The sequence below is a fragment of the Pseudomonas rhizophila genome (assembly GCF_003033885.1).
Taxonomy (GTDB): domain Bacteria; phylum Pseudomonadota; class Gammaproteobacteria; order Pseudomonadales; family Pseudomonadaceae; genus Aquipseudomonas; species Aquipseudomonas rhizophila.
On sequence record NZ_CP024081.1, the window covers coordinates 909478 to 965458 of the forward strand.

A 55981-nucleotide genomic window follows, 5' to 3' on the forward strand; every position below is an offset into this window, starting at 1 on the left:
TTCTGCCGCCGGCAGCTGGATCACCGGGCGGGCGGTACGCAGCAGCCAGGTAAGGGACACCACCACCAGCAGCACCGCCGCGCCCAGCAGTGAGCGCAGACCACGAGGTGCGTCGGCATCGAGGGTGAATTGCCACCACAGTTCATGGCTGTAGGGCACGTCCTGGTATGCAAACAGCAGCAGCCAGATTGACGCGCCGAGCACGCATAGGCTGGCAATCAGAAACAGCGGCGAAAATGGCAACTCGGTCAGGCGACTCGGACGATAAAACGAACGCCGGAACACCGCCAACAAGCTGGCCGTCAGCGTCAGCAGCGTGGCCTCTTCCCAATCGAAGCCCTTGAGCAGTGAGAGCAGGGCGCCCACCAACAGTAAAACGGTGGTCAGCATCCAGGCAGCAGACAAGCGACGGCGCAGACCCTGGGCGAGCAACAGGCACAACACGCCCACAAGGCTGGCGCCCAGGTGCGAGGCGTCCACCAGCCGATGAGGGATCAGGAAACCAATGTGCTCCAGGCGAGTATCGATTTCCGGGGTCACGCCGGAAAACAGCAGCACCACGCCCGAGAGGAACACCAGCACCGCCAGGATCGGCGCCGCCAGGCCCGACGCTACCCGCAGGGACTGGCGGGCCTGGAACAGCCGTTGCGCCTCATTGATCAGCAACAAAACACAGGCCACCAGCATCGGCAGCAGGACATAGATCAAGCGATACAAAAGCAGGGCGGCGGCCAAAGGCGCGGCCCCCAGTTTGTCGGCGAAGGCCGCCAGCAGGATCGCTTCGAACACCCCGACCCCGCCCGGTACATGACTGAGTACGCCGGCTGCCAGCGCCAACAGGTACACCAGCAGGAATGCGCCGAACGGTGGTGTTTCGGGCAACAACAAGTACAGCACCGTGGCGGCCGCCGCGACATCCAGCGTGGTGATGATCAGTTGCAGGAGCGTCAAGCGTCGGCCCGGCAGGCGCAGGGTGCGGCGTCCGGCCTTGATCAGCAGGCTGTCCCGATAGGGCTGTTCTGGCAGGCGCCGACGGTAGATGCCGATAGCCAGCGCACAGGTGAGCAGCAGCACCGCCACGCAGATCGCTCCCAGCCAGGTGGCCGGCAAGTGCAGGGCGGCGGAAGCGGCGGGCAGATCACTGAGGGTTGCCAGGGCCGCCAGCGGCGGCAGTGCACAGCCCAGGGATAGGCTGGCGAACAGGGTCATGTGGGCGACGTCCGTCGCGCTCAGGCCATGGCGGGCATACAGCCGGTAGCGAACCGAGCCCCCCGACAATAACGAGAGCCCGATGGCGTTGCCGATGGCAAAAGCGCTGAATCCGCCCAGGACCAGCGTTTTTGCGGGCAATTTCACACCGGCATAACGGCTGGCGGACCATTCATAGCCCAGCAAGATGACGAATCCGACGACCGTCGCGGCGACTGCGCCGAGCAGGGCTGAGCGCGGCACCTGCATGATCGAGTCGTGCAGAGCGTACAGATCGAGCTCGCTCAGCAGGTGGCGACAGGCAATCAATGCAAGGGCGAACAACAACAGTGTGACGGCGAGGCCGATAGGCTGACGGTACTGGCTGATACGCTCCAGCCAGCGCAAGCGCCCGGCCTTGATCGGTTGTACCGCAGTAACAGTGTCTTGTGGGGCAGTCGAGTGAGCGCGCATCAATCACCTCTTGAACTATGCGCGACAGGATGGGGGCAACCCGCTCAGTTACCAATCCCTGCCGAAAAAAATAATTACAAAATATTTGTCATGAAAGCTTTTTTCGACAGGCACAAAAAAGGCCACTCTTTCGAGTAGCCTTTTTTGATGTTTGGTTGCGGGAGCCGGATTTGAACCGACGACCTTCGGGTTATGAGCCCGACGAGCTACCAGACTGCTCCATCCCGCGTCTGTGTGGCGGCATTCTACAGGCGAACGCCTGAGTGTCAACCGTTAAAAGGTGGTGAGGTCAAATAAACGGCCAATTCGTCGCCAACCGAGCTAAACACAAGAAATCAAAAGGAAATTGTCCTACAAGCAGGCAGTCTGCATTGCGTCGCCGTGGGGTTGGGCGAGGTTCGCAGGTCTTCTCTTCACGGCGCCTTGCTCAAAAACAAACGGCCACAAAAAAGGCCACTCTTTCGAGTAGCCTTTCTTGATGTTTGGTTGCGGGAGCCGGATTTGAACCGACGACCTTCGGGTTATGAGCCCGACGAGCTACCAGACTGCTCCATCCCGCGTCTGTGTGGCGGCATTCTACAGAGGATCGGCTGGCTGTCAACCCTGGCGCCAGGAAAATCTGTTCAGCTTCAATTGCTTAGCCTAAGTCCTGGGCATTGTGACAGCGCTGTGACGCAAGCCTGGCAAGGGCTGGCGCTCTATTGGACGCTTCGCTGCGATTGAAGAAATAAATTCACGTAGGCTTTTTCCAGCCGCAGTGAAGGATCTTTTCAACTACTGGTGCTATATACAGTTGTCGGTGCGATACTGGCGTCCCGACTTGTCGCACATCCGCTTCTCTTATGACGCAACGCAAAATCATCCACGTCGACTGTGACTGCTTCTACGCCGCTATCGAGATGCGCGATGACCCGCGGCTGGCTGGCAAACCCCTGGCGGTCGGTGGTTCGGCGGACCGGCGCGGAGTCATCGCGACCTGTAACTACGAGGCCCGGGCCTACGGTGTGCGTTCGGCCATGTCATCCGGACACGCCTTGAAGCTCTGCCCCGACTTGACCATCGTCAAGCCGCGGATGGACGCCTATCGGGAGGCGTCGAAGGAAATTCATACGATCTTCAGCGATTACACTGACTTGATCGAGCCGCTGTCCCTGGATGAGGCCTACCTGGATGTCTCCGCAAGTGCCCATTTCGGTGGGAGTGCCACCCGCATCGCCCAGGACATTCGGCGGCGGGTTTCCAATCAACTGCACATCACGGTGTCCGCCGGCGTCGCTCCCAACAAGTTTCTGGCCAAGATCGCCAGCGATTGGAAAAAGCCCAACGGCTTGTTCGTCATTACCCCGGATCAGGTCGAAGACTTCGTTTCGGCCCTGCCGGTGAGCAAGCTGCATGGGGTGGGTAAAGTGACCGCCGACAAACTGAACAGGCTCGGCATTGTCGATTGCCTGCAGTTGCGTCAATGGGACAAGCTGGCGCTGGTGCGCGAATTCGGCAGTTTCGGTGAGCGCCTCTGGAGCCTGGCCCGTGGGATTGATGAGCGTCTGGTGCACAATGACAGCCGTAGACAGTCCATCAGTGTGGAAAACACCTACGACGTCGATCTGCCTGATCTGACAAGCTGCCTCGATAAACTGCCGGAGCTGATGCAGTCCCTGAGTGGGCGCATCGCCCGGATCGACAGTAGTTATCGACCGGGCAAGCCGTTCGTCAAAGTGAAATTCCATGACTTCACCCAGACCACCCTGGAGCAGGCCGGGGCAGGGCGCGATCTGGGCAGTTACCAGTTGCTATTGACCCAGGCATTCAACCGCGGCGGCAAGCCGGTGCGTTTGTTGGGGATAGGGGTACGGCTGGAGGATCTGCGAGGCGGGTTTGAGCAGTTGGAATTGTTTGAGCGGTGAGGCTGCCACTTACATGAAGGCTTTGCCGGCTCTTGTGGCGAGGGAGCTTGCTCCCGCTGGGCTGCGCAGCAGCCCCAGAAACAGTTGATTCAACTTATCTGGCACACCGAGGTGGCAGGCTTGAGGGCCGCTGCGCGCCCCAGCGGGAGCAAGCTCCCTCGCCACAAGGTTTTGCTGCTAGTTCGCTCCTGGATCCGCCACCAGGCGCCCGCCATCCTTGGTCAGGGCTTTGAGGAATTCGGTCTGTAACTCCGGATCATTGCGGGTCAGTTCGATCAGGCTCTGTTCCAGCTCGCTGGCCTCTTCTTCAAGCCCCAGCTCCGACAGCCGCTTGACCCGATGAACCCACTGGCTCACCTCGTCATCTTCCAGATCGTCGTAGATCAACCCATGGGCTTCCACCAGCTTGCCGCGCAACGTGCTGCTGATGCTCAGGGACGAGTCGGTGTGTACCTCGTCCAGGGCGTCCGTCACGCTGATCTGCAACTTGCCGAAGTGGCTCAGATCATGCTCGGCGAACGGGCTTTCCAGCAGATTCAAACGCAACACGCCATTGCGGTCGGTGCTCAGTTCGAAGGTTTGCCGGGCAGCCTTGACCTGTACCGGGCGTTCGCTCCAGGGCAGGCTCGTGTGTTCGACGCGTTTGTCGCGTTGCACTTCGTCGATTCCGGCCAGGTTCTGCTGGGCGCGGCCATGGGACGGCACGTTCATGAATGGATTGAGCCCGGCGAAGCCGTAGCTGATCCAGTCTCGAGTCGCGCTCTCTGGGAGGTTGCCAAGAGCGAACACATTGACCACATTGGCGCCGACACCCGCCACCACTGCCACCGCGCCTAGCGGAATTTCGTAAACTTCGCGCCAGGGCTGATACGGCGTATAGCGATCATAATGGCGGGTGACTTCGAATTCGGTGACTTCGAAGGTCTTCTGCTCATTGATCCGCACCCGACGTTGCGGCAGTTCGAGTACTTTGGGCTCGCCCACTTCGATATGCAGGCTGTGGTCGAGCAGTTTGCGCTCGACCCGCTCTTCGTGCTCGCTGCGTTGCGACATTTGGTTGGCACAGCCGCTGACCAGGAGGGCGCCGCACAGCGCGGCGCCCCCGAGGCCTAAGGTGTTTCGCTTGAACATGACGTCTCTATCTGGTGTCAGCGGCGGATACGGGCCTGGAGGAACGACAGCACGTCAGCGACCGGCAGCGCTTGCGGCTCGGCCTCGGTGCGACTTTTGTATTCCAGGTTGCCTTCGGCCAGGCTGCGGTCACTGACGACGATCCGATGCGGGATGCCGATCAGTTCCATGTCTGCGAACTTGATGCCGGGGCTGGTTTTTTTGTCGCGGTCGTCCAGCAGCACTTCGAAGCCGGCCGCCGTCAGTTCGGCGTAGAGCTTGTCGGTGGCTTCGCGAACCAGTTCGGTCTCGTAGCGCAGCGGCACCAGGGCAATCTGGAATGGCGCCAGGGCGTCGCTCCAGATGATCCCTTTCTCGTCGTTGTTCTGCTCGATGGCCGCGGCGACCACGCGGGATACGCCGATGCCGTAGCAGCCCATTTCCAGGGTCACCGGCTTGCCATTCTCGCCCAGCACTTCGCACTTCATGGCTTTGCTGTACTTGTTGCCCAGCTGGAAGATGTGCCCGACTTCAATGCCGCGCTTGATTTCCAGGACGCCTTTGCCGTCCGGGCTCGGATCGCCGGCCACAACGTTGCGCAGGTCGGCCACGGCCGGAACCGGCAGGTCGCGCTCCCAGTTCACGCCGAAGTAGTGCTTGTCATCGATGTTGGCGCCGATGGCGAAATCGCTCATCAGCTCCACCGAGCGGTCGATGATGATCGGCAGCGGCAGGTTCAACGGGCCGAGGGAGCCGGCACCGGCGCCGATGGCGTCGCGCAGTTCGGCGTCGGTGGCCATGACCAGGGGGCTGGCAACGCCAGGCTGGTTGCCGGCCTTGATTTCGTTCAGCTCGTGATCGCCGCGGATGATCAGGGCGATCAGCTTGCCTTCTTCTTCGGCGCGCACGATCAGGGTCTTGATGGTGCGTTCGATCGGTAGGTTGTAGCCTTCCACCAGTTGAGCGATGGTCTTGGCGTTTGGCGTGTCCACCAGGCGCAGTTCTTCGGTCGGTGCAGGGCGGGAGGTTTCCCGTGGCACGGCCTCGGCTTTCTCGATGTTGGCGGCGTAGTCGGAGCCGTTGCTGAAGACGATGTCGTCTTCGCCGGACTCGGCCAGTACGTGGAACTCGTGGGAGCCGGCGCCACCGATGGAACCGTTGTCGGCTTCAACCGGACGGAATTTCAGGCCCAGGCGGGTGAATACGTTGCAATACGCCTGGTGCATGCGGTCGTAGGTGACTTGCAGCGAGGCCAGGTCGGTGTGGAACGAGTAGGCGTCCTTCATGATGAATTCGCGGCCGCGCATCAGGCCGAAGCGTGGACGGATTTCATCACGGAATTTGGTCTGGATCTGATACAGGTTGATAGGCAGCTGCTTGTAGCTGCTCAACTCGTTGCGCATCAGGTCGGTGATCACTTCTTCGTGAGTCGGGCCTGCGCAGAAGTCACGACCGTGACGGTCTTTGATGCGCAGCAACTCAGGGCCGTACTCTTCCCAGCGCCCCGATTCCTGCCACAGCTCGGCCGGCTGGGTGCCCGGCATCAACACTTCCAGAGAGCCGGCGGCGTTCATTTCTTCGCGAACGATGGCTTCTACCTTGCGCATCACACGCAGACCCATCGGCAGCCAGGTGTACAGGCCCGAGGCGAGTTTGCGGATCATGCCGGCGCGCAGCATCAGCTGGTGGCTGATCACGACGGCGTCGGAAGGCGTTTCTTTCTGTGTGGCGAGCAAAAATTGACTGGTGCGCATGGTTGGCCGTTGTCGGTTGCTGATGACGAGAAGTGACGGAGCATTGTACGGGCGAGATGCCCTGGCGTACAGGCGCGTGGCCGGTCGCCAGGCATGAGCGCCGGTTTCGCCGGCGCTTGCTGGAAGTTTCCTAAGATTCTTGCGCAGGTCGCGTGGGTGTCGGTTCCGGCTCCGAAGCCGAGCCTGAACCCTGGCGGCGGTTTTCCTGATACCAGTGCAAGGCAATCAGTAACAGGGTCGGAACCCCCAGCAAGGCGGTGATCAGGAAGAAGTCGTGATAGCCGAATTTCTCCACCATCACCCCTGAGTAACCGCCGATCAAGCGCGGCAGCAACAGCATGATTGAGCTGAGCAGGGCGTATTGGGTGGCCGAGAACTTCAGGTTGGTCAGGCTCGACAAGTAGGCGACGAACGCCGAAGTGGCCAGGCCGGAGCTGAAGTTGTCCAGGGAGATGGTGACAACCAGCATCTGCAGGTTGGCGCCCATGTCGGCGAGCATCAAAAACAGGATATTGGTGCCGGCGGAGGCAACGCCGCCGATAAACAGGATCGGCAGGATACCGAAACGCACGATCAACAAGCCGCCCATGCCGGCGCCGACGAGCGTCATGATCAGCCCGAAAATCTTGCTGACGCTGGCGATCTGGTCCTTGGTGAAGCCTTGGTCGATGTAGAACACGTTGGCCATGACGCCCATGACCGTGTCGGACATCCGGTAGGTGGCAATCAGCCCAAGCAGCAACAGGGCCTGCCAGCGGTAACGCAGGATGAAATCGTTGACCGGTGTCAGCACCGGCGCCAGCCCGCGGCGCCCCATGGCCGAAAGGCACAGGGCTGTCAGGGTGATATAGAGAATGGCCCGCAGGAAGGCACGGTCTTCGAGCAGCAGGTCCAGCAGGCTGACGCCTTCGAACAGGACACTGGCAAAGTCGGTGTTATAGAGCTGGGTGAACATCGCCGGTACCGACACCAGCAGCACGATGAGTACGAACACCGAGGCCAACTGGTGGACGAAGCTATAGCGACCGGCCTGCAACTGGGTGCGTAGCGGCACCGGCGGTTCGCGCATGAATAGCGAGGTGAGCAACGCAGGGACCATCAGCACGCCGAACAACAGATAGGTGCCTGCCCAGGCCGAGTGCTTATAACTGAAACCGGTGGAGCCGAACCCTTCGGCGAAGAACAGTGCGCCCGCGGTGGCCAGCAATGCCGCGATTCGGTACCCGGACATGTAGCTGGCGGCGAGGGCCGCCTGGCGGGTGTCGTCGGCGATCTCCAGGCGATAGGCATCGACGGCAATGTCCTGGGTGGCCGACGCGAAAGCCACGATCACGGCGATGGCGATCAACCATGACAGGTGCTTTTGCGGGTCGCAGAAGCCCATGCCGATCAGGCCGAGGATCACCAGGGCCTGGGAGAGCACCAACCATGAACGCCGACGGCCGAGTTTGCCCAGCAGCGGCAGGCGCCATTGGTCGAGCAGGGGCGACCAGACCCATTTAAAGGCATAGGCCAGGCCGATGAGGCTCGCGTAGCCAATAGTCTCGCGGGCCACGCCAGCTTCGCGCAACCAGACCGAAAGCGTGGAAAACACCAGCATGTAGGGCAGGCCGGCGGCGAAGCCAAGCAGCAACAGCACGAGCGTCGAGGGACTGGCATAGGCGGCGAGGGCGGCGCGCCAGGTTTTACGGGGCATGGGCTGGAGTCTGCCTCAAAAATTGCGAAAACAAAGCGCGCACTCTAACCGCTGTGCTCTACCGGGCGCCAGCCATGGCGCTGAATATCAACACGATTATTCAGGACACTCACCCCTTCCGTGCGCAGGCGCGCGCGTTGTTCATCCCCTGAGGCGCTGCCGGCCGGCAGGCTGATCCGACCGCCGGCAGCCAATACTCGATGCCATGGCAGCTTTGTGTCGTTCGGCAACTGACTGAGGGTACGCCCTACCCAGCGCGCCGCTCGGCCCAGACCGGCCATCTCGGCTAGCTGACCATAGGTCACGACCTTGCCGGCCGGCACTTGTGCCAGGGTCAGGTACAGGGTGGTGCGGCGGATCTGGGCGGCGTTCTCTGGGGCCGCGGGAGCATCAGTCACGTTCAGGTGTCCTGGGCAAGGGCGTATTGCCGTTTGTAGATTAAATCCCGCAAGGTTGGTTGAGAAATGAACTCATTACAAATACTTCGGTCAGTCCTTGCTAAGGTGTCGTCCCGGGGGATAATGCCGCCTTTTTACCGCAAACTTGAGCTCTTTATACGCTTATGTTGTCTAGAACCCTGCTATGCCTAGCTGTCACCAGCGCCTCCATGCCATTGCTTGCCGATACCGTTTGGTTGAAGAACGGCGACAAGCTCAGCGGCAAGATCACCGTTTTCGATGGCGGCAAGTTGCTGATCCAGACCGATTACGCCGGCGCGATTCCCATCGACTGGAAACAGGTCAAGACTCTTGAGAGCGACCAGCAATTGCTGGTCAAGCAGGATGCCTACACCGGCGAAAAAGCCAAGGCGCTGCAGGCTGCCGAGGACGGCAAGGTGACCCTGGCCAACGGCGACGGACCCAAAACCGTCGAGCTGGGCAGTATCCAGCAAATCCTCAAACCCAAACCGGTGGTCGAGGATCTGGTGTGGAAGGGCAATATCGATGCTGCCCTGGATTATCAGCGCGCGGAAAACGATACCGATGACTACGACATCGATTTCAAGACCTCGGCACGCCACGGCAGATGGCGGCATACCGCCGAAGGCGAATACAACCGTGAGTTCCAGGATGACGTGGTTTCCACCGACAACTGGAGGTTGGAGTATTCCCTCGACCGCTTCCTGACGGAAAAATGGTTCTGGCAAGGGCGCCTGAATTACAAGCGCGACAAAGTCGAAGAGCTGGCTCGCCAGCGCGTGGTGGGTACCGGTCCGGGCTACCAGTTCTGGGATGACGAGCTGGGTGCTTTCTCGCTGGGTTCGCTGTTCAACCGCACCGATTATGAATACCGCGACGGTGGGACCGACAACTTCTATTCCATCGCCATGAAGTGGGACTACAACCGCTACCTGATTGGCAAGCGCGTCGAGTTCTTCACCAATGGCGAAGTCGGCAAGCCGCTGTCCAGTGTTGCCGAATATGGCTACGACGCCGAGGTGGGGCTGCGCTACAAAGTTACCGACTGGGCTTCGCTCAACCTCAAGGCCGAGAAAGATGTCATTGAGGGCACCGAAGACAGCGACTTGAGCAAGACGCGCTACACCGCAGGGTTTGGCGTGACCTGGTAATCCCGGTCTAGCAACCAACCCGTGTGGGAGCGAGCCTGCTCGCGATAGCGGCGGATCAGCAACATCAACGTTGACTGACACGCCGCTATCGCGAGCAGGCTCGCTCCCACATTTTTTTTGTGCGTGGGCAAAAACACACAGGCACAAAAAAGCCCCGCTTTTGAGGGCGGGGCTTTTTACTAAAGCAAGGACAAGTTAGATAACTTGAACTTCTTCAGCTTGCATGCCTTTCTGACCGCGGGTAGCGATGAAAGAAACCTGTTGGCCTTCTTTCAGGCTTTTGAAGCCGTCGGATTGGATTGCTTTGAAGTGAACAAACAGGTCGTCACCGGATTGTGGAGTGATGAAGCCGAAGCCTTTTTCATCGTTGAACCACTTAACGGTACCAGTTTGGCGATTAGACATGGTGTAACTCCTTGAACAAAGATAACTGCGACTCAGGAAGAACCCTGGCCGAGACTGAGTGCAAAGAGCAGGAAAAATTCTTGTAGATGGTTGGATCGAAATTCAACATATCGTGTAGAGATTCTCAGTGACACAAGCAACACAGTGACGTCACCTTAACCCTTTTTCCTGAATGTGCCAATGGTCTTTGCGAAGGTTTCTCGGTTTTGGTGACTGACGGCCAGCGGTATTGCCGTCAGGACCAGGAAATCAAGGTGGATCGGCGAGATTTACGTCCCGCACTTTGAACCCGGCCTCGCGCCCCGGTAAGATGCCGGACGTATTTTTTCCACCTCGCTATTTCAGGAAACCGCCATGAGCATCAAATCGGACAAGTGGATTCGCCGCATGGCGCAAGAGCACGGCATGATCGAGCCCTTCGTCGAGCGCCAGATGCGTGGCGAAGGCGCCGATCGGCTGATTTCCTTCGGCGTCTCCAGCTACGGCTACGATGTGCGCTGCGCCGATGAATTCAAGGTGTTCACCAACATCAACTCGGCGACCGTGGACCCGAAGAACTTCGACGAGAAGAGCTTCGTCGACGTCAAGAGCGACGTCTGCATCATTCCACCGAACTCATTTGCCCTGGCACGCACCGTCGAGTATTTCCGTATCCCGCGCAACGTGCTGACCATCTGCCTGGGTAAAAGCACGTACGCGCGCTGCGGCATCATCGTCAACGTCACGCCGCTGGAGCCTGAGTGGGAAGGGCATGTGACCCTGGAGTTCTCCAACACCACGACCTTGCCGGCAAAAATCTATGCCAACGAGGGTGTGGCGCAGATGCTGTTCCTTGAGTCCGATGAGGAATGTGAAGTGTCCTACAAGGATCGTGGCGGTAAATATCAGGGCCAGCGCGGCGTAACGCTGCCGCGTACCTGATTCTGACGAACAGTTTGAATTCCTGGGCGGGCAGGCACTCTATGGGGTGTACTGCCCGTTTTTTTTGCCTCAGCGCAGCGGGCCTTCGCCCAGGAGTTGCTCTATGAAGATCGATCCGCGAATCAGTGCCGAACTGGCAAAGCTTGAGCCCAATCAGATCGGTGTCATGGCTTGGTCATTACTGGCCCACCCTGCCGAAGCGGCGGGCGGTATTCCAGGCCAGCCTGATCCCGATACCCCCAACGAACAGCCCCTAGAACCCAGCGAACCCGGTGAACCCACCCTGCCAGATGAGCCGCCTCCTGCGCCTGTTGCCTGATCGCAAAATGGCCCGTCAGTGGAAAGCACGTGTGCTTCAACTGACGGGCCATATTTCGTTATCCCCAATGACAAAGATCCTGCAGTCATTGTCCTGTTCGACCCGATGACCCCCTGTGAATGCGCCAAAGGCCGGTAGCAGGCTGATGTCGCTGGCGAGCCGGAAGCAGGCCAGGCGCAGCCGTTGCCGTCCTTTGCCGCTCAGGTGGTAGACGGGATGGACATGGCCCGCCAGGACGTGGCGGCAGGGATGCGGATTGGGCTCATGTTGTACGGCGAAAGGTCCGAGCAACAAAGGCTCCGGCACGACCCGGATGTTCAGCGCTGGCGGCGGGTCGCCGGCACGTTTGTCGTGATTGCCGCGAATCAGCGTCATGGCCAGGTGCTGATGTCGTTCACGCCAGCTACAAAGGGCCTTCAAGGTGCCTGGGGCATGGGAACCTGGACCGTGGAGAAAGTCGCCTAGGAAGATCAGTTGGCGACATGGCAGGCTCGCCAGTAGCCCGTCGAGCACGGCGATGTTGCTGGCCGTCGTACCATGGGGCACCGGTTGGCCAAGGCTGCGATAAGCAGCGGCCTTGCCGAAATGCACATCGGCGACCATCAGGGTTTGCTGGGCAGGCCAGTACAGGGCTTTTTCCGGCAATAGCCAGAGTTCTTCGCCGGCCAGGCTGACGGGATAGGGCGCCGGCATCAGGCGTCACCACGATCAGCGGTCGTTTCCAGTTCGCTGACCATCCGCCGGATGCGATCGGCGAGCTTCTCCGAACTCATGCTTTCCCTGAATCGCTCCACCAGCAAGGGAAACCCCAGTGGGGTGGGGCGTTTAATGGCATGCAGGTCGAGCTTCAAAGTATTGAGGCGTTCCAAGGTCTGCTCCAGTCGACGTATATCCAGTTCTTCACGCAGGACCTCTTCCCCGGCCTGGGCCAGCAAGAGGTTGTCGGTGTCGTATTGCTTGAACACCTGAAAGAACAACCCGCTGGACGCCTGGACTTGACGGGTACTTTTTGGCGCGCCGGGATAGCCGGCAAATACCAGTCCGGCGATCCGGGCGATTTCGCGAAAGCGTCGAAGCGCCAGCTCTCCGGCGTTCAGGCTCGCCAGCACATCGGCCAGCAGGTTGTCGACGCTCAGGAGTTCCGGCCCCAGGTGCTGCGTCCAGTCCAGTGTCGTGGCACTGAGCAGTTCCAGGCCGTAATCGTTCACCGCGATGGAAAACGTCACCGGCTGTTGTTGGCTGACGCGCCAGGCCAGCAGGCTCGCCAACCCCAGATGAACCTGGCGCCCGGCAAAGGGATACAGAAACAGATGCCAGCCCTCGCGGGATTTGAGGCGCTCGGCCAACAATGTTTCTTGCGTGGGTAAACCGGACCAGCGTTGTTGAATCGATAACAAGGGCTGCACGGTGCTCATCTCCGGGCCCTCGAAGCGGCCTGTGGCGGCCTCGCTCAGACGGGCCACGACGGCGCCGGCCAGCTCGCTGGAAAGCGGCATCCGCCCGCCGTTCCAGCGCGGCACGGCGGCTTTTTTGGCCTGGCTGCGTCGCACGTAGGCGGTCATGTCTTCGACGCGGACCAATTCCAGCAAGCGTCCGGCAAACAGAAAACCATCTCCAGGCCGCAGGCGAGCGATGAAGCCTTCTTCCACGCTGCCCAAGGTCTTGCCGCCACCGCCTTTGCTCCAGAACTTCAATTGCAGGCTGGCGTCGCTGACGATGGTGCCGATGCTCATGCGATGTCGTCGGGCCAGTCGCGCATCGGGGACTCGCCACACGCCGTGTTCGTCCGGCTCGACCCGCCGGTAGTCGGGATAGGCGGTCAATGACAGCCCACCATGGCGCACGAAGGCCAGGGCCCAGGCCCATTCGGCTTCGTTGAGGTCCCGATAGGCCCAGGCGCCGCGCACTTCCTCAAACAGCTCGTCAGGCAGGAAACCGCCGCCCAGGGCCATGCTGACCAGATGCTGGACCAATACATCCAGCGGCTTGTGGGGCGATTCCCGGGGTTCGATGCGCCGCTGAGCCACGGCGTCTTGTGCGGCGGCGGCTTCGATCAGCTCCAGGCTGTGGGTCGGCACCAGCGTGACCCGCGAGGTCCGCCCCGGCGCATGACCAGAACGCCCGGCGCGCTGCATCAGCCGCGCCACGCCTTTGGCCGAGCCAATTTGCAGGACCCGTTCGACTGGCAAGAAGTCCACCCCCAGATCCAGGCTGGAGGTGCAGACCACCGCCTTGAGCTGCCCTTCCTTGAGGGCCTGCTCTACCCAGTCGCGCGTTTCCCGGGACAATGAACTGTGATGCAGCGCGATCAGCCCGGCCCAGTCCGGCCTGGCTTGGAGAATGGCCTGATACCAGATTTCCGATTGCGCCCGGGTGTTGGTGAAAACCAGGCAACTGCTGCTGGCGTCTATTTCAGCAATGACCTGGGGCAGCATCTTCAGGCCGATGTGGCCGGCCCACGGAAAACGTTCGAGGGCCGGGGGGAGCAGCGTATCGACCCGTAGCGCCTTGCCGTTGGCCCCCTGCACGCTGATGCCATTGTCTTGCGGGATTAATACCTGTTCGGCGTGGGCCTGGTTACCCAAGGTGGCGGACACACCCCAGACGATGAGTTGGGGATGCCAGCGCCGCAAGCGCGCCAATGCCAATTGCAACTGCACCCCCCGTTTGTTGCCGAGCAACTCGTGCCATTCATCCACCACGACCATGCGCAGCGTCGAGGTAGCCGTTTGCGCATCGGCACGGGCGAGCATCAGGGTCAGGCTTTCGGGCGTGGTGATCAGCGCGGTGGGCAGACGCCGACCCTGGCGGGCGCGTTCGCTGGCGCTGGTGTCGCCGGTGCGCAGGCCGACGCTCCATGGAATCTGCAGCTCTGCCAGTGGTGCCTCGAGGGCTTTGCCTGTATCGGCGGCCAGCGCGCGCATCGGCGTGATCCACAGGACCGTCAGCGGTTCGGTCACTGGTTTGCGTTTACGGGGTTTATCCGGCGGTGGCGCCGAGCGGGCGAACCGGTTGAGCGCCGCGAACCACACGGCGTAGGTCTTGCCGGCCCCGGTGTTGGCGTGCAACAGCCCGGATTCGTCGCGTTTGACGGCAGCCCACACTTGTTTTTGAAAGGCGAACGGCTTCCAGCCGCGGGCGCTGAACCACTGGTTTGCGTAGTTGTTGGATGTCGCCATACCCGCCGCGTGCGCCCTGAAAGTCCTCTTTCAGTGACCGCGGTGAGGGATGAAAGGTTTAATGAAGAAAATCGTGGCGAGGGCGCTTTTGTGGCGAGAGAGCTTGCTCCCGCTGGACGCGCAGCGTCCCCAGCAGCGTGTCATCCAGCGCCTGGGGGCTGCTTCGCAGCCCAGCGGGAGCAAGCTCCCTCGCCACAGAAGCAGTCTTTCAGGTTTGTCGGGTTTATTTCAGGTTGCCACTGAGAAACTGCTGGAGCCGCTCGCTTTTGGGATTGCCCAGCACGTCTTCCGGCGCGCCTTCTTCTTCCACCAGGCCCTGGTGCAGAAACAGCACCTGATCAGACACCTTGCGAGCGAAGCTCATTTCGTGGGTCACCATGATCATGGTCCGGCCTTCTTCGGCCAGGCCCTGAATCACCTTCAAGACTTCTCCCACCAACTCCGGGTCAAGGGCCGAGGTGGGTTCGTCGAACAGCATCACCTCCGGCTCCATCGCCAGGGCGCGGGCGATGGCCACGCGCTGTTGCTGACCACCGGAGAGGAACGCCGGGTACTGCTCGGCCACTCGCGCCGGCAGGCCGACCTTGTCGAGATAACGACGGGCACGGTCTTCGGCTTCCTGCTGACTGACGCCCAACACCCGGCGCGGCGCCATGGTGATGTTTTCCAGTACGCTCATGTGGCTCCACAGGTTGAAGTGCTGGAAAACCATGGCCAGGCGGGTGCGCAGGCGCTGCAGTTCCTTTTCGTCGGCCACACGCATGCCGTGGCGGTCGTTGATCATGCGGATCGCCTGGCCGTCCAGGCTCATTGCGCCGTCGTTAGGTTGTTCCAGAAAGTTGATGCAGCGCAAAAAGGTACTTTTGCCCGAGCCGCTGGCGCCGATCAGGCTGATGACGTCTCCGGTCCTGGCCTTGAGCGAAACGCCTTTGAGCACCTGATGTTCGCCATAGCTCTTATGCAGGCCTTCGATGGTCAGTTTGTACATGGGGTATGCATCCTCAAGGCGAAAGTAGGTAGCCGCTGCGGTAGGCTTCGGCGCCGGCGACATGGGCGATCACCATGCCGGCAGTGGCCATGCGACGCAGCGAGCGGGCGTACAGCAGCCCGGCATTGCAGCAATGAACGGGGGTGACGGTGTCGTTGATGGGGTCGATGATTTGCGCCACCAGTTGCCCCGCCTCCAGGTACTCCCCGGGCACGGCGCTGTAGACCAGCAGGCCGCCGACCGGTGTCGCCACCGGCTCCACGCCGGCCAGCGGCGTAGCCGGGTAGGGCAGGTCGGGCAAGGGCATCGGTTCGCCGTCAATGGCACCGAAGCGGATCAGGTATTCGATCAGGGCCTGGCAGTCGAGACTCGCCAGGTCGTGGGTGACGTCGCCTTGGCCGCGCAGTTCGACGGTGACCGAAAAACTGCCCAGGGGAATCTCGAATTGTTCGCCGAAGCGCTCCTTGAGTTGCCACCAGAGCAGGGTGAAGCATTCATCGAACGACTGACCGCCCGAATCCGTTGCCAGCAGGCTCGCTTCGGCGCCGATGTAGCGGGCCAGCGGCTCGACCTGAGGCCAGGCTTCGGGGGTGGTGTAGAGATGAGCGACCGCTTCGAAATCACAATGCAGGTCCAGCACCATGTCAGCGTCGCAGGCCAGCCGTTGCAGAACCAGGCGCTGGGATTGCAATTGCGTGCTGGCGGTCTGGCGGGCGAGGGCGTCGCGCAGGTGTTCGCGGATCAGCATCAGGTTGTGCTGTGGATCATCCGTGAGCTGGCCTTCGATCTGGTTGCCGATCTCTTCGCTGAGGTCGACGAACCGGCGGTTGAAATTCTGCCCGCTCTCCATTTCGTAGCGGCCCAGCGGCACGTCCATCAGCACTTGTTCCAGGCCGATGGGGTTGGCCACGGGCACCAGCACGATTTCGTGCCGCAGGTGACCGGATGCCTCAAGCTCGGCCAGACGCTGCTTGAGGTGCCAGGCCACCAGCATGCCGGGCAACTCATCAGCGTGCAGGGACGACTGGATGTAGATTTTGCCGACGGCTTCTTCCGGGCCGAAGTGAAAGCTGTGGATCTTGCGTGCGGTCCCCGGCAGTGGGGCCAGCAGGTCATGAATCTGGTGGCGCATTTGCGTGTATGTCCTGAACAGAAGCCCTAGTGAGTCGGCCCGAGAAAGGCCAGCCAGCGGCGTTCGGCGAGGCGGAAAAGGCCCACCAGTGCAAAGGTCACGGTCAGGTAGATCAACGCGGCGATACCGAACGACTGGAAGGTCAGGAAGGTGGCCGAGTTGGCGTCCCGGGCGACTTTGAGCACGTCTGGAACGGTAGCGGTGAACGCCACGGTCGTCGAGTGCAACATCAGGATGACTTCGTTGCTGTAGTACGGCAGCGAACGTCGCAACGCCGACGGCATGATCACGTACGCGTACAGCTTCCAGCCCGTCAAGCCATAAGCCTTGGCCGCTTCGACTTCGCCATGGTTCATGCTGCGAATCGCCCCGGCGAAGATTTCCGTGGTGTAGGCGCAGGTGTTCAGGGCGAAGGCCAGGATCGTGCAGTTCATCGCATCGCGAAAGAAGCTGTCGAGCAGGGGCTGGGCGCGCACGGCTTCGAGGCTGTAGATGCCGGTGTAGCAGATCAATAGCTGTATGTAGAGCGGCGTGCCGCGGAACAGGTACGTGTAGAACTGCACTGGCCAGCGTACGTAGACTTTGGGGGAGACCCGGGCGATGGACAGCGGGATCGAGATCACGAAGCCGATCAGCAGCGAGGCGCTGAGCAGCCACATCGTCATGGCCAGGCCAGTGATGTGATTGCCGTCGCTGTAGAGGAACGGTCGCCAGTATTCCTGAAGAAGTTCGATCATCGCACCGCCTCCCGTGCACCGGCGGCGTAACGGCGTTCAAGCCAGCGCAGCACGACATTGGACGCGCTGGTGATCAGCAGATAGATCAGCGCCGCGAGCACGAGGAAGTAAAACAGTTGGTAGGTGCTTTTGCCGGCATCCTGGGCGGCCTTGACCAAATCGGCCAGGCCGATGATCGACACCAGCGCGGTGGCCTTGAGCATCACCATCCAGTTATTGCCGATGCCCGGCAGGGCAAAGCGCATCATTTGCGGAAACACCACGAACCGGAAACGCTGGCCGCGCTTTAGCCCATACGCCGTGGCGGCTTCGACCTGACCCCGGGGCACCGCGAGAATCGCCCCGCGAAAGGTCTCGGTGAAGTACGCGCCATAAATGAAGCCCAGGGTGATGACCCCGGCGCCGAATGGGTTGATCTCGATGTATTCCCATTCCATGAAGTCGGTAAAAGAGGTCAGCCAGGTTTGCAGGCTGTAGAAGATCAGCAGCATCAGCACCAGGTCCGGCACGCCGCGAATCAGCGTGGTGTAGAGCTGGGCCGGGATACGCAGCAGTTTGACGCTGGACAGCTTGGCGCTGGCCCCCAACAGGCCGAGCAAAACGCTCAGTAACAAAGACAGGACCGCCAGCTTGATGGTCATCCAGGTGCCCTGCATCAGCAGCGGGCCGAAGCCCTGCAGGCTGAAGGCGCTGAGCCCCAGATTTTGTAGGAGTTGTTCGAACATGGAAGAGGCCTTTGGCAGAAAAAAAGCGCCCATCCGAGGCCGGATGGGCGCTGCGCATTATTTGCCGCTGTACAGATTCAGATCGCCAAAGTGTTTCTTCTGGATCTCGGCGTACTTGCCGTCTTCGTGTAACGCTTTGATACCTTTATCCAAAAGAGCCTTCAGCTCTTTGTTACCTTTCTTGATACCGATGGCGGTCTTGGAAGGCAGCAGTTCGCTGTCCACGGGTTTGCTGACTTCATAGTCACCACCTTTTGGCGATTTCAAGAAACCCAGTTCGGCCTGCAGCATGTCCTGGATCGACGCATCGAGGCGGCCGGAGGTCAGGTCGGCATAAACCTGGTCCTGGTTCTGGTAGGCCTGGGTCTTGACCCCAGCCTTGTCCAGTACGGTTTTGGCATAGGTTTCCTGGATGGTGCCTTGCTCGTAACCGACGGTCTTGCCTTTGAGGGACGCGACATCTTCGCTCAGGCCGGAACCCTTCTTGAACACATACGAGGTCGGGCCGGAGAACAGCTCGTTGGAGAAGTCGATGACTTTTTCCCGGGCCGGGGTCACGGTCATGGACGAGATCACGCCGTCGAACTTATTGGCCTTCAGGCCAGGGATCATGCCGTCGAAATCGCTTTCGACCCAGCGGCACTTGACCTTCAATTCTTCGCAGATTGCATTGCCCAGGTCGATATCGAAACCTACCAGGCTACCGTCGGCGGCCTTGGATTCAAACGGGGCATAGGACGGGTCGACACCAAAACGCAGTTCCTTGTATTCCTTGGCCGTGGCGACGCCGGCGGCCATGCACAACGCCAGTGCAGAAAGGGTCAGCAGTGCTTTTTTCATTATTCAATCCCTAAAACCAATATGAGCGCTTGTGGCGCGTAAGTATTGTTACCGGTGAAGGCGAGAACGGTATGACGGCATAAAGGTAGCAATTTCCGAACCAGAGTGCCGAACAAGCGTTTTAAAAACTTTGGCGGCAGCCAGCGGGACGTGATGGTGCGCGGGGATGAGCAGGCTTTAAAAGATGCACCAGGATGGCGCGGACGCTGCTGTTTTTTCACGCCTCGGTATCAGGTCTCAATACCGGACCGCTGTGCGAGGGGGTGTTGCTAAGCGCTCGGCCAAGGGATTGCCCGGTCATTTCGACATATCGGTAGGTGAACATCGACACCAGGACTACCGATCCCGTTACCAGCAAAGCGATGAGGTTGTTGAGCAGTACATTACCGAGGTCCAGGTAGCGAGTCCCGTCGATCACCGGTGCAATGTCAACGCCAACGATTTTCTTCGCCACCATGAATGCCGACACTACGCAAAACAGAACGGCCGCGTGGGTCAGGTAGATGGAATAAGACAACTTGCCGAGAAAACCGAAGCCACGGCCCGCCAACAGCCGCGACACGGCGCCACGATCAAAGGCGAATATCACAACGATGACAGCGAACAACGGACTGGCCCACAACTGCTTGCCTGCAAAATCGTTGATCACGAAAATCAGCGCCACTGTCACAGCCGCCACTTCAAGCGTGCTCAATAACCAGGTCTGGGCCCGGCTGGGCTGAGGGAGCCTCAGGTACACGGCGTAAGCCAGACAGCCAGTGAAAAAGTAAGCGAGGCCGCGCAGCGACTCGATGGTGAAGAAGGTATTACCGGCATACATCAGCGCCAAGGCCAGGAGCATCACCGTCGCCCATATCCATGTCCTGATGCCGAAAGCGATACACACGATCAGGGCGAAGATCATGTAGGTGTAATACTCGATACTGATGCTCCAGGACGGATAGTTGAATGACAGTGGGTTAGTCAAATGCGTCCAGGATTGCAACAGCAGTGCATTCGGCAGGATTTCAGAAGGGGCGAACTTTCCTGAGAATGGCGCATTGTTGAAGTCCATGCCTTTTTGCGCAGCCCAATATCGACCGCACTCTAACAGTATAAAGACGCCCAACATAAAGAGGTGCAAGGGAAGCAAGCGGAAGGTTCGTGAAATGAAGAACTTTCTAAAGTTAAATTTTACCGAGCTGCCATAGGCGTGCGTCAATACAAAGCCACTCAATACAAAAAAGAAAGATACAAATACTTCAGCGTGACGGAATAACAACCATTCGGTAAAACTACCGCTGACGCGCAAGTGATAGAGCATTACTGAAATGGCCATCAATCCCCTGAAACTGTCCAGTGAATGAAACCGCTGCTCTGCGCGCATGTCAGGCTCCCTTGCTTGTACGATTGGCACGTCTTGGGTTTCACTCCGGTCGCCACGTCATTGGGGCAGCACCCTGGGAGGGCGGCTGCCCACTCCCTGAATGAGGGTATCCCCGTCACTGTTGCATGAAGGGCCTGGCGCAGGATCTGGACGGTTTAAGACACTTAAATAAATAGTGGGCTCTGATGTCACGTTAGCATTGCTCTTTAAAAGAGCAAGTCGGTTTTTTATTGTCGTGATAGATACCCTGATGACGCAATTACGGCGTCAGAAAAACTGCTAGTGGGCGGGACATCAATAGTTTTTTTAGAAGCGCATAAAACGCCATCTGAATACATATCTTCAAATGCCGTTCATCGACGATTCACACTATTTTTCTCACGCCTGTTACACAGCGACTACTGTATAGAGCGATGATGGCAGAGCGCCAACGCGCCTCAGTTAGATGGTGAAAAGGACATTATGAAACGCATCGCCGTGATATTAACGCTGGCGTTCAGCAGCCTGGCCCAGGCCGCGCCAATGCGCTGGGGCGATGTGCGTGACGGCAGCCTCTATTTGCAGGCAGGGCGCGATGACACCTTGCGCGTCAGTTGGGTGCCGGCCTGGCAAACCGACGCTAATGAAGAACGCATCTACTTGCTCGACGGCCAGGGGCAACTGCGCGACGAGCGTTTTATTCCCGCCAGCGAAGGGAGCGGCAAACAAGACTGGGCATTGCCCGCCAGCGCCGCCAGTTACCGTGTCGAAGTCCCCGGCTATAGCTTCAGGCGCTATCGCTTCGAGCACGACGACAAGACCGTCGCCCTGTTCGCGCCGACGAAAGTGCACTTCAGCGTCGAGACCGCCGCCAACGTCGAGTTGTATTTCAAGGTCCGCGGTGGCGAGCAGGCGATCTTGGCAGGCAAGTATTTCGGCGGCGTCAGAGCTCTGAATGCCGAGCGCCTGGGCGATGGCAAAACAGTCGAACTGAGGCTCAAGCCCTACCAGGAGTACCCGAAGTTCGACCAGGTTGCCTTACCCGTCAGCGATAGGGATCAAGACTGGCGCCTGCGCCTGCAAGGTAGAGGCAAAGCGGCCTTCTGGCTGGACGGCACCGCCAACCTGTTCGCCCAGCGCCCGCAGCACCTGCAGCCGCTGCGGCAGGACAGCGGCCGCACCGAACTGGCCCTGCACCCCGACATGCTGGGCCCCACGCCGCGCCTGGGCTTGGCCTTGCCCTACCTGCTTCCACCGCCGGCAAGCTACAGCGCGCTCGACGCGCTCAAGCCCCGTGCGGGCAGCTTTTACAGCGCCGTCGACATCATGGCCGCTGACCCCCATTACGAAGATGCCTTCAGACGTTTTTATCTGGAACGCGGTGGCATTGATACGAACATCACCTTGCTGGCCGCCACTGGGCGTAAGGCCGACCTGAAGGCCAACAGCCAGAGCAACGCCGGCCTTAACGCCTGGCTGGCGGCCACCGTAGCCCTGGGTAGCGGCACGCACTACCTCTCGTTTGCCGACGAACCCAATTACAACTATCCCGACTATGCGACGTACAAGCACTTCTTCGACGCCATGTATCGTCAGGTGCTCGACTACCCGGGGGCGCGGGAGGCCGGTGTGCGCATCGCCATGCCCGCCAGCTCGCGTTTCGTCAACGGACCGTTTACGCGACGAGGCGCCCAGCACCGTGGCATCGACTGGGCTCGGCGAATGCTCGACGAATCGGCAGCACAAATCGATGCCTTGGCCTGGCACGAGTGGATGATTCGCGACCTGCTGGCCACACGGGTCTACCGCGACTCCGTGCGCCGGGCTGCCGAAGTCGTCGGCCTGCAAGCCAATGGCCGGCCACGCAAGGCGCTGTTGCTGGACCAGACCAATATCTCCAGTGGCTCAAGCGTGAGCCCCTACGAACAGGAGACGCACTTCGCATCGCTCTGGTGGGCCTCGGTTGCGATCAACTCAGCCCAGGATGGTTTGCTCGACGTGCTCAATTGGTTTCAGGCCGCTGACGATCCGCACCACCTCAAAGGCATGATCCGCCTGCCAGGACCCGATCGCTTCGAGCTCAAACCGGTAGGCTTGGCGCAGCAATTCATCCAGTCGCACTGGCTCGATCAGGTTCTGCGTATGGACAACAGCGCGTTCGAGGTCGATGCCCTGGCGATGGCCCGCGGCAACGAACGCAGCGTGCTGGGGGTAAACAAGGGCGACCGTCTGCAACGGATCAGCCTGCAGGGCGCAGGCACTGCCTGCCCATCCCTCGCCCTTTTCGGTCCTGATAGCCGCCAGCGCGATGCCCCTGTCCAGTGCCGGGATGGACGCATACGTTTTGAAGTACCGGGTGAAAGTATTTTCGCCTTGATGTGGAGGGCGTCATGACACGGGCCGACGCTGGCCCTGTTCGGAGGAGAACGGTCAACCTTTCAACAGATCCTGAAGCGTCGCCAGCGTGTCAGCCTCCTCGACGCTTTTGTCTTGGCGCCAGCGCAGCATCCGCGGGAAGCGCACGGCGATCCCACTCTTGTGGCGTTTGGACAAGGCTATACCTTCGAAGCCCAGCTCAAAAACCAGGGTCGGCGTGACGCTGCTCACCGGGCCGAACTTCTCCACGGTGGTCTTGCGCACGATGCTGTCGACCTGACGCATTTGGTCATCGGTCAGCCCCGAATACGCCTTGGCGAACGGCACCAGTGTGCGTTCGCGGCTGCCCGGCGGGTTGTCCCAGACGGCGAAGGTGTAGTCGCTGTACAAGCTGGCGCGGCGGCCATGCCCGCGTTGCGCATAGATCAGTACCGCGTCGACACTGAACGGGTCGATTTTCCACTTCCACCACACGCCCATGTCCTTGGTCCGGCCAACGCCGTACAGCGCGTCGCGGGCCTTGAGCATCATGCCTTCGACGCCGAGGCTGCGGGACGCTTCGCGCTGCCGGGCGAGGTCGAACCAATCCTTGCCGGTGATGATCGGGGAGGGCAGCAGCACCGCGCTGCGGCAGCGGGTAATCAGGGTCTGTAGTTGTTCGCGGCGCTCGGTCTGCACACGACTGCGCCAATCCTCGCCTTGCCATTCCAGCAGGTCGTAGGCCATCACCACCACGGGGGCGTCTTCGAGGACTTTCTTGCCCAGGGTTTTGCGGCCGATGCGTTGTTGCAGCAGGGCAAAGGGCTGCACCCTCGGTTCCAGCGGCGTATCCGGATCGAAGGCATCCGCGGTGGATGGCGGCGCGGCTTTCCATACCACGATTTCGCCGTCGATCACCGTGCCGTCGGGCAACGCCTGCGCCAGGCTGTGCAATTCGGGAAAGCGCTCGGTGACCAACTCTTCGCCCCGGGACCAGACCCACAAATGGCCATCGCGCTTGACCACCTGGGCGCGGATTCCGTCCCACTTCCATTCCACCTGCCAGTCACTGGCCGGTCCCAGCGTCGTGTCGAATTGCTCCACCGCTTGCGATAGCGCATGAGCCAGGAAGAACGGATAAGGCTGGCCGCCGCGCTGGGCGTGCTCATCAGCGGATTCGGCAGCGATGAGCTTGAGGTAGCCTGCAGCGGTCGGACGATGGGACAGGTCGGTATACCCCACCAGCCGTTGGGCGACCCGTTTGCTGTCCAGCCCGGCCATGGCCGCCAGCGCGCGTGTGACCAGCAACTTGGACACGCCCACGCGGAAACTGCCGGTGATGAGTTTGATGCACAGCATCAGGCTGGCTCGGTCGAGTTGCGCCCACAACGCCGGCAACCGCACCGCCAGCACCTCGGGCGATTCACCGCGCAGCGGCAGGAGTTTCTCTTCGATCCACAGCGCCAGGCCTTCGTCGGAACGCTGAGGTGATTCTGGCAGGACCAGTGAGATGGTTTCAGCCAGATCACCCACGGCTTGATAGCTTTCTTCGAACAGCCACAGCGACAACCCGGATATCTGCACCGCCAGTTCCCTCAAGGTCTTGACCGGCACCAGTTGTCGCGGGCGCCCTCCAGACAGGAAATACACGGCCCACGCTGCGTCCTGGGGCGGGGCCTTGGTGAAGTAATCCTGCATGGCGGCGAGCTTGGCATTGCTGGAGGTGGTGGCGTCCAGTTCGGCATACAACTGGGCGAAGGCTTTCATGACGCGTCCTCGTCGGTGGCGCTGCCTGAGTCTTCTTCATCGTCACCATATTCGGTGCTGAAGCCTTGGGCATCCAGGCCTTGCTCGCACAAATGGCGCACCAGTACGCCCACTGAACCGTGGGTGACCATCACCCGCTCGGCGCCGGTCTGTTCGATGGCCCAGAGCAAGCCGGGCCAATCGGCGTGGTCGGACAGCACAAAGCCGCGATCCACGCCGCGTCGCCGACGGGTGCCCCGCAGGCGCATCCAGCCGCTGGCGAAGGCGTCGCTGTAGTCACCGAAACGGCGCATCCAGGTGCTCCCACCGGCAGAGGGGGGAGCGATGATCAGCGCCTGGTTCATGATTGGGTCGTTCTTTTTGATGTCGCCGGCATAGATCGTCGCTGGCAAACGGATCCCGGCCTCGCGATAGACCCGGTTCAGGGGTTCTACCGCACCGTGGGCCAGGATCGGACCCAGGCTCGCGTCAATTCCGTGGAGAATCCGCTGGGCTTTGCCGAAGGAATAGCAGAACAGCACGCTGGCCCGGCCGACGGCAATGTTGCCGCGCCACCACTGATTGATTTCGTCGAAGACCTGCGCTTGAGGCTGCCAGCGATAGATCGGCAGGCCGAAGGTGGATTCGGTAATGAACGTATGACACTTCACCGGTTCGAACGGCGCGCAGGTGCCGTCGGGTTCGATCTTGTAGTCCCCGGACGCCACCCAGACCTCGCCTTTATATTCCAGGCGCACCTGGGCCGAACCCAGCACGTGGCCGGCAGGATGAAAACTCAAGCTCACGCCGTGATGCAGCAAGCGCTCGCCGTAGGCCAGGGTTTGCAGGTTGATGTCCTGGCCCAATCGCGAACGCAAAATGCCTTCGCCGGGGGCCGCTGCCAGGTAGTGTTGGTTGCCACCACGGGCGTGATCGCCGTGGGCGTGGGTGATGACCGAACGTTCCACCGGACGCCAGGGGTCGATGTAGAAATCTCCGGGCGGGCAGTACAGGCCTTCGGGGCGGGCAATGACAAGATCCATGCATTCACCGGGAAGATGGGCTTGTCTGGTAGAGGCGGGGGCGGGAGGAGAAGTTCTATCGGGTTTGGTGCGGCAGGATCAGGTGGCAGGGCGGACAAATGTGGCGAGGGGGTTTAGCCCAGCGGGGATAAATTCCCTCGCCACACAGGACAGCCTACTTACCGGGCACCAGGGTCAAGCGCGCCTTGCCGTACGCCCGCTCAAAGTTCTGCGGCTGCAATGGCAGGTTCTGATAGTTCCCCTTGATCCACGGATCAATGCCATTGACGTAGTTCGGGCTGGCGGGGTTGCCAGACTGGCCGGTGCCGCCCTGGATCATCAACGGCTCGGGCTGGCCGAAGTCGACGATGAACCGCATGGCCGGCGCCTGGGTGGTGTTGAAACTCTCGCCCCAGACGAATGCCGAGCTGTTGAGCGTGGAGGCATCGCCGCCGGCGGGCAGGGGGCCGCGGACGATTTGGCCGCTGCTGTTCTTCCATTCGTAGCGATGCAGCTTGCCCCACTGCCAAGCCTTGTGGTCACCGCCCAACTGGCTGTCGCCAGCAGTGATGGCCGCTGCCAGGCTGCGGGCCAGGATCACGGATTTGTCTTCCTTCTGCGGTGTGCGCACGTCATCCCAGAACGGGCTGTCTTCGCGACCGAGCAAGTGATCGGCCTGGGCCGAGTAGGACAACTGACCGTTGGCGAGCAGCGCTTTCCACGCCGGGCTGCTGTCCGGACCCAGTTCGTCGAGGAAGATCTGCTTCATGCTTTCCTGCAGAAACAGTTCATAAATCGCCGCGTCGGCGGAGCCTGGGCTGAGCCGGCCATCGAAAGCCATTAGCCGGGTATAGGCCTCGCGAGCCTTGGCCCGGTCCGCCACTGGTAGCGCGTCGATCGCCTGCTTGAGCGGTTGGGCCATGCCCGGGGCTTCGAAGACTTTCTTGAGCTTGGCGGCAAAGGTCGTGGTCTGGTCATATTGCATGGCAGTCAGGCTGCGGCTGTCGTGCTTGCCGGCCCCGGCCAGCTCGGCCATACGCTCGCCGCGCTCCGGTGCGCCCCAGGAATTGGACAACTGCATGCCGTAGCCGTCGGGAATGACTCGCTGGTTGGCGGCGCCGAGCCAGCCCTGGGCCGGATCCTGATCGTAGGGGTGCAGCATCGGGTCGGCGTAGCCATCCCAATCGTAGCGACCTTCCCAACCGGGCGATGGCAACAGGCCTTCGCCTTCGCGGCGGTTCGGATAGCGCCCGGTAACTTGCCAACCAATGTGGCTGGCGTCGGCAAAGATCATGTTCACCGCGATGGCGCGGATTTCACGGCTGGCATCGGAGGCTTTCTCGACATTCTGCGCTCGGGACAAGTCGAAGAACGCGTCCAGGGTTTTGTCGTCGCTAAAGCTCGGCGTCTGCAAGGCCAGGCCAAGACCGTTGGCCATGGCCGAGCCCTGGACACTGTTGAGCAGCGGGCCGTGGCGGGTCTCATACACCGCTTCGCGAATCGGTCGCTGGCCTTTGATGAAGTAGGTCTCGTTGCGGACCATCACCGGCTGCCATTTGCCGTTGACCTCGTAGGACAGACCATTGCCCTGGCGTCGGATTTTTTCCAGGAACAGGTCCTGGTTGTCGCCCAACACGCTGCTCATGCTCCAGGCCACTTTGCCGTTGAACCCCGCCAGAATCATCGGGATGCCCGCCACGGAAACCCCGGCGGCCTGATACTTGGGCGCACGAATCTGCACGGGAACCCACAGTGACGGCACGCTCAATGGGCCATGGCTGTCGCTGGCCAGCAGGCTCTTGCCGTTGCGGCTGCGCTGCGGGGCGATGGCCCAGTTGCTGGAGGAAGCAATATTCAGCAAATTCAGTTCGGACAACTGAGCGCTGGCCTTGCTGACTTCGTTGAGGCCCGGGACCTGACCGCTGAGCCGCAGGCCCTGGAGCTTATCGGCCTCGGCCATCGGCAGTTGTTCATCCGGGTACGAGGGGCTCAGCCAGGCCAGTTTGTCCTGGGTGACCGTCTGGGCCAGCACCAAGGCGGCGATTTCTTCCGGCAGGTTGGCCGATTGGCTGAAATTGAGCAGGCAAAACATCAGCGCCGAATCTTGCGGTTTCCAGTATTCGGGTTTGTAGCCGTTGGCGGCCAGGTCCGGCGGCAACTTGTCGCGATAGCGGAACAGGTACGCGTTGACGCCGCGGGCATAGACTTCGAAGAAGCGTTTGAGCCGCGGCGAGGAGGCTTTGTACAGCTCGTCGGCGCTTTTCTTCAGGTTGACCGCACGCATGTAGCGATCGACGTCCAGTCGTTCGGCGCCGGACATTTCTGCCAGACGACCCTGAGCCAGCAGGCGCATGGTCACCATCTGGCTGATGCGGTCGCTGGCATGGACGTAGCCGAGGCTGAACAGGGCGTCATGGAAATTGTTGCTCTCGATCAGTGGCATGCCCATGGCATTGCGTCGAACCGAGACGTTCTGCGCCAGCCCCTTGAGCGGTTGCACGCCGGACGTCGGAGGAACCGTGTCCTGGGCGTTCCAGGTCTGGCAACCGCTCAGACCGAGCACACTGGCCACTGCGGCGGCAACGCCGAGCCGGGGGAAGGGAAAAATAGAGGCTGGCGAGGCCATGGCAAAGCTCCTGCGGGAGGGGGGGACACCGATAAAGGCGCTACGTTAGTGAGCAGGAGGAGGGCGCGCAAGCGGGGGCAGGGGTTATTTGTTGATTTGGCGATGAAAGCCTGCTGTGAGGCTTACCCACAGCAGGGTTTTGGGTGTATCAGGAGGGCTCAGGGCTTGGGCGGGTTGACCTTGTCCACCAGGGCATAGGCCTTGGCAGTGGCCGGGCGCTCCTTGATGCGATTGAACCAGCGCTGCACGTTCGGGAAGTCTTCCAGCCGCTGGCTTTGCCATTGGTGTGAAACGGTCCAGGGATAAATCGCCATGTCGGCAATGCTGTACTCGTTGCCCGCTACAAATTCACGGTCCGCCAGGCGGCGATCCAGCACACCATACAGACGAGCGGTTTCGTCGACATAGCGTTTGATCGCGTAGGGGATTTTTTCCGGGGCGAACCGGCTGAAGTGATGATTCTGCCCGGCCATCGGCCCCAGGCCGCCCATCTGCCAGAACAGCCACTGCAACACTTCTTGCCGTCCGCGCAAATTCTCTGGAATGAACTGGCCGGTTTTTTCCGCCAGGTACAGCAGGATCGCGCCCGACTCGAACAGCGAAATCGGCTCGCCACCATCGGCGGGTTTGTGGTCGATGATCGCCGGAATGCGGTTGTTGGGGGCGATTTTCAGGAAATCGGGCTTGAACTGCTCTGCCTGGCCGATGTTGATCGGGTGCACCTTGTAGGGCATGCCGGCTTCTTCAAGGAACAACGAGATTTTATGGCCGTTGGGCGTGGTCCAGTAATACAGGTCGATCATGGAGGGCTCCAGATAAGACAGCGTGATGGATGGACAACACATGACGGCGGGAGGTCGTCCTGATTGCCGAAAGGCTTGCCTGTAGGAAGAGGTGATGCTCAAGTGTGGAAAATTCAATGACCGAACACGAGAAAACCGGCATGGAGTTACAGAAAAACGCAGCGTTGATTCTTATCGATCAACAAAAAGGCATCCTTCACCCCAGGCTAGGCCCTCGCAACAACCCCGATGCGGAGCTGCGCATGCTCCAGTTGCTCGATTTCTGGCGACAATCGGCACGGCCGGTGATTCATGTCCACCATCTGTCCCGCTCGCCGGACTCAGTATTCTGGCCCGGGCAATCGGGCGTGGAGGTTCAGGAGCGGTTCGAGCCGTTAGCCGGGGAAAGGCTGGTTCAAAAGCAGGTGCCGGATGCGTTCTGCGGCACGCACCTGGAGACAGACTTGCGGGAAGCGGGGATTGAGCAATTGGTGATCGTGGGCGTGGCGACGAACAACTCAGTGGAGTCCACGGCGCGTACGGCCGGCAATCTGGGATTCGACACCTGGGTGGCCGAAGACGCGTGTTTTACCTTCGACAAGGCTGACTATTTTGGCCATGCCCGTTCGGCTGGCGAGGTCCATGCCATATCGCTGGGCAACTTGCATGGCGAGTATGCGACAGTGGTCAGCGTGAAGGAGATTCTTGCGGCGGGTTGAAACCGAGTGTGTGGGGTTGCCCCAGCCGGTATGGATTAGCCTCAAACGCCCCATCGCGAGCAGGCTCCCACAGGGCTCAGTGGTGAATCCGGATTTTGTGGTCGCCGCAGGCCCCTGTGGGAGCGAGCCTGCTCACGAGGACGATTCAACAGGCGAAGATAATCTTCGCCCGGATCATCAAGCGCCGTGGCACTTCTTGAATTTCTTGCCATTGCCGCACGGGCAAGGGTCGTTGCGGCCGACATCCTTCAGGGTGTTGCGCACCGGTTCCTGGTGGGCGTGGCCACAGTTGGGGCCATGGACATGTCCGTGATCATGATCGTGGTGATGGTCATGATCGTGGTTGCAGTCAGGGCCATGGACGTGGGGTTGCTGGGTCATCGGGGTTACTCCGCAATAAAATCGGCGGCGATTATCACGCCATTGCGCCTCAGGTGCACGTAGTGGGCGATGAATAAACCGGTTTCCAGCTCACCTTCCAGGCGATAGGGGATCTGCTGGCGGGGTTTTTCGAGCATTTTCACCAGCTTGCGTACCTGCGGCCACAGGTTGGTGCGGATCGGAACCCTGAAGTAGCGGCTATGCCCGGGACGCACCGTGAACCAGTGCTCGTGCTCTCCTTCGGTCAGCAACAGGTCGCCCAGATGAATGCGGTAGGTTATGCCGCGCACGGTCAAATCACTGTCGTCGGGGTTGTCCACACGAAAGTGCAGCATGAACTTCTGCTCCACCAGCCGCGCCCGTACCACCTCGACCTTGGTCAGATGCACCTGCGGTTCAGGGGCCTCATCACCTCGCCAGGACGCACAACTGCCGAGCCCGATGAACAGCAGCAGGCAGGTGATGCGCAGCAGATGTGATGAAAGGGTCATGTCCGTGCCTCTGGTTTATCCCAGTCTAGCCTGCTGGCGAGCGCAGCAGTGTCGGACGATTCCGATATCAGCGATTAAAGTAGCCTGCGCAGCACTTCTTGAATTTGTGCCCACTGCCGCACGGGCAGGTGTCGTTGCGTCCGGTCTTGACTGGCACTGTCGGGTCGATGAAGTACCAGCGTGCGCCGTTCTGTACGAAGGATGACTGTTCGCGGTGGCTGTGTTCCCCCTGGCCGTCGTGCCAGCGCGCGGTGAAGGTGACAAAGGCGTGTTCGGGTTGGCCACCGAATACTTCGCTGCTTTCCACCTCCAGTCCGAGCCATGTGCTTTTGGCGCTCCACTCGCTGATGGATTGGCGATCCAGGCCGTCCTGCTGGGCGGGCAAGGTCGTGGCCACCAGATAGTCCACCAATCCCAGCACGTAGGCACTATAACGCGAACGCATCAAGGCTTCGGCGCAGGGCGCCGGGTGACCATCGTGGTAATGGCCGCAGCAGGCGTCCAGTGGGTTGCCACTGCCGCACGGGCAAATGGTTGTGTGCATGCTTGTGTTCACGGCTACCACCAGTATTTTCCAAAGTTTTCCGGGTTGGCCCAAAAGCGTGAGTTGAGCCAGTCAGGGACTTGTTTGTATTCAAGCAGATCGTAGGTAAACAGGGTCAGCACCTGCTCCTCGCGCTGGAATCGCTCACTGGCCTGCAGGGCCAGGGAAAAGAAATCAGTTTCTTGCCAGCCGCAGGCATTGAGGTCCGCCAGCACGGCGATACGGCTGGCGTTGAGATTGCGGATGCCACCCAACAGGTTCAGACCGTCACGTTTGGGCAAATGCTCCAGGCAATCAAGCGCCAGGGCCAGGTCAAAACGTCGCGCCGCCACGTCCGCCGCAAGGGCGCCAGGGGCGGCGTGGACCACTTCAGTATCAGGATGCGCTTGCTGGAACGCCTCAAGGGCAGGGAAGCTGCTGGCCCCGATCAACAGCAGTTTTTTCGGGGCATAACGGTCCAGCACGGCAGCCAGGGCTTGCTGGGGCGTACGGGAAGAAATGGCAACGGTCATCGAAGTTCCTCTGTCAGAGCCGCCACGATAGCCTGCGCGGACCCCATGGCCTAGAGCGGTTTGTGCTTAAACGTATCGATCTACGGCAAATAGGGGGCAAAAACCGCGATAGCGTGATGCTGGCGCGGATGCGGAGTCGGGTCTTTACTCCCCTGAATCGGCGCAAAGCCGATCCCTCAAGGAGAAAACCCAATGAGCATAGTTCGCACAGCGTTACCCTTGGTTCTGCTGACCGGTGTGTTGACTGGTTGCGCAGGTTTGCAGAAAACCGATTGGCCGACCTGCGCGGCGGTTGGCGGTGTGACGGGCGCTGGATTGGGCGCCATCGAAAGCACCTCCTGGGCCGGCGGTGGTGCATTGTTTGTCGGCACCATGGCGGCGGCTTATTGCTGGGTGCATGGCGACGGCGATGAGGATGGCGATGGCGTGCCGGACAGCCGCGACAAATGCCCGGGCACGCCTAAGGGCGTGCAAGTCGATGCCGACGGCTGCCCGCCACCGGCACCGGCGCCGATGGTTGAAGAAGTCGTGGTGGTCCAGGAAGAAACCATTGTGATCCGTGACGTGCATTTCGAATTCGACAAGGCCACGCTGACGGCGGCAGACAAGGAGGTCCTGAGCACGATTGCAACCCGACTCAAACAGGAAACGTCCACCGCGCAACTGCGCGTCACCGGCCACACCGACAGCGTCGGCAGCGATGCCTATAACCAGCGCCTATCTGAACAACGGGCCAACGCGGTGGTGCAATACCTGGTTGAGAGCGGCGTGCCCCGTTCCAGCTTCGTTTCGGTGGAGGGTGCCGGTGAGAGCCAGCCGGTGGCGGACAACAGCACCGCCGATGGTCGGGCCATGAACCGCCGCACGGAGATCAAGATAAATCGCTGAAGCCCCCGTCATCCGCGGCTTGTACAGTCGCGGATGCGGGTCTTTACTCCTGTGTGACCGGTATGGGCCGGTAACACAGGAGCATTCACCATGAAGGTTCTACTCAGGGCCGCCTTACCGGTACTGCTGGCGGGCAGTCTATTGTCAGGTTGTGCCACTCACAGCGATGGCGGCGCACCGCTTAATCAACGCACCTGGCCAGTCTGTAGCTTGATCGGCGGTCTGGTTGGCGGCGGCCTGGGGGCCCTCGAAAGCAGCGGTTGGGCGGCGGGCGGTGCTGCGCTGGGGCTGTTGACCGGCGGCCTGATCTGCTACGCCCAGGATGGCGACGAGGACGATGACGGCGTGTTCGACCGCCGTGACCGTTGTCCCGACACGCCGGCCAATACCCCGGTTGAACATCACGGTTGCCCGTTGCCGCAATACCCGGCCAGCGCTCCGCCGGTTGAACCTCAGGCACCGGCCACTGAAGTGATCACCCTCAACGATGCCGGCAAGGTGCTGTTCGACTTCGATAAATCCGATCTCACTCAAGACGCGCGAAGCCAACTCGATGGGCTGATGAGCAAATTGAGTCATGCCAATGTCGCCAGTATTCGCGTGGTGGGGCACACCGACAGCGTCGGCACTGATGCCTACAACCAGGGGCTGTCCGAGCGCCGGGCAAGCAGCGTGGTGGAATATCTGCTTACCCAGGGGCTTTCGCCGGACAAGCTCACCAGTGAAGGCAAGGGTGAAAGCGAGCCGGTGGCCGACAACGAGACCGATGAGGGGCGGGCGCAGAATCGTCGGGTTGAGTTGCATATCCAGCGCTGAGCCGCGTGCCAGAGCCGTCGGGTCGCCAGTGGGGCGACCCGACGAGTCGAGATTTGCGTCAGATTAAATTTGCCCTGGCCTCTGGCTTATTCTGCGCGCAAGCCGTTACTGTGCGTGCAAAGAATAATACTTACCGGGGGATGTATGAAGCTGTTATGGGCGCTGGGGCGCTTGTTGACCCTGCTGTTCTGGCTGGTGGTGCTGGTCAACCTGGTCATGCCGTTCGTTCATCCGCTGCATCTGCTGGTCAATTTTGGCGCAGCGATGTTGCTGGCGATCCATTTGCTGGAACTGGTGTTGTTTCGAGCCAGCTTGCGCGGCCGGCCGGCTTCAGGCCGTGATCGCCTGCGAGTGCTGCTGTTCGGCATCTTCCACCTGCAAACCCTCCCGGTCGCCGCCGAGGCTTCCCATGCGTAAATTGTGTCTGCTTGTCGCACTCGTGTGCCCCTGGGCCAGTGCCCAAGTGATTCAGGTCGAAACCCATTCCTTGATGCGCCTGCCCAATACCACCAGCGCCCTGACACTGGAACGGCTGGAGGTGGCCGATTACGGCACGTTGCTGGTGCCTGCCAACGTCACTGAGTTGACCATTGGCCAACTGCACCTGGGGCGCGAAGCACGCATCGCCATCGTGCCTGGGCAACAGGCACTGCAGATAAAAGTTGCCGAGGGGGAGCTGGCCGACGGCAGTCAGATCACGGCTCGGGGCGCGCCCGGAACCTATACCAAAGCGGCACGACCGGGGCGTGATCTCAATCTGCGCTTCAATGCCTTGAATGCGCCATTGTTGTCGGTGGATGCCCGCGGTGGAACCGGTGCGCCAGGTTACGTGGGCCTCGACGGCGCCAACGGCCAGGCGCCGGGTTGTACGTGGGGGGCAGCCGGTCGCGGTGCCGACGGCAGCAATGGCAGCGATGGCCAGCCGGGTGCGGCGGGTGCGCAGGTGCGTCTCGAACTGCCCCGTGATTATCCCGATGAGCAGATCAAGGTTACGGTGGAGGGTGGCGCGGGCGGCGCCGCTGGAGCCGGAGGTAAACCCGGCGCTGGCGGCAAGGCCAAGGGGTGCTTCGTCTATACCGCCGACGGTGGCAAAAGCGGTCGCCCTGGTGCCGATGGCCAGCCAGGACCAGCCGGAGCAGCGGGGGCGGTGACGGTGCAGCGATTCTAAGAGGACTGAGCTCGAGACCTGTGGGAGCGAGCCTGCTCGCGTTGGCAGGGTATCAGTCAACCTTGATGTGACTGACCCACCGTTATCGCGAGCAGGCTCGCTCCCACCAGGGGATACGCTAAGTTCAGAACATCGGCCGCGCCGCGCCAATCGCCACCACCAGCAACCCGATCAACAGATTAATCCCCACCAACTGCCGGATTTTCCCCAGTACCGCCGCGCCCGTCGGCCAGTCCTGGGCTGCTACGGCCTTGCGCAGGGCCGGCAATTGCAATCCCTGGATGCGGATAAACAGCGCCGTCATCACCACATACAAGCCGATCATGATCTGCACATAACGTGGCGCGGTCTCGAAGCCGGCAAAGCGCATGTGGATCAAGCCCACGCCGCTGATCGGCAAAAGCACCACTGCGACCCAGACCCAAACGAAAAAACGCTGAAACACTTCTGTCCATAATTTGAGCCGGGCCGGCCCCTCAAGGGCCGCGATTGCGGCGGGGCGCAGGATCATCCAGGCGAAGAACATACCGCCGACCCAGACCAGGGCCGCCAGTAAATGCAGGGTGTAGACGAGGGCAAAGGGTGTCATTGAGTTACTCCGTTCTGCGCAGGATTGATTAGCGGGGTATGATAGCCGCCGATCCGAACCACTGAAAATTTATCCAGCGTTTTTAGCGCCCGACCATTCATGATCAGCACCGAACTCAAAACCACGATCCAGGGCGCCTATTCGCGTTTTCTCGAAGCCAAGAGCCTCAAGCCGCGATATGGCCAGCGCCTGATGATTGCCGAAGTGGCAAAAGTCCTGGGTGACATCGACACCGACGACGAAGGCCGGCGCAGTGGCGAGCCTGCCGTCGTGGCGGTGGAGGCCGGCACCGGCACCGGCAAGACCGTGGCCTACAGCCTGGCGGCAATCCCCACCGCCAAGGCCGCCGGCAAACGCCTGGTGATCGCCACGGCCACGATCGCCTTGCAGGAGCAGATCGTTTTCAAGGACCTGCCTGACCTGATGCGCAACAGCGGGCTGAATTTCAGCTTCGCCCTGGCCAAGGGCCGTGGGCGCTACATGTGCCTGTCCAAGCTCGACATGTTGCTCCAGGAAGGCCAGGCGCAGACCGCCACGGCCCAGTTGTTCGAGGAAGAAGGCTTCAAGATCGAAGTCGATGAGGCCAGTCAGAAGCTGTTTACCAGCATGATCGAAAAACTGGCCGGCAATAAATGGGACGGCGACCGCGACAGCTGGTCCACCGCCCTGGAAGACGCCGACTGGTCACGCCTGACTACCGATCACAGCCAGTGCACCAACCGTCATTGCCCGAACTTCGGCCAGTGCGCCTTTTACAAGGCCCGCGAAGGCATGGGCAAGGTCGACGTCATTGTCACCAACCACGACATGGTCCTGGCCGACCTGGCCCTGGGCGGTGGCGCGGTGCTGCCGGATCCGCGTGACACGATCTATGTGTTCGACGAAGGTCACCACCTGCCGGACAAGGCCATCGGCCATTTCGCCCATTACACCCGGCTGCGCTCCACCGCTGACTGGCTGGAAACCACCGCCAAGAACCTCACCAAGCTGTTGGCCCAACACCCGCTGCCGGGTGACCTGGGCAAGTTCATCGAGCAGGTGCCCGAGCTGGCCCGTGAAATCAAGACGAACCAGCAGTTCATGTTCAGTGCCTGCGAACAAGTGGCGGATTTCAAGCCCGGCGAAGACGTCGAGGGTCGTGATCGACCTCGCCATCGCTTTGTCGGCGGCGTCATACCCGAGCACATGCGCGAGATGGGCATCGAGCTCAAGAAAGGCTTTGCCCGTCTGACCGACCTGTTCACCCGTCTGACCGACCTGCTCAAGGAAGGCATGGATGGCGAGGTCAATATCGGTATCGCCAGCAACCAGGCCGAGGAGTGGTACCCGTTGTTCGGCAGTCTGCTGTCCCGCTCCCAGGGTAACTGGGAGTTGTGGACCGCGTTCACGACTGAAGACCCGGAAGACAACCCGCCGATGGCGCGTTGGTTGACCCTGGCCGAAAGCGGCTCGCTGTTCGACATCGAGGTCAATGCCAGCCCGATCCTGGCGGCGGAAATGCTGCGTCGCAACCTGTGGAATGTCGCCTACGGCGCGCTGGTGACTTCCGCCACGCTGACCGCCCTGGGCACGTTCGACCGTTTCCGCATGCGCGCCGGCCTGCCGAAAAAAGCCGTGACCGCCGTGGTTCCGAGCCCCTTCCATCATGCCGACGCCGGCGTGCTGCGGGTCCCGGACCTCAAGGCTGATCCGCGGGATGCCGCCGCCCACACCGCGGCGATTATTCGCGACCTGCCGGAACTGGTGGAAGGCTCGCGGGGCACCCTGGTGCTGTTTTCCTCGCGCAAACAGATGCAGGACGTGTTCGACGGCCTCGACCGCGACTGGCGCAAGCAAGTGTTCATCCAAGGCAACCTGTCCAAGCAGGAAACCCTGAACAAGCACAAAGCGCGGGTCGACGGCGGCGATTCCAGCGTGCTGTTCGGCCTGGCGAGTTTTGCCGAAGGCGTGGATTTGCCCGGTGCCTACTGTGAGCATGTGGTGATCGCCAAGATCCCGTTTTCGGTTCCGGACGACCCGGTGGAAGCCGCGTTGGCCGAATGGATCGAGGCCCGCGGTGGTAACCCGTTCATGGAGATCTCCGTGCCGGACGCCTCGCTGAAACTGGTCCAGGCCTGTGGTCGATTGCTGCGCACCGAAGAAGACCGCGGCACCATCACTTTGCTCGACCGCCGACTGGTGACCCAGCGCTACGGCAAGGCGATCCTCAACGCCCTGCCACCGTTTCGGCGGGAGATTTCCTAGACTCCCGGTGATTTTTGACTGAGGAGGTCTCTGTGGCGAGGGGATTTAGCGAAACGGGCAGTGTCAGTCCGGTCAGCCGTCTTGCGGCGGTTCCCAAAAACCTCAATGGCTGAAACAATGCAGGCCACTTCAAAAAAGTGTTTGTTTCAAGGGAGTTGCGGGTGCAGATTCAAGGCCATTATGAGCTTCAATTCGAGGCGGTGCGTGAAGCCTTCGCCGCGCTGTTCGACGATCCTCAGGAGCGCGGCGCGGCGTTGTGCATTCAGGTTGGTGGCCGCACGGTCATCGATCTGTGGGCCGGCACGGCCGACAAGGATGGCAGTGAGGCCTGGCACAGCGACACCATCGCCAATCTGTTTTCCTGCACCAAGACGTTCACCGCCGTCACCGCCCTGCAACTGGTGGCCGAAGGCAAGCTGCAACTGGACGCCCCTGTCGCCCGCTACTGGCCTGAGTTCGCGGCAGCCGGCAAGCAAGCCGTCACGCTCCGTCAGTTGCTTTGCCACCAGGCCGGGTTGCCGGCGTTACGTGAATTGCTGGCGCCCGAAGCACTTTATAACTGGCAGACCATGGTCGATGCTCTGGCCGCTGAAGCGCCCTGGTGGACGCCGGGTGACGGTCACGGCTACGCGGCGATCACTTATGGCTGGCTGGTCGGCGAACTGCTGCGCAGGGCTGACGGTCGTGGGCCGGGGGCATCCATCGTGGCCCGTATTGCCAAGCCGTTGGGCCTGGATTTTCACGTCGGCCTGGCTGATGAAGAGTTTCATCGCGTGGCCCACATCGCTCGCGGCAAAGGCAATGTGGGGGATGCGGCGGCCCAGCGCCTTTTACAAGTAACGATGCGCGAACCCACGGCCATGACTACCCGGGCCTTTACTAACCCGCCCTCGATCATGACCAGCACCAATAAGCCAGAGTGGCGGCGCATGGAACAACCGGCGGCCAACGGCCATGGTAACGCCCGTAGCCTGGCCGGGTTTTATGCCGGCCTGCTGGACGGCAGCCTGCTGGAGGGCGAAATGCTCGACGAACTGACTCGCCAGCACAGCTTCGGCGAGGACAAGACATTGTTGACCCAGACCCGTTTCGGCCTGGGTTGCATGCTCGATCAGCCGGATGTACCGAACGCGACCTACGGCCTCGGCCCTCGGGCATTCGGTCATCCTGGGGCGGGGGGCTCCATCGGTTTTGCCGACCCGGAGCACGATGTGGCTTTTGGCTTTGTGACAAACACCCTCGGGCCATACGTTTTGATGGATCCGCGGGCGCAGAACCTTGCGCGGGTACTTGCCACTTGTCTATAAAACGTTAGCGAAGGCGGCGGGCACAGGAACCTCGTGTTCCTTTCAGTTTCCAACCGTCTGTTTATGCGGCCCGAACATGGCCTTTGTTTTTTTTACATCATTTTGTGGATATCCAATGTCATTGAATAAATCTTTCGCTCTGGCGCTGTGCTTCGCTATCACCGGTTGCGCACAAACCCCACAAAATGATGCCGAGGGCGGCAGTGGCTGGTGGCCGTTCGGCGCCTCCGACAAGGTCGCGGCCAAAGAACCGACGTCAGCGGCGCCGCTGAAACCGGCTGCCGTCGCGCCACAAGCCAAGGCCGAGGGTGCCACTCACTGGTGGTGGCCGTTTTCTTCCGATGACGCCGCCGACGGCGTCGCCAAAAAAGTCGACGCCAAACCTGAAGTCAAGACGCCGGTTACCGTCGCCAAGGCTGAAGCTGAAAGCAACGGCAAGTGGTGGTGGCCATTCGGCGGTAAAGATCAGGAAACCGCCAAGACGGTGCCGATGCCGGATCCGAAAGTCACCCAGGCTTGGCTCGACGACTACGAGCCGAAATTGCGCACGGCCATCAAGGACAGCAAGCTCGAACTTGAACGCCGCGACGACGTGCTGGTGGTCACCGCACCGGTGGACGGCTCCTTCAACCCGGATCGTCCGGCCATGCTGCTGCCGGTGAGCCTCGGCCCGTTCACCCGCGTTGCGAAAATTCTGGAAGCTGATCCGAAAACAGCCGTGCTGATCCTCGGCCACGCCGACACGTCGGGCGCCGCGCCGGTCAACCTGAAGCTCAGCCAGGAACGCGCCCAATCCGTGGCGGCGATTTTCCGTCTCAGCGGCTTGCAGCGTGATCGCCTGATGCTGCGTGGCATGGGTTCGGTTGCGCCCCGTGCCGCCAATGACAGCGTTGAAGGTCGCGCTTTGAATCGTCGTGTCGAGCTGCTGGTCACGCCGCAAAACACCATGGTTGCGCTGCTGAGCAAGTACAACATGCCGGCCCCGGCGCCAGTAAGGTTGGTGGCGGTCCAGGACGTGAAACCTGCGGCTTTGGCGCCAGCGCCCGCGCCGGCGGCTAACAAGTCCAAGGCTGTTGCCAGCAAAAAAGCGCCGGCCAAGAAGGCTGTCGCCAAGGCTCCTGCCAAAAAAGCCCCGGCCAAGAAAGCGCCGGTGGCGAAGAAGCCGCAACCGACCAAAGCCGCTACCGATGCCAAGAAAGTCGCGGCTGCCGATGCATCCAAGCAGTGATGGGCTAACTACAAGGAACGCGCCATGACCCAGACGCTGGCTGATATGCGCCGCGACTACACCCGCGATGGCCTGACCGAGGCGCAGGCCCCGGCCGAGCCGTTCGCGCTGTTCCACCAGTGGTTCGCCGACGCGGTGAAAACCGAACAGGCGCCGGTGGAGGCCAACGCCATGACCTTGGCGACCGTGGATGCCGATGGGCGCCCGCACTGCCGGATCCTGCTGCTCAAGGGGCTCGATGCCCAAGGCTTCACGTTCTTCACCAACTACGAGAGCGCCAAGGGTCAGCAACTGGCCGCAAACCCGTTCGCGGCCATGACATTTTTCTGGCCGACGCTGGAGCGTCAGGTGCGTATCGAGGGCAAGGTGCAGAAGGTCACGGCGCAAGAGTCGGACGCCTATTATCAGGTACGGCCATTGGGCAGTCGCCTCGGGGCCTGGGCTTCACCTCAAAGCCGGGTGATTGCGGGTCGAGGTGAGCTGGAAGACTTGCTCAAGGCCACCGAACAACGCTTCAGTGACAGCCAGCCTCACTGCCCGGAGCATTGGGGGGGCTATCGTCTGCTGCCCGAGCGTATCGAATTCTGGCAGGGACGGGCCAGCCGTCTGCATGATCGCCTCAACTACCGCCTGCAAGAGGCGAGCTGGATCCGCGAGCGTCTGGCGCCTTAGCCCTGGGTATACCCTGCCGCCGCGGCCTGAAGCCATTGCGGCAGGTCGCGCCGCTTGATCCCTTGCTTCTGGGCGTGGGCCAATTGTTGCAGCATGTAAGTTTTTTTCAGCTCATCCTGCCCCGCCAAAGACAGCGCCAGATCGCGGTCCATCCAGCGTTTGATCCGCACGTACAGCCACCAATGAAAGTACAAACCGGCGACGGTGGTAGCGGCTATGATGAAATAATCCATGAGAAATCCTCAGGCCAGTGACGCGGATAGCGGAAATTGGCGCTACTGTTTGGGTGAATTTTTCGGGCGAGTCTGTATCCCACCTGAATGAAAACAATTTTATCCCGGCGAGGCCGTGACAGGCGTCAAGCTGCGGAGTTTAATGAATACCTGTCTTTTGGAGTTTGATGCTATGCGTAAGTCTGTTTTGCTGGTTGCTTCCTTTTCCACGATGGCGATGTTGCTCACTGGCTGTCAGTCGAGCCTGACCGGTGACTCCTATTCCCGTGACGAAGCGCGTCGCGTGCAGACGATTCGCATGGGGACCATTGAAGCCTTGCGTCCGGTCAAGATCGAAGGCACCAAGACCCCGATCGGCGGAGCGGCGGGTGCGGTGGTAGGTGGTGTGGGTGGCAGCGCCATCGGTGGTGGCCGTGGCAGTATCGTTGCTGCCGTGATCGGCGCCGTGGCCGGCGGCCTGATCGGCTCCGCGACCGAAGAAGGCCTGACCCGTACCCAGGGTGTGGAAATCACCGTTCGCGAAGACGACGGCAGCATGCGCGCCTATGTGCAGCAGGTTCAGGAAAACGAAGTGTTCCGTGTGGGTGAGCGGGTTCGTATTTCCACTGTGGATGGTACGAGCCGCGTATCGCACTAAGCTGGAATCGCTAAGAGAAAATCGCGCTTTTTCCTGAACGGGGAGGCGCGATTTTTTTTATGGCTTCGTTTCGGTGGGGGGCGGGGGTGTATATCCGTTTCTTCGGTGACGGCCACTGGCGGTTCCGCCCTTACGGCGGGTCACTTTCGAACAGCGCGAAAGTAACCAAAGCGCTTCTGCCCCACCACTCGGCACCTCGCTTAGGCTCGGTGTGCCTGAACGAAGGCATTGCTCCGTGGGCCGCCGCGAAGGGCCATCCATGGCCCAGCGCGGCTAACCCGGCATCCATGCCGGGTTGCCCACTGCGCAACGCCTGCGTTCAGCCAGCGTGGTTAACGGGGCGTCCAAGATCAACGTCCACCGCGAGGCGGCCTTATAGCCGGCCTGATTCTTGGTGGGACCGCGTTTCTCCTGTGGGAGCGGGCTTGCTCACGCAAGCGGTATCACAGTCGATGAAGATGTTGGGTGTGTTGGCCTTTTCGCGAACAAGCCCGCTCCCTCAGTGGTTCTGTGTTGGATATAAATTTGTGCTCACTGAAAGATCGAATGTGGGAGCGAGCCTGCTCGCGATGACGGCATCCAATTCAATCGCTATGTAACTGAACTATCGCAAGGCTGAGAAGGCGGCTACACAGTTGACGAAGATGTTGCATGTGTCGACCTCTTCGCGAGCAGGCTCGCTCCCACAGGAAAAACGCGATCATCAAAAAAAACAGGTCGGCTATAAGGCCGCCTCGCGGAGGATGTTGATCTCGGACGCCCCGTTAACCACGCTGGCCGAACGCAGGCATTGTGGAGTGGGTATCCCGGCATGGATGCCGGGATAGCCGCGCTGGGCCATGGATGGCCCTTCGCGGCGGGCCCACGGAGCAATGCCGGAGTGAGGGCACACCGAGCCTAGGCGAGGTGCCGAGTGGTGGGGCAAAGCGTTTTTGGTTACTTTTGGCGCTCTTCCAAAAGTGACCCGCTGTAAGAGCGGAACCATAAGTGGCCGTCACCGAAGAAACGGATATACACACCAATAAACACACAACAAACATCACCCCGATCAGGTAATTTTAGTTGGCTTTAAATGCAGTCTGCTTACGACTAGCCGCCGCTGTCACCGCATAACCCAGCAACGCCGCCAGGATCGAGCCAGTGAGAATACCCATCCGGTCCATACCGGCATACTCACTGGTACCGGGCGCGAACGCCAGGGAGCCGACGAACAGGCTCATGGTGAAGCCGATGCCGCACAGGATTGCCACGCCCAGTATCTGCCCCCAGTTGGCGCCGGCGGGCAGGCTGGCGATACCGATCTTGACCGCCAGCCAGGTCAGGCCGAAGACACCGACGGTCTTGCCCAGCAACAGGCCGATGGCGATGCCCATCGGCACGTGATGGGTGAAGCTCTCGACGGTGACGCCGCTCAGGGACAGGCCGGCGTTGGCGAAGGCGAAGAGCGGCAGGATGCCGTAGGCCACCCAGGGGTGCAGGGCATGTTCCAGGGTCAGCAGCGGCGAGGTCTCGGCATTTTTTGTGCGCAGCGGAATGCAGAACGCCAGTGTCACACCGGCCAGGGTGGCATGGACACCGCTCTTGAGTACGCAGACCCAGAGAATCAGGCCGACAACCATGTAGGGGCCGAGCTTGACCACTCCCGCGCGGTTCATCGCCACCAGCGCGGCGATGCAGGCGGCTGCCAATACCAGTGACAAGGTCGACAGGGCGCCCGAGTAGAAGATGGCAATGATGATAATGGCGCCCAGGTCGTCGATGATCGCCAGGGTCATCAAAAACAGCTTGAGCGACACGGGTACCCGTTTGCCCAGTAGGGCCAGCACGCCAAGGGCGAAGGCGATGTCGGTGGCCGTTGGAATCGCCCAGCCTGCGAGGGCGGCCGGATTGTCGCGGTTGAGGAACCAGTAGATCAGGGCGGGGACGACCATGCCACCGATCGCTGCCGCACCCGGCAAGACGATCTGCGAGGGTTTCGACAGCTGCCCGTCGAGAACCTCACGTTTGACTTCGAGGCCGATGAGCAGAAAGAACATGGCCATCAGGCCGTCGTTGATCCACAACAACGCCGGTTTGGCGATTTTCAGCGCCCCGATCTGGGCCACCACAGGGGTGTCCAGAAAGTCCGTATAGAGCCACGACAGCGGTGAGTTATTGAGTATCAGGGCCAGCACGGCGGCGGCGATCAATAGCAGGCCGCTGGCAGCTTCCAACTGAAGGAAACGGGTCAAAGTATTACGTAGAGGCACGGTTGCTCTCCATGGATCAAATCAAAAAGATGGTCCACCCTAACCGGTACTGTTAGTTGTTAAAACAAAAGTTATATTCTTTTTTGTTATATGTCGTTACAACGCATGCAACGCGTGGTCAGGCAGTGACAGGCCATATTGGACCTTAGCTGTACCTGTGCGCGATGTCGGTTTTTTCCTAAGCTTGCGACTGGTTTTTCCGAGACAAGTCGTGCCTGCCTGTACGTCAGGTTCCTCGCGTCGCATTGATCCAGTGAGAAGACATCATGAATGACCACCGCCAGTGGGCGCGTGAAGCGATCCGTATCATCGAGGCTGACTTCCAGCGCAGCGCCGACACCCATCTGATTCCACTGGCGCTGCCAGGGCTGCCGGGTATCGAGTTGTACTTCAAGGATGAGTCCAGCCACCCCACCGGCAGCCTCAAGCATCGACTCGCCCGCTCGCTGTTTCTCTACGCGCTGTGTAATGGCTGGCTCAAGCCTGGCGCCCCGGTGATCGAGGCTTCAAGCGGATCGACGGCCATTTCCGAGGCTTACTTCGCGAGGCTTTTGGGCTTGCCCTTTATTGCGGTGATGCCGGCGACCACCTCCCGGGAAAAAATCGCACAGATCGCCTTCTATGGTGGCCAGAGTCACCTGGTGGACGATCCTACGCAGATCTACGCCGAGTCCGAGCGTTTGGCCCGTGAGCATGACGGCCACTTCATCGACCAGTTCACCTACGCCGAGCGCGCCACGGACTGGCGCGCCAATAACAACATTGCCGAATCGATCTTCCAGCAGATGCGTTTCGAGCGGCATCCGGAGCCGAGCTGGCTGATTTCCAGCCCCGGCACCGGCGGCACCACCGCGACCCTGGGTCGTTACGTACGCTACCGCCAGCACTGTACCCGTGTGCTGTGTGCCGACGCCGAGCGTTCGGTGTTTTTCGACTATTACCGCAGCGGCGATGCGAGCCTGCGCCTGGATTGTGGTTCGCGGATCGAAGGTATCGGCCGGCCAAGGGTCGAAGCGTCGTTTTTGCCCAAGGTGATCGATGCGATGGTCAAAGTGCCAGATGCCTTGTCGCTGGCGGCCATGCACTACCTGGCCCAGCGATTGGGCCGACGGGTCGGCGGATCCAGCGGCACCAACCTGATCGGCGCGCTGATCGCCGCCAGGCAGATGGTGCAAGCAGGTGAGATGGGCTCGATCGTGGCAATCTTGTGTGACGGCGGTGAGCGCTATGCCACGACCTATTACGATCCGGCGTGGCTCAAGGCCCAGGGCTATGAGCTGAGTGGATTGATGGACGCCGTGGCGGCGAGTGTGGAGCGGGGTGAGGCGCTGCCGGAAAGTGTGCTCCGAGCCAATATCTGAACACTGGAAAACACTGAATTTCCTTGTGGCAGCGAGCTTGTGTGGGAGCTGGGCTTGCCCGCGATAGCATCACCTCGGTTCACCTGATAGACCGAGCTGCCTGCATCGCGGGCAAGCCCAGCTCCCACAAAGCTTCTCCCACAGTGGGTAGGGGTCAGGCCTTGAGGCCCAGGATATCCCGCGCCACCGCCTCGGCAATCCGGATTCCGTCCACGCCCGCCGAGAGAATCCCGCCCGCGTAGCCGGCGCCTTCGCCAGCCGGGAACAAGCCCTTGACGTTCAGGCTTTGCAACGTTTCGTCGCGGGTGATGCGCAGCGGCGACGAGGTGCGGGTTTCAATGCCGGTCAGCACGGCGTCATGCAGCGAGTAGCCGCGAATCTGCTTTTCGAACGCCGGCAGGGCTTCACGGATGGCTTCGATGGCGAAGTCGGGCAGGGCCAAGGCCAGGTCGCCCAAAGACACACCCGGCTTGTAGGACGGCTCGACGCTGCCCAGCGCCGTAGACGGTTTGCCGGCAATGAAGTCGCCCACCAGTTGTGCCGGGGCTTCGTAGTTGCTGCCACCGAGCACGAAAGCGTGGGATTCCAGACGCTCCTGCAATTCGATGCCCGCCAAGGGGCCGCCCGGGTAATCCACTTCAGGCGTAATGCCCACCACGATGCCGGAGTTGGCGTTGCGCTCGTTACGTGAATACTGGCTCATGCCGTTGGTCACGACGCGGTTCGGCTCGGAGGTGGCCGCCACTACGGTGCCGCCCGGGCACATGCAGAAGCTGTACACCGAGCGACCGTTCTTGGCGTGGTGCACCAGTTTGTAATCGGCGGCGCCAAGCTTCGGGTGGCCGGCATATTTGCCCAGGCGCGCGCTGTCGATCAGCGATTGCGGGTGTTCGATGCGGAAACCCACCGAGAACGGCTTGGCTTCCATGTACACGCCGCGGCCGTGGAGCATGCGGAACGTGTCCCGGGCGCTGTGGCCCAGGGCCAGAATCACATGTTTTGAATGAATACGTTCGCCACTGGCCAGTTCAACACCGACCAACTGGCCGTCCTCGATCAACACATCCGTGACCCGCTGCTGGAAGCGAACTTCGCCGCCCAGGGCGCGAATCTGCTCACGCATGTTTTCCACGACGCCTGTCAGACGGAACGTACCGATGTGCGGCTTGCTGACGTAGAGGATTTCTTCCGGCGCGCCGGCCTTGACGAATTCGTGCAGGACTTTGCGACCCAGGAACTTGGGATCCTTGATCTGGCTGTAGAGCTTGCCGTCGGAGAACGTCCCCGCACCGCCTTCGCCGAACTGCACGTTGGATTCGGGATTGAGCACGCTTTTGCGCCACAGGCCCCAGGTGTCCTTGGTGCGCTGGCGCACTTCGGGGCCGCGCTCGAGGATGATCGGTTTGAAGCCCATCTGTGCCAGCAACATGGCGGCGAAGATCCCGCACGGGCCGAAGCCGACCACGATCGGCCGTTCGCTCAGGTCAGCCGGTGCCTGGCCCACCACTTTATAACTGACATCCGGCGCCTGGTTGACGTTACGGTCATCGGCGAACTTGCGCAGCAAGCCGGCTTCATCGCGCACCGTCAGGTCGATGGTGTAGATGAAGCACAGTTCGGAGGACTTCTTACGCGCGTCGTAGCTGCGTTTGAACAGGGTGAAGTCGAGCAGGTCATCGCTGGCGATGCCCAGGCGCTGCACGATGGCTGGGCGCAGGTCTTCTTCGGGATGGTCGATCGGCAGCTTGAGTTCGGTGATTCGTAACATGACAGGATCCGGTTCGCGGGACGCACAACTGCGCCAGGGCGTGAGCCGGCGATTATAAGCCAAAAAACTTCGAATCAGTCGTTACGCGCACCGCCGAAGTAAGCGCAGCCGCGCTGGACCTGACCGTTGACCCGCAGCTCGGCGCTCATGTGTTGCACGCTGCCGGTCACGCTGTCGACGCAGCGCTGGGGAGTGACCCAAAGCTCGACCTTCTGGCCGTTGGCTTCGGTGCCGAGATTGAAGCGGTCATCGCCCAGTTGTTCCTCAACGAAAGGCACTGCCAGAGGCGGCTGGCCCTCACGTTCGAGCACCAGGCCTTTGCCGCTGGCGTTCAGATTCCACTCGGGGCCATGGCCGGTGGCGCGCAGGAGCAGCCGCTTGAAGTCGGCGTCGTCGCAAGCGCTGCCCGAACGCTCCAGGCGATACAGCTGCTCAAGATTCAACTGGCTGTCGGTACCGGCCGCTGCGCTGGTGACGATATGGCCGCGCACATCGGCAAACAGTTTGCCCTGATCATCGGCCAGGCTGGCGGCCTGTTGCAGTACGCTGGTGCCGCCGCTGTCGTTGACGATGTAGCGACGCTGCTCCTGGCAGGGCTGGAACATCAGCTTGCCATCGGCCGCCGTAAGTTCGCCCTGCATGCGCATCTGGCCGGCATGGGAAACGCTCTGGGGTGGAGCGTCGAGCAACTGGCAGCCGGCGAAAAGCGGCAGGAGGGCGACAAACAGCAGGGAACGGGCGGCACGCATCATTGAGTCTCCAGACAAGTGCCGCCACGTTACGCAGACTGATCCTGCATCACAAGAGGTCAACCGACGTGAAAGGTCTGGCCAGTCTGCAGGCCTTCGACACTCTTGGCGTAGGCCAATGCGACATCGGCGGCTGGTACCGGCTTATAGCCACGGAAGTACGGGGCATAGTTGTCCATGGCTTCGAGCAGCACGTTCGGACTCACCGAGTTGACCCGCAAGCCCCGGGGCAATTCGATTGCCGCGGCACGCACGAAACTGTCCAGGGCACCGTTGACCAGCGCCGCCGACGCACCGCTTCTGATCGGATCGTGGCTGAGCACGCCAGTGGTGAAGGTGAAGGACGCACCGTCATTGGCGAATTCGCGGCCGATCAGCAGCAGGTTGACCTGGCCCATCAGTTTGTCTTTCAAACCCAGGGTGAAGCTGTCCTGCGTCATCTCGTCCAAGGGCGCAAAGGTGACGTTGCCCGCGGCGCAGACCAGTGCATCGAAGCGACCGGTTTTCTCGAACAGGGCACGGATCGAAGAGCTGTCACTGATATCCACGTGCAGGTCGCCGCTGTGACGGCCGATGCGGACAATCTCGTGACGCGGCGACAGTTCTTTATCAATGGCCGAACCGATGGTGCCGCTGGCGCCGATCAACAGGATTTTCATTAGCTGTTCCTCAATGGGCTGGATGAGATTGCAGTCTAGAGAGGTTCTTTCTCTTGATAATCGCGGTAATAGGCAACCTTTGGTTTTCAATTGGAAACAATCCGATGAGCGAAATGGACGACCTGGCGGCGTTCGCCGTGTTGATCGAGGCCGGTAGTTTCACCCTGGCGGCCCAGCAATTGGGCTGCAGCAAGGGCCAGTTGTCCAAGCGCATCAGCCTGCTGGAGAGTCGGTTTTCGGTGGTGTTGCTACAGCGCACCACGCGGCGCTTGAGTCTCACGGCAGCGGGGGCGGCGTTATTGCCCCAGGCCCAGGCGTTATTGGTGCAGGTGCAAAGGGCGCGTCAGGCCCTGGCTCGCCTGAAGGATGAAATTTCCGGGCCGGTGCGTATGACGGTTCCGGTGTCGTTGGGCGAAACCTTCTTTGAGGGTTTGCTGACGGAGTTCGCCCAGCGCTACCCCGACGTGCAGATTGAACTGGAACTCAACAATGGCTACCGGGATCTGTCCCGTGATGGTTTCGACCTGGCGATCCGCTCCGACGCTGCCCTCGATGAGCGCCTGGTGGCGCGTCCGTTGCTGGCCTGGCATGAACTGACCTGCGCCAGCCCGGCCTACCTCGAACACTACGGCGAACCCCTGACGCCCCAGGGCCTGGTCGAACATCGTTGCTTGCTCAACAGTCATTACAGCGGCCGCGAAGAATGGCTCTATCACCAGCAACACGAATTGTTGCGGGTGCGGGTATCGGGACCGTTCGCCAGCAATCACTACAGCCTGCTGAAAAAAGCCGCCCTGGCCAACGCCGGGATCGCCCGGTTGCCGTCCTATCTGTTGCATGAGGAATTGGCTGACGGACGTTTGCGCTGGTTACTCAGGGATTTTCAGACCCGTCGCATGCCGATGTACCTCGTGCACCCGTACCAGGGCGGTTTGCCCAAGCGCACCCAGGTGCTGGCCGATTATCTGATCGACTGGTTCAAGCGCAGTGGCGAGGCGCTGGATCGGCTTCAGCGATAGCAAGGCATCACACGATCCTTGTGGGAGCGAGCCTGCTCGCGATAGCGGTGGGTCAGGCAACAATTGTGCTGAAGCTGACACTGCTATCGCGAGCAGGCTCGCTCCCACAGGAGTCCCGATCTTGATCAGCGAGCGTAGTGCCTGGCGATCAGGTGGTCGAGCGACAGCTTGCCCGGCCCGCGCGCCATCAGATAAAGCAGTACCGCCGCCCAGGTGCCATGGGTCGGATAGGCGTCGGGGTAGACGAACAGTTGAATGGTCAAGGTCATGCCCAGCAGGGCCAGGGCCGAGAAGCGTGTCGCCAGGCCAAACAGGATCAGGATCGGGAACACATGCTCGGCCGCTGCCGCCAGATGCGCTGCCAGTTCTGGCGACAACAGCGGCAAGGCGTATTCGCTTTTGAACAGGGGAATGGTTGAATCGGCCAATCGCGGCAGGCCGAGCTGGAAGGTGCCGTCGATCAGGTCGATGGCCAGGCCTTCGATTTTGGTCTGGCCGGATTTCCAGAACACCGCCGCGATGGAAAAGCGCCCAACGAAGGCGATCAGGCTGTGAGGGATTTTATCCAGCCATTCAATGGAGCGAGTGATCAGGGCGTTCATGGCAATACCTGCTCGGCTAACAGATGGGTGACGGCTTGATGGCTGATGAGCTGCGCCAGGGTGTGCTCCAGTTCCAGATCGCTGTCGCGCCTGGTTGCAGCATCAATGGCCGCGCCCAGGAAACAACCTTGCAGCAGGTCCTTGAGGAAATCATGGGCGCCGGGACTGATCGCAAACACCTCCACGTCCAGGTTGTTGCGCAGCACCAGGGCGCATTGCGGCGTGAAGGGGTCGACCGGCATGACGGGCTCTTGCTGATGGGCGGCCCAGATCGCCACCACGGCGAAGGGCGATTGCAACAGGTGCAGTGACGGGTGAAGACCGACCCTCAGATGATCATGGGATGCCGGCGATGACAGCACTTGCATGACCTGTTGTGCATCCATGGGCCGGGCGTTGGCGGCGTGCCAGGCTTGCACCTGCAGGCGCTCCAGTCGGGCGACATCCGCCAGATACGGCACGCTGGCGGCGGGTTCGAAATGTTCGATGAACCCGGCAAAGTCGGCACCGTAGTCACTCATGACTGGGCTTCGCGGTGCGGCGCACTGGACGTACATTCCGGCCATCGCGCCGAAGAACTCCTCGCCCACCAGTTGCGCCACCACCGGATAGTTGTCGGCCAGGGCATTGATCAATGAGCTGAGCACGTTGTTGCGATACACCGCGAACCGGCTCTCTGGATCGGCGCCCGTGGCGCAGGTCAAACCCTGCGGACAAGCTTTGCGCGGGTCGAGCAGGGCGGCGGCGAATTCGCTGTAGCGGCTCATGGCTGGACCCTGGCGGCGTTTAGTAGTTGATCGGCCTGACCGGCTTCGGCCAACAGCACTGCCAACGCCGGGATGCGGTTGTCGCGCTCGATCAGCGTGGCGACTGGCCCGGTCCGCGCCAGCGCCGTGCGATACAAGCGCCAGACCTCGTTATCGATTGGCGCACCGTGGTCATCGATCAGCAAACGCTCGCCCAGGCTGTCGGAGTCTTCGGCAAACCCGGCCAGATGAATTTCGCCGGTGGCCTGCAGGGGCAGGGCGTCGAGGTAAGCCTGGGGATCACGGCAATGGTTGATGCATGAAACGTAGACGTTGTTCACATCCAGCAGCAGTCCGCAGCCGGTGCGACGGATGACTTCACTGATGAAGTCAGGCTCGTCGAGGGTCGAGTCCTCGAACGCCAGATAAGTGGCCGGGTTTTCCAGCAGCAGCGTGCATTTGAGGCTGGACTGGACCTGATCGACGTGTTCGCAGACGCGCCTGAGCGTCGTTTCATCGTAGGCCAGGGGCAGCAGATCGTTGAGAAACACCGGGCCATGGCTGGACCAGGCCAGGTGTTCGGAAAAAGACTGGGGCTGATAGCGTTCGATCAGTGTGGCCAGGCGCTGCAAATGCGCAACATCCAGCGGCCCCTCTCCACCGATCGACAGGCCGACGCCGTGCAGTGACAGCGGATACTGTTCGCGTATCCGCCCCAGGAAGTGATGAAACGGCCCGCCGGCCACCATGTAGTTTTCCGCGTGCACTTCGAAGAAACCCAGATCCGGTCGGGTCTGGAGCACTTCACGAAAATGCTCAGTCTTGAGCCCCAGCCCCGCCCGCGGCGGTAGCCGGGTATCGAAGGCGAGGGAAGCGGTGTTCGACATGGCGGCAGGCCTCAGGCGGTGCGATCAGGACTTGGCTTTATAGGCTTCAAGCTGGCCGAAGCCGGTGGGCGAGGTTTCGCTTTTGAGGGTGGTGCAGGTGCCCTTGGGGACCGATTTCCAGGCGTTGGCCTGATAGTCCATTTTCGCGGTGCCGGCACAGGTAGTGCCAGCGCCGGCGGCGCAGTCGTTCTTGCCTTTGAGAGCGACACCGAAGCATTTTTCCATGGTGTCGTCGGCGGCATGGACAGTCGAGACGCCTGTCATGCTCAAGGCAGAGCCAAGTGCCAGGGCCAGGGCGGCGGCGGACAGGGTGCGGGTCGAAGCAGTCATGATGATTCTCCAGTTTCAGGAAATGAACCGGCGTTAGCGCCGGTCTGTTGAACTAGAGAGGGGGTGGAGGAATGCGTTACAGCAGGTTCTCGATTTTTTTTGTTTGTTTCGAAATCCATTGTGGCGAGGGGATTTAGCGAAACGTCGCACCGCCCCGTTGGGCTGCGAAGCAGTCCTAAAACCAGCTCCACAGTGAGTCAGGAAGATTGAGTTGCCTGCCTTAGGGGCTGCTTCGCAGCCCAGCGGGGATAAATCCCCTCGCCACAACAGCATTCACTTGAGAACTGGGCAAAAAAAAAACGGCCCGAAGGCCGTTTTCTCATGCAGCAACAGACTCAACCGCCCAGATACGCCTCGCGTACTTTCGGGTCGGTCAACAGCGCCTCACCCGTGCCTTGCATCACCACGCGGCCGTTCTCCAGCACGTACGCCCGGTCAGCGATTTTCAGCGCCTGGTTGGCGTTCTGCTCCACCAGGAATACCGTCACGCCATCCTTGCGCAGTTGTTCGATGATGTCGAAGATCTGCTGGATGATGATCGGCGCCAGGCCCAGGGACGGTTCGTCGAGCAGCAACAACTTGGGCTTGCTCATCAGCGCACGGCCGATGGCGAGCATTTGCTGTTCGCCGCCGGACATGGTGCCGCCGCGCTGGCTAAAGCGTTCTTTCAGGCGGGGGAAAAGGTGCAGCACCTTGTCCATTTGCTCCTGAAAATCACCCTTTTCGGTGAAAAAACCGCCCATGGCGAGGTTTTCTTCCACGGTCAGTCGGGCAAATACCCGACGGCCTTCCGGCACCACGGCGATGCTCTTGCGCATGATCTGCGAAGAGTCCTGGCCCACCAGCTCCTCACCCATGTAGCGGATGCTGCCACTGTGGGCCTGGGGCGAACCGCAGAGCGTCATCAGCAGGGTGGATTTGCCGGCACCGTTGGCACCGATCAGCGTCACGATTTCGCCCTGGCGGACTTCGACGTTGACGCTGTGCAGGGCCTGGATCTTGCCATAGAAGGTGGAAACGTTTTCGAACTGCAGCATTTACGCTTCCCCCAGGTAGGCTTTGATCACTTCAGGATTGTCGCGGATCTGTTCCGGCGAACCGTCGGCCAGCGGCGTGCCCTGGTTGATCACGACGATATGGTCGGAAATGCTCATGACCAGCTTCATGTCGTGCTCGATCAGCAACACGGTGACATCGTGCTCCTCGCGCAGCACGCCGATCAGCGCTTTGAGGTCTTCGGTTTCCTTCGGGTTCAGGCCGGCGGCCGGTTCGTCGAGCATGAGGATCCGCGGGCGGGTCATCATGCAGCGGGCGATTTCCAGGCGCCGTTGCTGACCGTAGGCCAGGGTGCCGGCGGTACGGTTGGCGAACTCCTTGAGGTTGACCTTCTCCAGCCAGTACTCGGCGAACTCCATGGCCTCGCGTTCGCTCTTGCGAAACGCCGGGGTCTTGAACAGACCGGCAAAGAAGTTGGTGTTCAGGTGACGATGCTGGGCGATCAACAGGTTCTCGACCGCCGTCATGTCCTTGAACAGCCGCACGTTCTGGAAGGTGCGCACCACACCCTTGCGGGCGATGTGGTGACCAGGCAGGCCCTGGATCGGCTCGCCGTCCAGCAGGATCGTGCCGCCGGTAGGCTGATAGAAGCCGGTCAGGCAGTTGAACACGGTGGTCTTGCCCGCGCCGTTCGGCCCGATCAATGCAACGACCTGTTTCTCTTTCACGGTCAGGGCCACGCCATTGACCGCCAGCAAGCCGCCGAAGCGCATGCTCAAGTTTTCGACTTTCAGGATCTCGCGGCTCATTTGCGCAGCTCCATGTGCGGGCGTTGCATAGGCAGCAGACCTTGAGGACGCCAGATCATCATCAGCACCATCAAGGCGCCGAACATCAACATGCGGTATTCGCTGAATTCACGCATCATTTCAGGCAACAGGATCATCACGATTGCCGCCAGGATCACACCCAGCTGCGAGCCCATCCCACCCAGCACCACGATGGCGAGGATGATCGCCGACTCGATGAAGGTGAAGGATTCCGGCGTCACCAGGCCCTGACGGGCAGCAAAGAAGCTACCGGCGAAACCGGCGAAGGCGGCACCGAGGGTGAAAGCCGAAAGCTTGATCACGGTCGGGTTCAGACCCAGGGCACGGCAGGCGATCTCGTCTTCACGCAGCGCTTCCCACGCACGGCCGATAGGCATGCGCAGCAGGCGGTTGATGACGAACAGCGCAGCCAGGGCCAGCAACAGCGCAACCAGGTAGAGGAAAATCACCTTGTTGATCGAGTTGTAGGGCAGTCCGAAGTACTCGTGGAAGGTCTGCAGACCTTCGGCGGCTTTGCGTTCGAAGGTCAGGCCGAAGAACGTCGGCTTCTCGATATTGCTGATGCCGTTCGGGCCGCCGGTGATGTCGGTCAGGTTGCGCAGGAACAGACGGATGATCTCGCCGAAACCCAGGGTCACGATTGCCAGGTAGTCACCGCGCAAGCGCAGCACCGGGAAACCCAGCAGGAAACCGAAGGTGGCGGCCATCATCCCGGCAATTGGCAGGCAGATCCAGAAGCTCAAGCCGAAGTAATGGGACAGCAGCGCGTAGCTGTAGGCGCCGACGGCATAGAAGCCGACGTAACCCAGGTCCAGCAGACCGGCCAGCCCTACCACGATGTTCAGGCCCAGGCCCAGCATCACGTAGATCAGGATCAGGGTGGCGATGTCCACCGCACCGCGAGAGCCGAAAAACGGCCAGACCAACGCGATGACGATCAGGGCCAGGATGATCCAGCGCTGGGTAGTCGGCAGGGTCAGGAAGTTGCTGGCCTTGGCCGGGACTATCGGCAGGCCGGGCGAGGCCTTCCAGGCGGCGCTGATCTGCGTGCTGAACAGCACCCGCAGGAACATCAGCACCGAACACGCGGCGATGGTCGCCAGGATGGCGGGGCTGGTGCCGTGCACTTCAAGATCGATGCCCACGATGGTCAGTTTCAGGCCGAGTACCGGGTACGCGACCGCCCAGACCAACAGCGCGCTGAAGAGCGCCGATTTAAGATGTTTAGTCATACCTTCTCAACCTCCGGACGGCCCAGGATGCCGGTCGGCCGGAACAGCAGCACCAGAACCAACAAGCCGAACGCCACGACGTCCTTGTATTGATCGCCGAAGATGTCGGCACCAAAGGCTTCCGCCACGCCCAGCACCAGCCCGCCGAGCATGGCTCCGGGGATGCTGCCGATGCCGCCCAGTACCGCGGCGGTGAAGGCCTTCAGGCCCACGAGGAAACCGGCGTTGGGGTTGATCACACCGTATTGCATGCTCAACAGCACGGCGGCGATGGCCGCCAGGGCCGCGCCGATGACGAAGGTCAGGGCAATGATGTTGTTGGTGTTGATGCCCAGCAGGTTGGCCATCTTGATGTCCTCGGCGCAGGCGCGGCAGGCGCGGCCCAGGCGGGAACGGGAGATGAACAGCGTCAGGCCGAGCATGGCGACCAGGGTCACCACGAACACCACGATTTGCATGTAGGAAATCAGCACTTCCTGTGCCCCCCCTGGCCCGAAGGTAAAGTTACCCGGAATCAGGTTGGGAATGGATTTGTCCTTGGAGTCTTGCGACAGCAGAACGGTGTTCTGCAGGAAGATCGACATGCCGATGGCCGAAATCAGCGGGATCAGACGGTTGCTGCCGCGCAAGGGGCGGTAGGCGATCCGTTCGATGCTGTAGCCATAGGAACTGGTCACCACGATGCTCGCGATGAACGCCGCGGTCATTAACAGCGGGACACTGTCGAGTCCCATCATGGCCAGCCCGGCGATGGCGATGAACGCCACGTAGGAGCCGATCATGTACACCTCGCCGTGGGCGAAGTTGATCATTCCAATGATGCCGTAAACCATCGTATAGCCGATGGCGATCAGGGCATACGTGCTGCCAACGGTCAGGCCGTTAACCAGCTGTTGGAAGAAGTGATAGATGTCAGGCATTACAGCGCTCCTAAAAACCTGATACGCATTTCACTGGTGGAGTCATTTTCCCGCCCGGCCCCGTGGATCTGCATCCACTTCGAGCACGAGGTTTGCCAGCGAACCGCTGATGACGGTTTTGAGATTTTCAGGTGGGGAGACTGGCGGATCACGCCAGCGCGGCCCAATACATTTAAAACAAAGCCCACGGCACGCCGTGGGCTTTATTGGCAGTCAGTCAGGCCAGGCCTTACTGAGGCGAAGCTTCGGTTTTAGGTTTGCCGAAATGCCACTGGTAAACCACAAACTTGAAGTCCTTCAGGTCGCCCTTGTCGTCGAAGCTCAGGTCACCGGTCGGAGTCTTGAAAGTACCGGCGTGGATGGCTTCAGCCACTTTTTCCGGGTCT

54 protein-coding genes and 2 tRNA genes (2 of these 56 running past the window's edge) are annotated in these 55981 nt (G+C 60.9%); 17 read left to right on the top strand and 39 right to left on the bottom strand.

What is annotated here, in order from left to right:
- The 3 genes from mprF to CRX69_RS04265 form a co-directional block, all read right to left on the bottom strand.
- On the bottom strand, positions 1-1662 hold the 5' portion of the coding sequence (gene mprF / locus CRX69_RS04255) for a bifunctional lysylphosphatidylglycerol flippase/synthetase MprF (protein WP_107321598.1). The gene continues 981 nt to the left of window position 1, outside the view; 1662 of the gene's 2643 nt are visible here — the first part of the coding sequence; its start codon is at positions 1660-1662; the stop codon falls past the left edge of the window.
- A gap of 152 nt (positions 1663-1814) precedes the next feature.
- Positions 1815-1891 (bottom strand) — tRNA-Met (locus CRX69_RS04260).
- A 254-nt stretch (positions 1892-2145) separates the two neighbouring features.
- A tRNA-Met gene (locus CRX69_RS04265) sits at positions 2146-2222 on the bottom strand.
- Between the two features lie 282 nt (positions 2223-2504).
- Between CRX69_RS04265 and dinB the strand changes: the two genes are divergently transcribed.
- Positions 2505-3566, top strand: coding sequence for a DNA polymerase IV (gene dinB / locus CRX69_RS04270; RefSeq protein WP_076386106.1), 1062 nt, complete (start codon positions 2505-2507; stop codon positions 3564-3566).
- 177 nt (positions 3567-3743) lie between these two features.
- Here dinB and CRX69_RS04275 read toward each other — a convergent pair whose 3' ends face one another.
- The 4 genes from CRX69_RS04275 to CRX69_RS04290 form a co-directional block, all read right to left on the bottom strand.
- Positions 3744-4697, bottom strand: coding sequence for a hypothetical protein (locus CRX69_RS04275; RefSeq protein ID WP_047228432.1), 954 nt, complete (start codon positions 4695-4697; stop codon positions 3744-3746).
- Positions 4698-4714: 17 nt separating this feature from the next.
- Positions 4715-6430: a proline--tRNA ligase gene (locus CRX69_RS04280; RefSeq protein ID WP_047228431.1), complete on the bottom strand. Its 1716-nt coding sequence runs from the start codon at positions 6428-6430 to the stop codon at positions 4715-4717.
- A 130-nt stretch (positions 6431-6560) separates the two neighbouring features.
- Positions 6561-8126, bottom strand: coding sequence for an AmpG family muropeptide MFS transporter (locus CRX69_RS04285; protein ID WP_047228430.1), 1566 nt, complete (start codon positions 8124-8126; stop codon positions 6561-6563).
- Positions 8127-8170: 44 nt separating this feature from the next.
- Positions 8171-8551: an MGMT family protein gene (locus CRX69_RS04290; RefSeq protein ID WP_171061418.1), complete on the bottom strand. Its 381-nt coding sequence runs from the start codon at positions 8549-8551 to the stop codon at positions 8171-8173.
- A 137-nt stretch (positions 8552-8688) separates the two neighbouring features.
- Here CRX69_RS04290 and CRX69_RS04295 point away from each other — a divergent pair, with 137 nt between their 5' ends.
- Complete coding sequence (locus tag CRX69_RS04295) at positions 8689-9696, top strand: DUF481 domain-containing protein (protein WP_107321599.1); 1008 nt, start codon at positions 8689-8691, stop codon at positions 9694-9696.
- Between the two features lie 195 nt (positions 9697-9891).
- Here CRX69_RS04295 and CRX69_RS04300 read toward each other — a convergent pair whose 3' ends face one another.
- Positions 9892-10101, bottom strand: coding sequence for a cold-shock protein (locus CRX69_RS04300; protein WP_002554837.1), 210 nt, complete (start codon positions 10099-10101; stop codon positions 9892-9894).
- 354 nt (positions 10102-10455) lie between these two features.
- On the opposite strand from CRX69_RS04300, the gene dcd reads away from it, so the two are divergent.
- The gene (dcd, locus tag CRX69_RS04305) at positions 10456-11022 is read left to right on the top strand and encodes a dCTP deaminase (RefSeq protein ID WP_003184751.1); all 567 of its coding nucleotides are present in this window, start codon (positions 10456-10458) and stop codon (positions 11020-11022) included.
- Positions 11023-11125: 103 nt separating this feature from the next.
- The gene (locus tag CRX69_RS04310) at positions 11126-11341 is read left to right on the top strand and encodes a hypothetical protein (RefSeq protein ID WP_047228427.1); all 216 of its coding nucleotides are present in this window, start codon (positions 11126-11128) and stop codon (positions 11339-11341) included.
- Positions 11342-11377: 36 nt separating this feature from the next.
- On the opposite strand, the gene pdeM is transcribed toward CRX69_RS04310, so the two are convergent.
- From pdeM to CRX69_RS04350, 8 genes are all read right to left on the bottom strand, one after another.
- Entirely contained in the window at positions 11378-12034 is a 657-nt protein-coding gene (pdeM, locus tag CRX69_RS04315) for a ligase-associated DNA damage response endonuclease PdeM (protein ID WP_107321600.1), read from the bottom strand.
- On the bottom strand, positions 12034-14520 hold the full coding sequence (locus CRX69_RS04320) for a ligase-associated DNA damage response DEXH box helicase (RefSeq protein WP_107321601.1): 2487 nt from the start codon (positions 14518-14520) through the stop codon (positions 12034-12036). Before CRX69_RS04320 ends, pdeM begins: the two co-directional genes overlap by 1 nt.
- 223 nt (positions 14521-14743) lie before the next feature.
- On the bottom strand, positions 14744-15508 hold the full coding sequence (locus CRX69_RS04325; RefSeq protein WP_047228424.1) for an ABC transporter ATP-binding protein: 765 nt from the start codon (positions 15506-15508) through the stop codon (positions 14744-14746).
- A gap of 13 nt (positions 15509-15521) precedes the next feature.
- On the bottom strand, positions 15522-16640 hold the full coding sequence (locus CRX69_RS04330) for a succinylglutamate desuccinylase/aspartoacylase family protein (RefSeq protein WP_047228423.1): 1119 nt from the start codon (positions 16638-16640) through the stop codon (positions 15522-15524).
- 26 nt (positions 16641-16666) lie between these two features.
- A complete protein-coding gene (locus tag CRX69_RS04335; protein WP_047228422.1) occupies positions 16667-17377 on the bottom strand; it encodes an ABC transporter permease in 711 nt (236 codons plus the stop codon).
- Entirely contained in the window at positions 17374-18102 is a 729-nt protein-coding gene (locus CRX69_RS04340; protein ID WP_047228421.1) for an ABC transporter permease, read from the bottom strand. The genes CRX69_RS04335 and CRX69_RS04340 overlap by 4 nt, the downstream gene beginning before the upstream one ends.
- A 57-nt stretch (positions 18103-18159) precedes the next feature.
- The gene (locus CRX69_RS04345; protein WP_047228420.1) at positions 18160-18942 is read right to left on the bottom strand and encodes a transporter substrate-binding domain-containing protein; all 783 of its coding nucleotides are present in this window, start codon (positions 18940-18942) and stop codon (positions 18160-18162) included.
- Positions 18943-19159: 217 nt separating this feature from the next.
- Positions 19160-20308: an acyltransferase family protein gene (locus CRX69_RS04350; RefSeq protein WP_107321602.1), complete on the bottom strand. Its 1149-nt coding sequence runs from the start codon at positions 20306-20308 to the stop codon at positions 19160-19162.
- A 462-nt stretch (positions 20309-20770) separates the two neighbouring features.
- Between CRX69_RS04350 and CRX69_RS04355 the strand changes: the two genes are divergently transcribed.
- On the top strand, positions 20771-22681 hold the full coding sequence (locus CRX69_RS04355) for a hypothetical protein (protein WP_107321603.1): 1911 nt from the start codon (positions 20771-20773) through the stop codon (positions 22679-22681).
- Positions 22682-22717: 36 nt separating this feature from the next.
- Here the strand turns inward: CRX69_RS04355 and CRX69_RS04360 are convergent, their stop codons facing one another.
- From CRX69_RS04360 to CRX69_RS04375, 4 genes are all read right to left on the bottom strand, one after another.
- Positions 22718-24409, bottom strand: coding sequence for an ATP-dependent DNA ligase (locus tag CRX69_RS04360; RefSeq protein WP_047228417.1), 1692 nt, complete (start codon positions 24407-24409; stop codon positions 22718-22720).
- On the bottom strand, positions 24406-25431 hold the full coding sequence (locus CRX69_RS04365; protein ID WP_047228416.1) for a ligase-associated DNA damage response exonuclease: 1026 nt from the start codon (positions 25429-25431) through the stop codon (positions 24406-24408). Before CRX69_RS04365 ends, CRX69_RS04360 begins: the two co-directional genes overlap by 4 nt.
- A gap of 154 nt (positions 25432-25585) precedes the next feature.
- Positions 25586-28036 (bottom strand): penicillin acylase family protein, encoded by a 2451-nt coding sequence (locus CRX69_RS04370; RefSeq protein ID WP_107321604.1) that lies wholly within the window; start codon positions 28034-28036, stop codon positions 25586-25588.
- A 158-nt stretch (positions 28037-28194) separates the two neighbouring features.
- Positions 28195-28839 (bottom strand): glutathione binding-like protein, encoded by a 645-nt coding sequence (locus CRX69_RS04375; protein WP_047228414.1) that lies wholly within the window; start codon positions 28837-28839, stop codon positions 28195-28197.
- A gap of 140 nt (positions 28840-28979) precedes the next feature.
- On the opposite strand from CRX69_RS04375, the gene CRX69_RS04380 reads away from it, so the two are divergent.
- Positions 28980-29537, top strand: coding sequence for a cysteine hydrolase family protein (locus CRX69_RS04380; protein ID WP_107323232.1), 558 nt, complete (start codon positions 28980-28982; stop codon positions 29535-29537).
- Positions 29538-29714: 177 nt separating this feature from the next.
- On the opposite strand, the gene CRX69_RS04385 is transcribed toward CRX69_RS04380, so the two are convergent.
- From CRX69_RS04385 to CRX69_RS04400, 4 genes are all read right to left on the bottom strand, one after another.
- Positions 29715-29918, bottom strand: a complete 204-nt coding sequence (locus tag CRX69_RS04385; protein WP_047228413.1) for an SEC-C metal-binding domain-containing protein — start codon at positions 29916-29918, stop codon at positions 29715-29717.
- A gap of 5 nt (positions 29919-29923) precedes the next feature.
- Positions 29924-30409, bottom strand: coding sequence for an LEA/WHy family protein (locus CRX69_RS04390; RefSeq protein WP_047228412.1), 486 nt, complete (start codon positions 30407-30409; stop codon positions 29924-29926).
- A gap of 67 nt (positions 30410-30476) precedes the next feature.
- Positions 30477-30953 (bottom strand): YchJ family protein, encoded by a 477-nt coding sequence (locus CRX69_RS04395; RefSeq protein WP_047228411.1) that lies wholly within the window; start codon positions 30951-30953, stop codon positions 30477-30479.
- A gap of 14 nt (positions 30954-30967) precedes the next feature.
- A complete protein-coding gene (locus CRX69_RS04400; RefSeq protein ID WP_047228410.1) occupies positions 30968-31465 on the bottom strand; it encodes a DUF6231 family protein in 498 nt (165 codons plus the stop codon).
- A gap of 192 nt (positions 31466-31657) precedes the next feature.
- On the opposite strand from CRX69_RS04400, the gene CRX69_RS04405 reads away from it, so the two are divergent.
- The 4 genes from CRX69_RS04405 (at position 31658) to CRX69_RS04420 (ending at position 34337) form a co-directional block, all read left to right on the top strand.
- A complete protein-coding gene (locus tag CRX69_RS04405; RefSeq protein ID WP_047228409.1) occupies positions 31658-32353 on the top strand; it encodes a PA1041 family peptidoglycan-binding anchor lipoprotein in 696 nt (231 codons plus the stop codon).
- Between the two features lie 90 nt (positions 32354-32443).
- A complete protein-coding gene (locus CRX69_RS04410; RefSeq protein WP_107321605.1) occupies positions 32444-33169 on the top strand; it encodes a PA1041 family peptidoglycan-binding anchor lipoprotein in 726 nt (241 codons plus the stop codon).
- 144 nt (positions 33170-33313) lie between these two features.
- Positions 33314-33586: a DUF1145 domain-containing protein gene (locus CRX69_RS04415; protein WP_107321606.1), complete on the top strand. Its 273-nt coding sequence runs from the start codon at positions 33314-33316 to the stop codon at positions 33584-33586.
- On the top strand, positions 33579-34337 hold the full coding sequence (locus tag CRX69_RS04420) for a hypothetical protein (protein WP_107321607.1): 759 nt from the start codon (positions 33579-33581) through the stop codon (positions 34335-34337). Before CRX69_RS04415 ends, CRX69_RS04420 begins: the two co-directional genes overlap by 8 nt.
- A 124-nt stretch (positions 34338-34461) precedes the next feature.
- On the opposite strand, the gene CRX69_RS04425 is transcribed toward CRX69_RS04420, so the two are convergent.
- Positions 34462-34926, bottom strand: a complete 465-nt coding sequence (locus CRX69_RS04425) for a CopD family protein (protein WP_047228405.1) — start codon at positions 34924-34926, stop codon at positions 34462-34464.
- 99 nt (positions 34927-35025) lie between these two features.
- On the opposite strand from CRX69_RS04425, the gene dinG reads away from it, so the two are divergent.
- The 4 genes from dinG (at position 35026) to pdxH (ending at position 40377) form a co-directional block, all read left to right on the top strand.
- Positions 35026-37170: an ATP-dependent DNA helicase DinG gene (gene dinG, locus CRX69_RS04430; RefSeq protein WP_047228404.1), complete on the top strand. Its 2145-nt coding sequence runs from the start codon at positions 35026-35028 to the stop codon at positions 37168-37170.
- A gap of 161 nt (positions 37171-37331) precedes the next feature.
- Positions 37332-38477: a serine hydrolase domain-containing protein gene (locus CRX69_RS04435; protein WP_047228403.1), complete on the top strand. Its 1146-nt coding sequence runs from the start codon at positions 37332-37334 to the stop codon at positions 38475-38477.
- Positions 38478-38592: 115 nt separating this feature from the next.
- Positions 38593-39705, top strand: a complete 1113-nt coding sequence (locus tag CRX69_RS04440; RefSeq protein WP_047228402.1) for an OmpA family protein — start codon at positions 38593-38595, stop codon at positions 39703-39705.
- Positions 39706-39729: 24 nt separating this feature from the next.
- A complete protein-coding gene (gene pdxH / locus CRX69_RS04445; RefSeq protein WP_047228401.1) occupies positions 39730-40377 on the top strand; it encodes a pyridoxamine 5'-phosphate oxidase in 648 nt (215 codons plus the stop codon).
- On the opposite strand, the gene CRX69_RS04450 is transcribed toward pdxH, so the two are convergent.
- Positions 40374-40610 carry a hypothetical protein gene (locus CRX69_RS04450; protein ID WP_107321608.1) on the bottom strand — a complete coding sequence of 79 codons (237 nt, stop codon included), beginning with the start codon at positions 40608-40610 and terminating at the stop codon, positions 40374-40376. The genes pdxH and CRX69_RS04450 overlap by 4 nt on opposite strands.
- Before the next feature lie 172 nt (positions 40611-40782).
- Between CRX69_RS04450 and CRX69_RS04455 the strand changes: the two genes are divergently transcribed.
- Positions 40783-41247, top strand: a complete 465-nt coding sequence (locus CRX69_RS04455; protein WP_047228399.1) for an outer membrane lipoprotein — start codon at positions 40783-40785, stop codon at positions 41245-41247.
- A 1058-nt stretch (positions 41248-42305) separates the two neighbouring features.
- Here CRX69_RS04455 and nhaA read toward each other — a convergent pair.
- A complete protein-coding gene (gene nhaA, locus CRX69_RS04465; RefSeq protein WP_047228398.1) occupies positions 42306-43496 on the bottom strand; it encodes a Na+/H+ antiporter NhaA in 1191 nt (396 codons plus the stop codon).
- A gap of 263 nt (positions 43497-43759) precedes the next feature.
- Here nhaA and CRX69_RS04470 point away from each other — a divergent pair, with 263 nt between their 5' ends.
- Complete coding sequence (locus CRX69_RS04470) at positions 43760-44857, top strand: PLP-dependent cysteine synthase family protein (protein ID WP_171061417.1); 1098 nt, start codon at positions 43760-43762, stop codon at positions 44855-44857.
- A gap of 154 nt (positions 44858-45011) precedes the next feature.
- Here the strand turns inward: CRX69_RS04470 and CRX69_RS04480 are convergent, their stop codons facing one another.
- The 3 genes from CRX69_RS04480 to CRX69_RS04490 all read right to left on the bottom strand — a co-directional run bounded on the left by CRX69_RS04480 (position 45012) and on the right by CRX69_RS04490 (position 48033).
- Positions 45012-46625, bottom strand: a complete 1614-nt coding sequence (locus CRX69_RS04480; protein ID WP_047228396.1) for an NAD(P)/FAD-dependent oxidoreductase — start codon at positions 46623-46625, stop codon at positions 45012-45014.
- Positions 46626-46699: 74 nt separating this feature from the next.
- Entirely contained in the window at positions 46700-47374 is a 675-nt protein-coding gene (locus CRX69_RS04485; RefSeq protein WP_107323233.1) for a COG3650 family protein, read from the bottom strand.
- 59 nt (positions 47375-47433) lie between these two features.
- Positions 47434-48033 carry a short chain dehydrogenase gene (locus CRX69_RS04490; RefSeq protein ID WP_107321611.1) on the bottom strand — a complete coding sequence of 200 codons (600 nt, stop codon included), beginning with the start codon at positions 48031-48033 and terminating at the stop codon, positions 47434-47436.
- 104 nt (positions 48034-48137) lie between these two features.
- On the opposite strand from CRX69_RS04490, the gene CRX69_RS04495 reads away from it, so the two are divergent.
- On the top strand, positions 48138-49052 hold the full coding sequence (locus CRX69_RS04495; RefSeq protein WP_047228394.1) for a LysR family transcriptional regulator: 915 nt from the start codon (positions 48138-48140) through the stop codon (positions 49050-49052).
- 125 nt (positions 49053-49177) lie between these two features.
- Here the strand turns inward: CRX69_RS04495 and CRX69_RS04500 are convergent, their stop codons facing one another.
- The 9 genes from CRX69_RS04500 to CRX69_RS04545 form a co-directional block, all read right to left on the bottom strand.
- Positions 49178-49654, bottom strand: coding sequence for a DoxX family protein (locus tag CRX69_RS04500; protein ID WP_107321612.1), 477 nt, complete (start codon positions 49652-49654; stop codon positions 49178-49180).
- Positions 49651-50421, bottom strand: coding sequence for an HvfC/BufC N-terminal domain-containing protein (locus tag CRX69_RS04505; protein WP_107321613.1), 771 nt, complete (start codon positions 50419-50421; stop codon positions 49651-49653). The genes CRX69_RS04500 and CRX69_RS04505 overlap by 4 nt, the downstream gene beginning before the upstream one ends.
- A complete protein-coding gene (gene bufB / locus CRX69_RS04510) occupies positions 50418-51287 on the bottom strand; it encodes an MNIO family bufferin maturase (protein WP_047228391.1) in 870 nt (289 codons plus the stop codon). The genes CRX69_RS04505 and bufB overlap by 4 nt, the downstream gene beginning before the upstream one ends.
- A gap of 24 nt (positions 51288-51311) precedes the next feature.
- Entirely contained in the window at positions 51312-51617 is a 306-nt protein-coding gene (locus CRX69_RS04515; protein ID WP_047228390.1) for a BufA1 family periplasmic bufferin-type metallophore, read from the bottom strand.
- A gap of 335 nt (positions 51618-51952) precedes the next feature.
- Positions 51953-52654, bottom strand: a complete 702-nt coding sequence (locus tag CRX69_RS04525; protein ID WP_047228389.1) for an ABC transporter ATP-binding protein — start codon at positions 52652-52654, stop codon at positions 51953-51955.
- Positions 52655-53422 carry a high-affinity branched-chain amino acid ABC transporter ATP-binding protein LivG gene (gene livG / locus CRX69_RS04530; RefSeq protein WP_047228388.1) on the bottom strand — a complete coding sequence of 256 codons (768 nt, stop codon included), beginning with the start codon at positions 53420-53422 and terminating at the stop codon, positions 52655-52657.
- Positions 53419-54675, bottom strand: a complete 1257-nt coding sequence (locus CRX69_RS04535; RefSeq protein ID WP_047228387.1) for a high-affinity branched-chain amino acid ABC transporter permease LivM — start codon at positions 54673-54675, stop codon at positions 53419-53421. Before CRX69_RS04535 ends, livG begins: the two co-directional genes overlap by 4 nt.
- Entirely contained in the window at positions 54672-55595 is a 924-nt protein-coding gene (gene livH, locus CRX69_RS04540; protein ID WP_047228386.1) for a high-affinity branched-chain amino acid ABC transporter permease LivH, read from the bottom strand. Before livH ends, CRX69_RS04535 begins: the two co-directional genes overlap by 4 nt.
- 229 nt (positions 55596-55824) lie before the next feature.
- On the bottom strand, positions 55825-55981 hold the 3' end of the coding sequence (locus CRX69_RS04545) for a branched-chain amino acid ABC transporter substrate-binding protein (RefSeq protein WP_047228385.1). Its footprint extends 971 nt past the window's final position; 157 of the gene's 1128 nt are visible here — the last part of the coding sequence; the start codon falls outside the window, past its right edge; its stop codon occupies positions 55825-55827.

Excerpts from the sequence above, each read along its gene's own strand:
- dinB (WP_076386106.1), top strand. The coding sequence starts at position 2,505 with ATGACGCAACGCAAAATCATCCACGTCGACTGTGACTGCTTCTACGCC.
- CRX69_RS04275 (WP_047228432.1), bottom strand. The coding sequence starts at position 4,697 with ATGTTCAAGCGAAACACCTTAGGCCTCGGGGGCGCCGCGCTGTGCGGC.
- CRX69_RS04280 (WP_047228431.1), bottom strand. The coding sequence starts at position 6,430 with ATGCGCACCAGTCAATTTTTGCTCGCCACACAGAAAGAAACGCCTTCC.
- CRX69_RS04285 (WP_047228430.1), bottom strand. The coding sequence starts at position 8,126 with ATGCCCCGTAAAACCTGGCGCGCCGCCCTCGCCGCCTATGCCAGTCCC.
- CRX69_RS04295 (WP_107321599.1), top strand. The coding sequence starts at position 8,689 with ATGTTGTCTAGAACCCTGCTATGCCTAGCTGTCACCAGCGCCTCCATG.
- CRX69_RS04300 (WP_002554837.1), bottom strand. The coding sequence starts at position 10,101 with ATGTCTAATCGCCAAACTGGTACCGTTAAGTGGTTCAACGATGAAAAA.
- dcd (WP_003184751.1), top strand. The coding sequence starts at position 10,456 with ATGAGCATCAAATCGGACAAGTGGATTCGCCGCATGGCGCAAGAGCAC.
- CRX69_RS04310 (WP_047228427.1), top strand. The coding sequence starts at position 11,126 with ATGAAGATCGATCCGCGAATCAGTGCCGAACTGGCAAAGCTTGAGCCC.
- pdeM (WP_107321600.1), bottom strand. The coding sequence starts at position 12,034 with ATGCCGGCGCCCTATCCCGTCAGCCTGGCCGGCGAAGAACTCTGGCTA.
- CRX69_RS04320 (WP_107321601.1), bottom strand. The coding sequence starts at position 14,520 with ATGGCGACATCCAACAACTACGCAAACCAGTGGTTCAGCGCCCGCGGC.
- CRX69_RS04325 (WP_047228424.1), bottom strand. The coding sequence starts at position 15,508 with ATGTACAAACTGACCATCGAAGGCCTGCATAAGAGCTATGGCGAACAT.
- CRX69_RS04330 (WP_047228423.1), bottom strand. The coding sequence starts at position 16,640 with ATGCGCCACCAGATTCATGACCTGCTGGCCCCACTGCCGGGGACCGCA.
- CRX69_RS04335 (WP_047228422.1), bottom strand. The coding sequence starts at position 17,377 with ATGATCGAACTTCTTCAGGAATACTGGCGACCGTTCCTCTACAGCGAC.
- CRX69_RS04340 (WP_047228421.1), bottom strand. The coding sequence starts at position 18,102 with ATGTTCGAACAACTCCTACAAAATCTGGGGCTCAGCGCCTTCAGCCTG.
- CRX69_RS04345 (WP_047228420.1), bottom strand. The coding sequence starts at position 18,942 with ATGAAAAAAGCACTGCTGACCCTTTCTGCACTGGCGTTGTGCATGGCC.
- CRX69_RS04350 (WP_107321602.1), bottom strand. The coding sequence starts at position 20,308 with ATGCGCGCAGAGCAGCGGTTTCATTCACTGGACAGTTTCAGGGGATTG.
- CRX69_RS04355 (WP_107321603.1), top strand. The coding sequence starts at position 20,771 with ATGAAACGCATCGCCGTGATATTAACGCTGGCGTTCAGCAGCCTGGCC.
- CRX69_RS04360 (WP_047228417.1), bottom strand. The coding sequence starts at position 24,409 with ATGAAAGCCTTCGCCCAGTTGTATGCCGAACTGGACGCCACCACCTCC.
- CRX69_RS04365 (WP_047228416.1), bottom strand. The coding sequence starts at position 25,431 with ATGGATCTTGTCATTGCCCGCCCCGAAGGCCTGTACTGCCCGCCCGGA.
- CRX69_RS04370 (WP_107321604.1), bottom strand. The coding sequence starts at position 28,036 with ATGGCCTCGCCAGCCTCTATTTTTCCCTTCCCCCGGCTCGGCGTTGCC.
- CRX69_RS04375 (WP_047228414.1), bottom strand. The coding sequence starts at position 28,839 with ATGATCGACCTGTATTACTGGACCACGCCCAACGGCCATAAAATCTCG.
- CRX69_RS04380 (WP_107323232.1), top strand. The coding sequence starts at position 28,980 with ATGGAGTTACAGAAAAACGCAGCGTTGATTCTTATCGATCAACAAAAA.
- CRX69_RS04385 (WP_047228413.1), bottom strand. The coding sequence starts at position 29,918 with ATGACCCAGCAACCCCACGTCCATGGCCCTGACTGCAACCACGATCAT.
- CRX69_RS04390 (WP_047228412.1), bottom strand. The coding sequence starts at position 30,409 with ATGACCCTTTCATCACATCTGCTGCGCATCACCTGCCTGCTGCTGTTC.
- CRX69_RS04395 (WP_047228411.1), bottom strand. The coding sequence starts at position 30,953 with ATGCACACAACCATTTGCCCGTGCGGCAGTGGCAACCCACTGGACGCC.
- CRX69_RS04400 (WP_047228410.1), bottom strand. The coding sequence starts at position 31,465 with ATGACCGTTGCCATTTCTTCCCGTACGCCCCAGCAAGCCCTGGCTGCC.
- CRX69_RS04405 (WP_047228409.1), top strand. The coding sequence starts at position 31,658 with ATGAGCATAGTTCGCACAGCGTTACCCTTGGTTCTGCTGACCGGTGTG.
- CRX69_RS04410 (WP_107321605.1), top strand. The coding sequence starts at position 32,444 with ATGAAGGTTCTACTCAGGGCCGCCTTACCGGTACTGCTGGCGGGCAGT.
- CRX69_RS04415 (WP_107321606.1), top strand. The coding sequence starts at position 33,314 with ATGAAGCTGTTATGGGCGCTGGGGCGCTTGTTGACCCTGCTGTTCTGG.
- CRX69_RS04420 (WP_107321607.1), top strand. The coding sequence starts at position 33,579 with ATGCGTAAATTGTGTCTGCTTGTCGCACTCGTGTGCCCCTGGGCCAGT.
- CRX69_RS04425 (WP_047228405.1), bottom strand. The coding sequence starts at position 34,926 with ATGACACCCTTTGCCCTCGTCTACACCCTGCATTTACTGGCGGCCCTG.
- dinG (WP_047228404.1), top strand. The coding sequence starts at position 35,026 with ATGATCAGCACCGAACTCAAAACCACGATCCAGGGCGCCTATTCGCGT.
- CRX69_RS04440 (WP_047228402.1), top strand. The coding sequence starts at position 38,593 with ATGTCATTGAATAAATCTTTCGCTCTGGCGCTGTGCTTCGCTATCACC.
- pdxH (WP_047228401.1), top strand. The coding sequence starts at position 39,730 with ATGACCCAGACGCTGGCTGATATGCGCCGCGACTACACCCGCGATGGC.
- CRX69_RS04450 (WP_107321608.1), bottom strand. The coding sequence starts at position 40,610 with ATGGATTATTTCATCATAGCCGCTACCACCGTCGCCGGTTTGTACTTT.
- CRX69_RS04455 (WP_047228399.1), top strand. The coding sequence starts at position 40,783 with ATGCGTAAGTCTGTTTTGCTGGTTGCTTCCTTTTCCACGATGGCGATG.
- CRX69_RS04480 (WP_047228396.1), bottom strand. The coding sequence starts at position 46,625 with ATGTTACGAATCACCGAACTCAAGCTGCCGATCGACCATCCCGAAGAA.
- CRX69_RS04485 (WP_107323233.1), bottom strand. The coding sequence starts at position 47,374 with ATGCGTGCCGCCCGTTCCCTGCTGTTTGTCGCCCTCCTGCCGCTTTTC.
- CRX69_RS04490 (WP_107321611.1), bottom strand. The coding sequence starts at position 48,033 with ATGAAAATCCTGTTGATCGGCGCCAGCGGCACCATCGGTTCGGCCATT.
- CRX69_RS04495 (WP_047228394.1), top strand. The coding sequence starts at position 48,138 with ATGAGCGAAATGGACGACCTGGCGGCGTTCGCCGTGTTGATCGAGGCC.
- CRX69_RS04500 (WP_107321612.1), bottom strand. The coding sequence starts at position 49,654 with ATGAACGCCCTGATCACTCGCTCCATTGAATGGCTGGATAAAATCCCT.
- CRX69_RS04505 (WP_107321613.1), bottom strand. The coding sequence starts at position 50,421 with ATGAGCCGCTACAGCGAATTCGCCGCCGCCCTGCTCGACCCGCGCAAA.
- bufB (WP_047228391.1), bottom strand. The coding sequence starts at position 51,287 with ATGTCGAACACCGCTTCCCTCGCCTTCGATACCCGGCTACCGCCGCGG.
- CRX69_RS04515 (WP_047228390.1), bottom strand. The coding sequence starts at position 51,617 with ATGACTGCTTCGACCCGCACCCTGTCCGCCGCCGCCCTGGCCCTGGCA.
- CRX69_RS04525 (WP_047228389.1), bottom strand. The coding sequence starts at position 52,654 with ATGCTGCAGTTCGAAAACGTTTCCACCTTCTATGGCAAGATCCAGGCC.
- livG (WP_047228388.1), bottom strand. The coding sequence starts at position 53,422 with ATGAGCCGCGAGATCCTGAAAGTCGAAAACTTGAGCATGCGCTTCGGC.
- CRX69_RS04535 (WP_047228387.1), bottom strand. The coding sequence starts at position 54,675 with ATGACTAAACATCTTAAATCGGCGCTCTTCAGCGCGCTGTTGGTCTGG.
- livH (WP_047228386.1), bottom strand. The coding sequence starts at position 55,595 with ATGCCTGACATCTATCACTTCTTCCAACAGCTGGTTAACGGCCTGACC.